Annotated in this window: 56 protein-coding genes and 2 pseudogenes (1 of these 58 cut by a window edge); 31 read left to right on the top strand and 27 right to left on the bottom strand. The window is 70.3% G+C overall.

From position 1 onward, the window contains the following. The 3 genes from H1A17_RS07490 to H1A17_RS07480 form a co-directional block, all read right to left on the bottom strand. Window positions 1-21, bottom strand: partial view of a hypothetical protein gene (locus tag H1A17_RS07490; protein WP_194821473.1) — the beginning only. The gene continues 462 nt to the left of window position 1, outside the view; only the first 21 of its 483 coding nucleotides appear in the window; its start codon is at window positions 19-21; its stop codon lies beyond the left edge, outside the window. Further along, entirely contained in the window at window positions 21-539 is a 519-nt protein-coding gene (locus tag H1A17_RS07485; RefSeq protein ID WP_145919141.1) for a SigE family RNA polymerase sigma factor, read from the bottom strand. Before H1A17_RS07485 ends, H1A17_RS07490 begins: the two co-directional genes overlap by 1 nt. Window positions 540-665: 126 nt before the next feature. Further along, entirely contained in the window at window positions 666-944 is a 279-nt protein-coding gene (locus H1A17_RS07480; protein ID WP_145919140.1) for a hypothetical protein, read from the bottom strand. A 651-nt stretch (window positions 945-1,595) separates the two neighbouring features. Between H1A17_RS07480 and H1A17_RS07475 the strand changes: the two genes are divergently transcribed. Continuing rightward, the gene (locus H1A17_RS07475) at window positions 1,596-2,069 is read left to right on the top strand and encodes a hypothetical protein (RefSeq protein WP_228543072.1); all 474 of its coding nucleotides are present in this window, start codon (window positions 1,596-1,598) and stop codon (window positions 2,067-2,069) included. A 214-nt stretch (window positions 2,070-2,283) separates the two neighbouring features. Here H1A17_RS07475 and H1A17_RS35525 read toward each other — a convergent pair. Together H1A17_RS35525 and H1A17_RS07460 are read right to left on the bottom strand one after the other, a co-directional pair. Beyond that, window positions 2,284-2,388: pseudogene (locus H1A17_RS35525) on the bottom strand (IS5/IS1182 family transposase); the annotation flags it as partial. A gap of 92 nt (window positions 2,389-2,480) precedes the next feature. Then, the gene (locus H1A17_RS07460; protein ID WP_309236722.1) at window positions 2,481-3,227 is read right to left on the bottom strand and encodes a siderophore-interacting protein; all 747 of its coding nucleotides are present in this window, start codon (window positions 3,225-3,227) and stop codon (window positions 2,481-2,483) included. 86 nt (window positions 3,228-3,313) lie between these two features. Between H1A17_RS07460 and H1A17_RS07455 the strand changes: the two genes are divergently transcribed. Beyond that, the gene (locus H1A17_RS07455) at window positions 3,314-3,895 is read left to right on the top strand and encodes a TetR/AcrR family transcriptional regulator (protein WP_145919138.1); all 582 of its coding nucleotides are present in this window, start codon (window positions 3,314-3,316) and stop codon (window positions 3,893-3,895) included. A gap of 818 nt (window positions 3,896-4,713) precedes the next feature. Here H1A17_RS07455 and H1A17_RS07450 read toward each other — a convergent pair. Next, window positions 4,714-4,935 carry a hypothetical protein gene (locus tag H1A17_RS07450; RefSeq protein ID WP_228543071.1) on the bottom strand — a complete coding sequence of 74 codons (222 nt, stop codon included), beginning with the start codon at window positions 4,933-4,935 and terminating at the stop codon, window positions 4,714-4,716. Between the two features lie 150 nt (window positions 4,936-5,085). Here H1A17_RS07450 and H1A17_RS07445 point away from each other — a divergent pair, with 150 nt between their 5' ends. The 3 genes from H1A17_RS07445 to H1A17_RS07435 all read left to right on the top strand — a co-directional run bounded on the left by H1A17_RS07445 (window position 5,086) and on the right by H1A17_RS07435 (window position 9,525). Beyond that, on the top strand, window positions 5,086-5,544 hold the full coding sequence (locus H1A17_RS07445) for a hypothetical protein (RefSeq protein WP_194821472.1): 459 nt from the start codon (window positions 5,086-5,088) through the stop codon (window positions 5,542-5,544). 91 nt (window positions 5,545-5,635) lie between these two features. Then, window positions 5,636-6,595 (top strand): class I SAM-dependent methyltransferase, encoded by a 960-nt coding sequence (locus H1A17_RS07440; RefSeq protein WP_309236721.1) that lies wholly within the window; start codon window positions 5,636-5,638, stop codon window positions 6,593-6,595. A gap of 38 nt (window positions 6,596-6,633) precedes the next feature. Beyond that, the gene (locus tag H1A17_RS07435) at window positions 6,634-9,525 is read left to right on the top strand and encodes a LuxR C-terminal-related transcriptional regulator (protein WP_309236724.1); all 2,892 of its coding nucleotides are present in this window, start codon (window positions 6,634-6,636) and stop codon (window positions 9,523-9,525) included. Window positions 9,526-9,572: 47 nt separating this feature from the next. Here H1A17_RS07435 and H1A17_RS07430 read toward each other — a convergent pair whose 3' ends face one another. The 4 genes from H1A17_RS07430 to H1A17_RS07415 all read right to left on the bottom strand — a co-directional run bounded on the left by H1A17_RS07430 (window position 9,573) and on the right by H1A17_RS07415 (window position 12,529). Beyond that, a complete protein-coding gene (locus tag H1A17_RS07430) occupies window positions 9,573-10,811 on the bottom strand; it encodes a glycosyltransferase (RefSeq protein WP_168222439.1) in 1,239 nt (412 codons plus the stop codon). Between the two features lie 23 nt (window positions 10,812-10,834). Continuing rightward, window positions 10,835-11,407, bottom strand: a complete 573-nt coding sequence (gene folE, locus H1A17_RS07425; RefSeq protein WP_145919135.1) for a GTP cyclohydrolase I — start codon at window positions 11,405-11,407, stop codon at window positions 10,835-10,837. Continuing rightward, on the bottom strand, window positions 11,404-12,012 hold the full coding sequence (locus H1A17_RS07420; protein WP_370517079.1) for a 7-carboxy-7-deazaguanine synthase QueE: 609 nt from the start codon (window positions 12,010-12,012) through the stop codon (window positions 11,404-11,406). Before H1A17_RS07420 ends, folE begins: the two co-directional genes overlap by 4 nt. A 154-nt stretch (window positions 12,013-12,166) precedes the next feature. After that, a complete protein-coding gene (locus H1A17_RS07415) occupies window positions 12,167-12,529 on the bottom strand; it encodes a 6-carboxytetrahydropterin synthase (RefSeq protein WP_145919134.1) in 363 nt (120 codons plus the stop codon). Between the two features lie 264 nt (window positions 12,530-12,793). Here H1A17_RS07415 and queC point away from each other — a divergent pair, with 264 nt between their 5' ends. Both queC and H1A17_RS07405 read left to right on the top strand, forming a co-directional pair. Continuing rightward, entirely contained in the window at window positions 12,794-13,516 is a 723-nt protein-coding gene (gene queC / locus H1A17_RS07410; RefSeq protein ID WP_145919133.1) for a 7-cyano-7-deazaguanine synthase QueC, read from the top strand. Window positions 13,517-13,597: 81 nt separating this feature from the next. Then, the gene (locus H1A17_RS07405; protein ID WP_194821470.1) at window positions 13,598-14,344 is read left to right on the top strand and encodes an FkbM family methyltransferase; all 747 of its coding nucleotides are present in this window, start codon (window positions 13,598-13,600) and stop codon (window positions 14,342-14,344) included. 268 nt (window positions 14,345-14,612) lie between these two features. Here the strand turns inward: H1A17_RS07405 and H1A17_RS07400 are convergent, their stop codons facing one another. Together H1A17_RS07400 and rfbB are read right to left on the bottom strand one after the other, a co-directional pair. Beyond that, window positions 14,613-15,467, bottom strand: coding sequence for a sugar nucleotide-binding protein (locus H1A17_RS07400; protein WP_194821469.1), 855 nt, complete (start codon window positions 15,465-15,467; stop codon window positions 14,613-14,615). Continuing rightward, entirely contained in the window at window positions 15,464-16,480 is a 1,017-nt protein-coding gene (rfbB, locus tag H1A17_RS07395; RefSeq protein WP_145919130.1) for a dTDP-glucose 4,6-dehydratase, read from the bottom strand. Before rfbB ends, H1A17_RS07400 begins: the two co-directional genes overlap by 4 nt. Window positions 16,481-16,786: 306 nt before the next feature. Here rfbB and H1A17_RS07390 point away from each other — a divergent pair, with 306 nt between their 5' ends. Further along, window positions 16,787-17,935, top strand: a complete 1,149-nt coding sequence (locus tag H1A17_RS07390; protein WP_228543070.1) for a glycosyltransferase family 4 protein — start codon at window positions 16,787-16,789, stop codon at window positions 17,933-17,935. 248 nt (window positions 17,936-18,183) lie between these two features. After that, on the top strand, window positions 18,184-18,711 hold the full coding sequence (locus tag H1A17_RS07385) for a DUF6244 family protein (RefSeq protein WP_145922707.1): 528 nt from the start codon (window positions 18,184-18,186) through the stop codon (window positions 18,709-18,711). A gap of 169 nt (window positions 18,712-18,880) precedes the next feature. Here H1A17_RS07385 and H1A17_RS34300 read toward each other — a convergent pair whose 3' ends face one another. The 3 genes from H1A17_RS34300 to H1A17_RS07370 form a co-directional block, all read right to left on the bottom strand. Beyond that, window positions 18,881-19,153, bottom strand: coding sequence for a hypothetical protein (locus H1A17_RS34300; protein ID WP_228543095.1), 273 nt, complete (start codon window positions 19,151-19,153; stop codon window positions 18,881-18,883). A 214-nt stretch (window positions 19,154-19,367) separates the two neighbouring features. After that, window positions 19,368-23,024, bottom strand: coding sequence for a WD40 repeat domain-containing protein (locus tag H1A17_RS35520; protein WP_194821467.1), 3,657 nt, complete (start codon window positions 23,022-23,024; stop codon window positions 19,368-19,370). 52 nt (window positions 23,025-23,076) lie between these two features. Then, entirely contained in the window at window positions 23,077-23,424 is a 348-nt protein-coding gene (locus tag H1A17_RS07370; protein ID WP_194821466.1) for a hypothetical protein, read from the bottom strand. 16 nt (window positions 23,425-23,440) lie between these two features. On the opposite strand from H1A17_RS07370, the gene H1A17_RS07365 reads away from it, so the two are divergent. Beyond that, on the top strand, window positions 23,441-24,862 hold the full coding sequence (locus H1A17_RS07365) for a DUF4153 domain-containing protein (protein ID WP_194821465.1): 1,422 nt from the start codon (window positions 23,441-23,443) through the stop codon (window positions 24,860-24,862). An 86-nt stretch (window positions 24,863-24,948) separates the two neighbouring features. Here H1A17_RS07365 and H1A17_RS07360 read toward each other — a convergent pair whose 3' ends face one another. Continuing rightward, window positions 24,949-25,578: a TetR/AcrR family transcriptional regulator gene (locus tag H1A17_RS07360; RefSeq protein WP_145919126.1), complete on the bottom strand. Its 630-nt coding sequence runs from the start codon at window positions 25,576-25,578 to the stop codon at window positions 24,949-24,951. 170 nt (window positions 25,579-25,748) lie between these two features. On the opposite strand from H1A17_RS07360, the gene H1A17_RS07355 reads away from it, so the two are divergent. Together H1A17_RS07355 and H1A17_RS07350 are read left to right on the top strand one after the other, a co-directional pair. After that, window positions 25,749-27,902, top strand: a complete 2,154-nt coding sequence (locus H1A17_RS07355; protein ID WP_309236720.1) for a 2Fe-2S iron-sulfur cluster-binding protein — start codon at window positions 25,749-25,751, stop codon at window positions 27,900-27,902. 295 nt (window positions 27,903-28,197) lie between these two features. Next, window positions 28,198-28,902, top strand: a complete 705-nt coding sequence (locus H1A17_RS07350; protein WP_194821464.1) for a hypothetical protein — start codon at window positions 28,198-28,200, stop codon at window positions 28,900-28,902. A 225-nt stretch (window positions 28,903-29,127) separates the two neighbouring features. Here the strand turns inward: H1A17_RS07350 and H1A17_RS07345 are convergent, their stop codons facing one another. The 3 genes from H1A17_RS07345 to H1A17_RS07335 form a co-directional block, all read right to left on the bottom strand. Continuing rightward, the gene (locus tag H1A17_RS07345) at window positions 29,128-29,790 is read right to left on the bottom strand and encodes a hypothetical protein (protein WP_194821463.1); all 663 of its coding nucleotides are present in this window, start codon (window positions 29,788-29,790) and stop codon (window positions 29,128-29,130) included. 108 nt (window positions 29,791-29,898) lie between these two features. After that, complete coding sequence (locus H1A17_RS07340) at window positions 29,899-30,180, bottom strand: helix-turn-helix domain-containing protein (RefSeq protein WP_145919123.1); 282 nt, start codon at window positions 30,178-30,180, stop codon at window positions 29,899-29,901. Continuing rightward, window positions 30,177-30,581, bottom strand: coding sequence for a VOC family protein (locus tag H1A17_RS07335; protein WP_194821462.1), 405 nt, complete (start codon window positions 30,579-30,581; stop codon window positions 30,177-30,179). The genes H1A17_RS07340 and H1A17_RS07335 overlap by 4 nt, the downstream gene beginning before the upstream one ends. 922 nt (window positions 30,582-31,503) lie before the next feature. Between H1A17_RS07335 and H1A17_RS07330 the strand changes: the two genes are divergently transcribed. From H1A17_RS07330 to H1A17_RS07320, 3 genes are all read left to right on the top strand, one after another. Continuing rightward, window positions 31,504-32,310, top strand: a complete 807-nt coding sequence (locus H1A17_RS07330; protein ID WP_194821461.1) for a hypothetical protein — start codon at window positions 31,504-31,506, stop codon at window positions 32,308-32,310. Window positions 32,311-32,752: 442 nt separating this feature from the next. After that, on the top strand, window positions 32,753-34,009 hold the full coding sequence (locus tag H1A17_RS07325; RefSeq protein WP_194821460.1) for a hypothetical protein: 1,257 nt from the start codon (window positions 32,753-32,755) through the stop codon (window positions 34,007-34,009). Window positions 34,010-34,098: 89 nt separating this feature from the next. Next, window positions 34,099-34,548: a hypothetical protein gene (locus H1A17_RS07320; RefSeq protein ID WP_194821459.1), complete on the top strand. Its 450-nt coding sequence runs from the start codon at window positions 34,099-34,101 to the stop codon at window positions 34,546-34,548. Here H1A17_RS07320 and H1A17_RS07315 read toward each other — a convergent pair. Further along, window positions 34,532-34,690: a hypothetical protein gene (locus tag H1A17_RS07315; RefSeq protein WP_194821458.1), complete on the bottom strand. Its 159-nt coding sequence runs from the start codon at window positions 34,688-34,690 to the stop codon at window positions 34,532-34,534. The two genes, H1A17_RS07320 and H1A17_RS07315, sit on opposite strands and share 17 nt — an antisense overlap. A gap of 185 nt (window positions 34,691-34,875) precedes the next feature. Here H1A17_RS07315 and H1A17_RS07310 point away from each other — a divergent pair, with 185 nt between their 5' ends. Both H1A17_RS07310 and H1A17_RS07305 read left to right on the top strand, forming a co-directional pair. Further along, a complete protein-coding gene (locus tag H1A17_RS07310) occupies window positions 34,876-35,427 on the top strand; it encodes a hypothetical protein (protein WP_194821457.1) in 552 nt (183 codons plus the stop codon). A gap of 55 nt (window positions 35,428-35,482) precedes the next feature. Continuing rightward, entirely contained in the window at window positions 35,483-35,995 is a 513-nt protein-coding gene (locus tag H1A17_RS07305; protein WP_194821456.1) for an O-acetyl-ADP-ribose deacetylase, read from the top strand. A 428-nt stretch (window positions 35,996-36,423) separates the two neighbouring features. Here H1A17_RS07305 and H1A17_RS07300 read toward each other — a convergent pair whose 3' ends face one another. The 3 genes from H1A17_RS07300 to H1A17_RS07290 form a co-directional block, all read right to left on the bottom strand. Beyond that, on the bottom strand, window positions 36,424-37,875 hold the full coding sequence (locus tag H1A17_RS07300; RefSeq protein ID WP_194821455.1) for an RCC1 domain-containing protein: 1,452 nt from the start codon (window positions 37,873-37,875) through the stop codon (window positions 36,424-36,426). A gap of 681 nt (window positions 37,876-38,556) precedes the next feature. Further along, window positions 38,557-39,144 carry an ATP-binding protein gene (locus tag H1A17_RS07295; protein ID WP_145922705.1) on the bottom strand — a complete coding sequence of 196 codons (588 nt, stop codon included), beginning with the start codon at window positions 39,142-39,144 and terminating at the stop codon, window positions 38,557-38,559. Between the two features lie 66 nt (window positions 39,145-39,210). Continuing rightward, complete coding sequence (locus tag H1A17_RS07290) at window positions 39,211-39,522, bottom strand: hypothetical protein (RefSeq protein ID WP_194821454.1); 312 nt, start codon at window positions 39,520-39,522, stop codon at window positions 39,211-39,213. Between the two features lie 79 nt (window positions 39,523-39,601). Between H1A17_RS07290 and H1A17_RS07285 the strand changes: the two genes are divergently transcribed. The 4 genes and pseudogenes from H1A17_RS07285 (at window position 39,602) to H1A17_RS35515 (ending at window position 43,328) form a co-directional block, all read left to right on the top strand. Next, window positions 39,602-39,904, top strand: coding sequence for a hypothetical protein (locus H1A17_RS07285; protein ID WP_228543069.1), 303 nt, complete (start codon window positions 39,602-39,604; stop codon window positions 39,902-39,904). A 72-nt stretch (window positions 39,905-39,976) separates the two neighbouring features. After that, window positions 39,977-40,755 (top strand): annotated as a pseudogene (locus tag H1A17_RS07280) (transposase family protein). Between the two features lie 95 nt (window positions 40,756-40,850). Then, window positions 40,851-41,743 (top strand): IS5 family transposase gene (locus tag H1A17_RS07275; protein ID WP_375372796.1). Its coding sequence is split into 2 segments (ribosomal slippage): window positions 40,851-41,195 and window positions 41,198-41,743, totalling 891 coding nucleotides; the frame shifts between segments, so codons are not numbered across the junction. 187 nt (window positions 41,744-41,930) lie between these two features. Beyond that, window positions 41,931-43,328 carry a transposase gene (locus H1A17_RS35515; protein ID WP_194821453.1) on the top strand — a complete coding sequence of 466 codons (1,398 nt, stop codon included), beginning with the start codon at window positions 41,931-41,933 and terminating at the stop codon, window positions 43,326-43,328. 114 nt (window positions 43,329-43,442) lie between these two features. Here H1A17_RS35515 and H1A17_RS07265 read toward each other — a convergent pair whose 3' ends face one another. Next, window positions 43,443-44,384 (bottom strand): AEC family transporter, encoded by a 942-nt coding sequence (locus H1A17_RS07265; RefSeq protein ID WP_194821452.1) that lies wholly within the window; start codon window positions 44,382-44,384, stop codon window positions 43,443-43,445. Between the two features lie 501 nt (window positions 44,385-44,885). Between H1A17_RS07265 and H1A17_RS07260 the strand changes: the two genes are divergently transcribed. Next, entirely contained in the window at window positions 44,886-45,395 is a 510-nt protein-coding gene (locus tag H1A17_RS07260; RefSeq protein WP_309236719.1) for an AAA family ATPase, read from the top strand. A 108-nt stretch (window positions 45,396-45,503) separates the two neighbouring features. After that, window positions 45,504-46,061 carry a dihydrofolate reductase family protein gene (locus tag H1A17_RS07255; RefSeq protein WP_194821451.1) on the top strand — a complete coding sequence of 186 codons (558 nt, stop codon included), beginning with the start codon at window positions 45,504-45,506 and terminating at the stop codon, window positions 46,059-46,061. A gap of 257 nt (window positions 46,062-46,318) precedes the next feature. Here the strand turns inward: H1A17_RS07255 and H1A17_RS07250 are convergent, their stop codons facing one another. From H1A17_RS07250 to H1A17_RS07240, 3 genes are read right to left on the bottom strand one after another with little or no spacing between them, the layout of a single operon-like run. Then, window positions 46,319-47,497: an MAB_1171c family putative transporter gene (locus H1A17_RS07250; protein ID WP_194821450.1), complete on the bottom strand. Its 1,179-nt coding sequence runs from the start codon at window positions 47,495-47,497 to the stop codon at window positions 46,319-46,321. A 15-nt stretch (window positions 47,498-47,512) separates the two neighbouring features. Beyond that, on the bottom strand, window positions 47,513-48,025 hold the full coding sequence (locus H1A17_RS07245) for a hypothetical protein (RefSeq protein WP_145919111.1): 513 nt from the start codon (window positions 48,023-48,025) through the stop codon (window positions 47,513-47,515). Beyond that, a complete protein-coding gene (locus H1A17_RS07240; protein WP_194821449.1) occupies window positions 48,015-48,491 on the bottom strand; it encodes a helix-turn-helix domain-containing protein in 477 nt (158 codons plus the stop codon). The genes H1A17_RS07245 and H1A17_RS07240 overlap by 11 nt, the downstream gene beginning before the upstream one ends. A gap of 159 nt (window positions 48,492-48,650) precedes the next feature. Here H1A17_RS07240 and H1A17_RS07235 point away from each other — a divergent pair, with 159 nt between their 5' ends. From H1A17_RS07235 to H1A17_RS07200, 8 genes are all read left to right on the top strand, one after another. Further along, window positions 48,651-48,875 carry a hypothetical protein gene (locus tag H1A17_RS07235; protein WP_145919109.1) on the top strand — a complete coding sequence of 75 codons (225 nt, stop codon included), beginning with the start codon at window positions 48,651-48,653 and terminating at the stop codon, window positions 48,873-48,875. A 38-nt stretch (window positions 48,876-48,913) separates the two neighbouring features. Further along, on the top strand, window positions 48,914-49,141 hold the full coding sequence (locus H1A17_RS07230; RefSeq protein WP_145919108.1) for a hypothetical protein: 228 nt from the start codon (window positions 48,914-48,916) through the stop codon (window positions 49,139-49,141). A gap of 105 nt (window positions 49,142-49,246) precedes the next feature. Then, entirely contained in the window at window positions 49,247-51,133 is a 1,887-nt protein-coding gene (locus H1A17_RS07225) for an alpha/beta fold hydrolase (protein ID WP_194821448.1), read from the top strand. After that, window positions 51,130-51,696, top strand: coding sequence for a hypothetical protein (locus H1A17_RS07220; RefSeq protein ID WP_145919106.1), 567 nt, complete (start codon window positions 51,130-51,132; stop codon window positions 51,694-51,696). The genes H1A17_RS07225 and H1A17_RS07220 overlap by 4 nt, the downstream gene beginning before the upstream one ends. Further along, window positions 51,693-52,463: a class I SAM-dependent methyltransferase gene (locus H1A17_RS07215; RefSeq protein WP_194821447.1), complete on the top strand. Its 771-nt coding sequence runs from the start codon at window positions 51,693-51,695 to the stop codon at window positions 52,461-52,463. Before H1A17_RS07220 ends, H1A17_RS07215 begins: the two co-directional genes overlap by 4 nt. After that, entirely contained in the window at window positions 52,460-54,289 is a 1,830-nt protein-coding gene (locus H1A17_RS07210) for an ABC transporter ATP-binding protein (RefSeq protein ID WP_309236718.1), read from the top strand. Before H1A17_RS07215 ends, H1A17_RS07210 begins: the two co-directional genes overlap by 4 nt. A 17-nt stretch (window positions 54,290-54,306) precedes the next feature. Next, on the top strand, window positions 54,307-55,788 hold the full coding sequence (locus H1A17_RS07205) for an NAD(P)/FAD-dependent oxidoreductase (RefSeq protein ID WP_194821446.1): 1,482 nt from the start codon (window positions 54,307-54,309) through the stop codon (window positions 55,786-55,788). 83 nt (window positions 55,789-55,871) lie between these two features. After that, entirely contained in the window at window positions 55,872-56,528 is a 657-nt protein-coding gene (locus H1A17_RS07200; RefSeq protein ID WP_228543068.1) for a GNAT family N-acetyltransferase, read from the top strand. The last annotated feature ends 122 nt before the right edge of the window (window positions 56,529-56,650 follow it).

Here is a 56,650-nt window from a genome sequence, read left to right as displayed (position 1 = left end):
CGGCCCGAGGTTGTCGGTCATCAGGCCTCCTCCATCACGGCCGAGAGCAGCTCGGGCGCGATCTCCCGCATCCGGGCCAGTGCCTTGCTGGTCTGACTCTTGATCGTGCCGACCGAGCACTGCAACAGCTGCGCGGCCTCGGCCTCGCTGCGGTCCTCGAAGAAGCGGATCACCAGCACCGCGCGCTGCCGCTGGGTGAGCTGGGCGAGCGCCTGGTGCAGGGCGAGCTTGAGGTCGGTACGGCCGGCGTGGTCACTGCCGGGCTGAGCCACGTCGGTCAGTTCCCCGGGCAGGGACTCGGCCACCCTGCGTCGCCGCCACCAGCTCACCTGTTGGTGGTACATCGCGGTGCGGGTGTACGCCTCGAAGTGCCCCGGATCGTGCAGCCGCCGCCGGCCCCGGTGGGTCCGGGCCAGTGCGTCCTGCACCAGGTCCTCGGCGAGGTGCCGGTCGCCGGTCAGCAGGAACGCCGTCCGGAGCAGGGCCGGCGAGCGGGTCCGGACGAACTCCCGGAACTGATCGTCGATCGAGTCCGCCATGCCCCGCTCGCATCCCCCGACGTACCGGCACAGGTTGTCAGGGCGCGACGGCGTCGGTGCGGCCGGCTGACTGTGGCGCACACCGTAGCCAGTGTGCGCCACAGCACGCAAACGCGGTCCCTGCGGTCAGCCGGAGATGCAGAACGGCGCCGGCTCGGTGAGGCCGAGGTCCTTGCAGTCGTATCCGCTGCCCTCGCCGTAGTACTTCCAGCCCGTACCGGCCGTGTAGTGGAACAGGTAGACGCCGTCACCGGTCTTCGGGCCCTGCGGGACGGCTCCCGCCCAGTCCTTCACGCACTCGACGCTGCCGAAGGTCATGCCCTTCGGCAGTTCGACCAGCTTCTGCAGATCCGTCCCCGAGGGGCAGTCGGCGCTCTTGACGCCCCCGGCCGCCTTGGCGGTCACGGTGGGCTTGACAGCGGGGGTGCCGTCCGCCGGGGCGGCCGTGGTCGGGGCAGATGCGGTCGAGCTGGCGCTGGCTGCCGCCGGGGCAGGAGCAGATGCGGTCGTGCCGGCCGTGGGCGCCTCCGTGGTGGAGCAGGCGGCGAGTACGAACAGGACGGTGACAGCGGGAAGCGGCAGAAGACGACGTGCAGACATTTCCGGACCCCTATGGATCGTGGTGATCGTTGCTGACATCCGGGTACATGCGATCCACCGCCCGTAGGTTGCCGTCACCCGGAACTTTTTCTCGGCAGGGTGTCGGTGACGACGGACCGACCGTTGATCTCCGTCCCGCTGTCGTAGCCGCGGGAGTCGCGGTGCACGGTGTCCGCAGCGCTGACGGACGGGGGGCGAGGATCCCGGCCGTGGCTCGGGCTGCCGGTCGTGGTCCCACCGCTTGCTTGACAGATCCGTCCCATCTGACGCTTGACGTTCGGTCTAGGTCTCTTGGTCAGTCCAGATGCTGCCCACGACCGAGCCCGTCCGCGAACACAGACGGCGGCCCCATCGAGACGGGGCGGTGCGATGGCGCTCGGGAACGGCCGCCATACAATCGCGGTAAGGCGGAGCGCCAGGCCGAGATTCCGGCACCGGTGTGAGGGAGGGGCCAGGATGTTCGGCAGGATGTTCGACGCGGTGGTCGGCAGGATCGTCGGTTCGACGAACAACCTCAGCGCTCAGATAGACCAGCTCAGGCCCGACCTGAGTCGGGAGTCGCTCGGCGTCGGGCCCGACTTCCCCGGGATCGCCCCGAACCCGCTGATGAGCAGTGATGCGCGGAAGCGCAATGCGGAGCTGCGTACGGGGGCGCTTGCGCTCGGTGTTCTCGTCGATTGGCGGGAGGTGAACAGCAACCCTCGCGTGGTCCTGATGTTCGACGTGGAGACCGCCGACGGCGTCTCGTTCCGCGGTATCGCCGACGAAGGTCTCACGATCACCGAGCTCACCCGACTCGCCCCGGGGCAGACGTTGCCCGTGCGCTACCGGCCGGCCGTCATGGACCACTACGTCGCCCTTGCCCGGGACGCGGACCCCGCTGATGTGCAGCAGCTCTCTGACGAGATCGCGCGCCGCAAGCGGACCTGATCCGAAGCCATTGAGCGTTCTTCAACCGGCTTTGTACTGGTGGGGATGGGTTCGGGTGCCCCGACAGCGGGTTGCGGTGAGGCTCCCGGTAGGACAGCGACCGACCAAGAAAGATGCCTCACCGGGAGCCTCGTCGCTGTCTCACCCCGCCTCGATTCCGTTGTCCAACCGATCGTTGAACCACCTCGCTGACCTGATCCGCGCCCATTGCCAGCAGCATGAGCGCGCCGTTGGTCTGCTCCACCACCCACCGCCGCTTCACCGGCACGAACCCGGCCGTGGTGTCGGTGCGCTTGACCTGCTCCACGTCGATCCCTCGTGATCTCGGCGGCGACCCTGGATCTGGGGCAGACCCCCCACCGGAAGCATCTAACGCCTAGAACTCACATGCGGGGTTCAAGGAACGATGGGTTAGTCCATCCCCTTGCGGCCGGGGGTCCAGAACGGCTTGGTGATCACGTTGCGGCGCGGCCAGTTCCGCTCCTTGACCAGGTGGCGGCGGATCAGCTGGATCGTCCGGGCTTCTCCGGCCAGGTAGGCGCGGCCGGGCTCGGCGGGTAGCTCCAGTCCGCGGACGGCCTCGACCAGTGTCTCGGAGGAAGCCGCGGACCGGCCCCGGCGGTAGCTCCACTCCAAGTCCCTGAGCGTCTTTGGGTCCAGGCGCTCGTTGTGGGAGTCGGTCAGGTTCAGGCGCTCGTCCGGGGAGTCGATCTCGAACCGGCCAAAGACCCGGGCGTCGGCCGGCAGTGCGCGCAGCATCGGACCGTAGGCGGCCTGTGCGGTTTCCTCCCCGGCGAAGAGGTGGTACGGGGCCGGGGCGGTGACGAAGGTGCCCTGCGGTTTCATCAGCATCAGCTCGTCGCCGGGCCGGGTGGTGCGTGCCCACTGCGCGCCGGGGCCGTCCCCGTGGTCGAAGACGACCAGTTCCATGGTCTGGTCCTGGTAGCTCCACACCGTGTAGGTGCGCAGCGTGCCGACCAGCCAGTCGACGGCGGCCGGCCCCGGGGCGAGCTGCAGGCGTACGTGCTGGCCGGGCAGCCAGTCGAGACCCGCGAGATCGGGCCCGGTCAGCGTCACCAGCCGTAGGCGGGGACCCAGCGGCTCGACCCCGTGAACCTGGGCGGCGACCAGCAGGCGGTCGAGCAGACGACTCTTCACAATCGGTCCTCACCATCGGAGTCCAGGCTGTTCCTTGCCGATCGACAAGGCAAGACTTGCCGATCGGCAAGTTATACCCTGTGGCGGTGACCTCCGCCAGCCCCACTGCCGAGCCGATGCGGGAGCGCATCGTGGACGTCGCCGTCGAGCTGTTCGCCCGCCAGGGCTATCAGGGCACGTCGCTGCGGCACATCGCGGAGCGGCTCGGCGTCAGCAAAGCGGCGGTGTACCACCACTTCCACGCCAAGGACGACATCGCCCGCACGGTCATCGGCCGGGCCCTCGACGTACTCACCGAGGCGTCCGACCGGCTGGTGGTGGCCGGCACCGACCCGGGCGCCTGGCAGCGGGCCCTGCCGCAGATAATCGACATCGCCCTGCGGCACCGGCAGATGCTCGTGGTCCTGGAACGCAACGAGGACGTCTTCCACGCGCTGTTCGCCAACGACCCCGAGGTCGGCGCCCGGTTGTCGGCGCAGAACACGAAGCTGTCGGCGCTCTTCGCCGACCCGGCGCTCGACCCGCAGGTCAGGGTCCGGCTCGGCAGCACCCTGGGCGCGATCTTCGGCCCCCTGGTGATGCTGTCGGACCACTATCAGGACATGCCGGCCGACCAGCTGCGCGAGCAGCTGATGGAGGTCATCAAGGTGCTGCTGGACGGCCTGTGACCTAGCGAGTCCTCGCGGAGGGCGAGTTCACCACCGGCGAAGAGGCTCAGTGCCGCGATCTCAACAAGGATGTGTGCCCGATAAGTGATGACACGGGTAACACACCCAAAGCGGCGAAGGGGTGACGGCAGCGCGGCCAAGCTCAATTCCGCTTGACCGCTCACCGCACCCTCGGCGGTGTCGTCCGCAGGCGGTAGGCCTCAATCGTAAACAGCACCGGGCAATGCCGAGGTCCCTTCAGGTCTCCATACGGCACTCCCGTGACCGTGCCCCGAAATTGCGAATGCCCCCGCGGCGCGGGGGCCGTGCGCGGCACCCGGAGTCAACCCGGCCGAACGGATCATTGCCAGCGACCTGCGCGACCGAGGCCCATCCCAGCCCTGTTCCGTTGGTACCAACTGCCAGCCCCCCGATGGTGCAGGCCAGGAGGCTGATGCAGCACACCCTCCAGAGCGTCCTAGGACATTGCTTTCACGATGCCGCTTCCGGTCTCGCCAGGTCGAGGTTTCGCCGCTTACAGGTCGGCTGCTTCAGGACGACACGCCAGCGGTGACCACCCGGCAATGATGGCAGGAGCGATGCACCAATCATGAGGATCACTCGCGTCGCCACAGTCGGTAAGTCGATCCGGTCGACTTACCGACGCAGGATCCTCCGGGCCCGGCCCCTGAGCCGCACGGCCACCTGGACCTGCTCCGAGAGCCGGGAGTCGCGCCAAACAGCTGCTGCGTCGCTGGATGGGCCGCGTGCCGCAGGAATGCTGCGATCCTTCCAGGGGTGATGAGCGACTGCTTGAACGAACAGTCCCGGGGATGCCGCTAGTGACCGTGCACGGTCATCTCGCGGATCGGTGAGTCGGCCGTGACCTTCTCGCAGATGCTCAGCAGATTGGGATGGTTGCGCAGCCGGGTACAGCCCTGAGGGGGATGGAACGAGCCGAGTCCGGCCTTGAGCTGATCCAGCGGCATCCCCGGGTACTGGACGACCCACTGGATGGGGATCGCGAACGCTTGTGGCAGGTCCTGCACGTACTCGAACACCGAAGCGCCGTTGCCCGTGCGGGGTCTGCTCGGCGATGTCGGCGATCCGCTGCGCCACCGGAAGCAGCCGGTGTCGACCGGCCGCTTCCGATAGAACGGCCCGCCCCGACAACTATGGGATCAGAGCGCACCCCCGCAGGGCATCAGTGAGTGGACCCGCGACTGGATCTGCGTCATCGGGCGTATCCCGAGGCTCCGGCGAAGTCGTTAGGTGATGCCGAGTGGTGCCAGTGGTCGGTTGCTGTCGCGGGCGTGATGTCGGTTGGCGGCGCCGATGTCGGTGACTCCGGTCAGGCGTGGGGCGCCGATGGCGGCGTCGCGGAGGGCGGCCATGACTTCGGGTCCGGTGCCGGTGCGGATCTGGGACCGGTCGTCGTCGTAGGTGACGTCGTGGATCCAGTGGACCTTGTTCCCGCTCGGCCGGTGGCTACGGATCCAGCCGGCCGGTCGCGCTGGTCTCGCCTGGTGGATGCGGAGGTCGGTGATGGCCTAGACGGTCTCGGTGGTGAAGCGTTTCGGCTGGTCGAGGCGGCGTCTGCGGCGGCGGGACTGGGTGGCCTGGGGGGCGTGTGGGAAGTCGATGCCGGTGGAGATCGTCAGGCGGCGTGAGGCCGCCGAGCCACCGGGAGAGTACGTCAATTGACAGATGTCTCTCGCCGGCTTGATCGAAAGACTCGACACCGCCATCTGAGGAGGCTGTGTGAAGGTACCGATCTCGGCGGTCAGTGGGTGCGCGGCCGAAGCCGGAGGTTCCGGATCGCGTGAGGAGAAGATCATGATTGTTCAGCAGGGGGCGCGTGCGGCAGCGGTCACCCTCAGCGCGGCCGAGGTTCGGACACACCCCTGGTGTGGCCCCCTGGACCGGGCACCGCAGCGCTATCGGGGACCGCATCGGTTGAGCGCCGGAGGCTGGCAGAACTTTGTCGATCGGCTGGAGCGCCGGGAGGAGATGGCCGTCGTCCGAGCGGCCCTGACGGGTAACCGTCAGGTCCTCGACGTGGGCGGTGGTACTGGGGAGATCACCCGTGCCGTTGCAGGCGACCTCGGTCGATGCGTCACCGTCGAGCCGCACGTCAACCGTGTCGAGCGGCTGCGACTGGGCGTGGGCGGCACCGACGTGGGTGAACTGGAGGTCCATCCCGGACGGGCGGAGGCGTTGCCGTTTACGGACGGCAGCTTCGACGCGGTGTTTTCCGCCTGGGTTCTGCCCTACGTCGACGATCCGGTCAAGGCTGTGCGGGAGATCGCCCGGGTGTGCGACCCCACGCATGGCGAGGCCAAGGTGGTGCTCATCGGCGGATCCCCGGACAACGAGCTGGTGGCCCTCCTCAACGAGGTCTGCGTGCCGATCGCCGGGGAATCCCACGATCACCAGGGCTATCTGCTGGCGACCGCGGCCCAGACGCTCTCCGAGCATGGTTTCGGCCGGTTCTCCCTGAGCCGCACCGAAGCCGCCCTGCACTTCACGGAACCGAGTCTGGCGGAGCGGATCCGCTCCGCCGCGGACCTGCTGGTGGATTTCTGGTACGACGGGCATCCGCGTGCCGCTGACATGCGGGAGGCTCTCGTGCCGGCCCTCGGCCGCCATTTCGCCCGACGACCCCATGCCATAGGGGATCAAGGGCTGGTCCTCGTCGCCCGGCCTGGGGAGTCCGCTTGACCGCCGATCCAGAAACTGGAGAAAGCGGCTTGTGGCCCGTGGACAATCCACCCCGGTTGGTGGGGCGACTGGCCCACTTGCGGGCGCTGAGGCAGGCAAGGGTGGTGAGTGCCGATGCGGGGCTCGTCCGCGTCGCGGTCACCGGCGAACCCGGAGTGGGCCGCAGCGCGTTGCTCGACGAGTTCGTGGGATCCTGCCGCCGGGAAGGCGGGTTCGCTGTCCGCGTCCGCTGCCGGCTGGCGGACCGTCAGGTGCCGACCGCGCTGGTCACTGACCTTCTCCGGGGCCTCGCCGAAGAGGTTTCACCGGTATCCGATGCGCGGCGGTCGACCTGCCGGACGCGGCCACCCCTGTTGGGATGGCAACCCACCGGAACAGACGACTGGGCAGACCGCGACCGGCAGGTGTCCGTGGCACGGGCGGCTGTCGCCGCGTTGGCTGGGCGGGGGCCGCTGGTCGTCGCGGTGGACGACATCACGTATGCCGGCCGTCCGGCGCTCCAGTGGCTGCGGCAGGTGTTGGAGGCGTGCGCGCGATTACCGATCCTTCTGCTGGTGTCGGTCCGTGCCGGCGAGCCGCCCACCGCGCCCGAGCAGTTGGCGGAGATGTTGACCGACGCGACCTGGTTGGAACTCGACGGGCTGACCGAGGCGGAGACCGGCGACCTGTTGTGCGCCCTGTTGCCGTCCCGGCCGCCCGGACGCTTCGTCGCCGAGGTCCACCGGTGGTGCGGCGGCAGTCCGTACATGATCGGGGAACTCGCCCAGGTCCTGCGCAGCCGCTCCGCCGGCTCCGGCTTGCCGCACAGGGTCGACGAGGTGGTACTGCACGACGCCCTGCGGCTGGTGCGCGGGCGGTTGAACCGGCTGGGGACCGCGCTGATGCGGATCGTGGAGATCATCGCGGTGGCCCAGGGCCACGGCGGTGTCGATGCGGCGCTGGTCGCCCACCTCACCGGCCTCGACGTCCATGAGGTGCTGACCGCTCTGGACCTGCTGATCCGCATGAGGTTGATCGGGGACGCCGAGAGTCTTCCGCTGCGGCACCCGGCCCTGGGTACCGCGATCGCGGCGTCGATGACGGCGATGGCCCGTAGTGCGACGCACCTCGGCATCGCCGAGTACCTGTTCGTCCTGAACGCTCCGGCGGATCGCATCGCGTCACACCTGACTGCCTCGACGGTTGCGCCGAGCGGGTCGTGGCCGGCTCAGGTCCTCCTGCAGGCCGCCGATCATGCCCGGGAGACCGGCGCGGACGGCGTCGAAGGACGCTGTCTGGAACTGGCGGCCCGCGTCGCCACCGGTACGCAGCACCGGGAGGCCATGCTCCGGCTCGCTCGTCTCGAGATCCGGCGGGATCCGGAGAGCGGGCTGCGCGCGGCTGCCGCGGTGCTGTCGGAGGACAACGACCGCGCCGTGGTGGCGGGGATGCTTGGGCAGATCGGCCGTGCCCTGTACGAGATGGAGTTGGGCGCACACCAGCACGACCTGCTCGACCGGATCGCTACGAGTGTCCGCGGGACGGTGTTCGAGGGCTGGGCCGAGGGGTACCGGAAGTTGCACCGGCCTTTCCTTGGCCGTCCGGTGCAGGTGCGCCGGCGGATTCAGGGGCTGCTGGGTCCACGGGATGCGATGGCGGTGCTTGAGGGCGACGACGCCGACCGGCGGCCCGTGCAGACCGCGTGGTCTGCTTTGGATGCTTTCCTGCGCTATCTCGTCGATTCGGACCCGCGGGCGGCGGTGCGGGAGGCCCGGCAGGCATTGGGGCAGGACGGGGCGGGGTTGGAACTTCACCCGCTGGCACGGACCGCGGCGTTGGCGGTGCTTGCGGACGCCGGCGATCATCACGAGGCGATCTCCTGGCTTGACCGGTTCGACCGGTCGGAGTCCGAGGGCCAGTCGTCACCGAAGGGGTGGTTGGCCTCGGTCCGGGGCCGGATCGCGCTGGCCGTCGGAGACTTGGACGAGGCCGGTAGTTGTCTCAACGACGCGCTGTGGGAGCAGGGAGAGGGGCCGGATGCGTCGCATGATCCGATCACCGTGATCCTGGTGGGTCTGCTCGCCGACGTACACGTCAGCCGCGGTGAGCTGGACGACGCGCGTGCTCTGCTGCGTCGCTACCGGCTGGTCGACGAGTTGCCGCCCGGTTGGCACTACTGTGAGTTGCTGCTGGCCCGGGCCCGGATGCGGGCCGGTGACGGTGACCTTACCGGAGCCCGCCGGGACCTCGCCGACCTGCGAGCCCGCGCGTACCAGGCGGGTATTCGGCTGCCGGGGAGTCTCATGTGGCGCCGGTACGGTGCCGACCTGCTGGTGGCGGTGGGGCGTCGACGGCAGGCCGTACGGGTAGCCTGTGCCCAGCTCAGGTTCGCCGACGCGGTCGGGTCGCCGCTGGAGCGCGGCCGGGCGTTGCGGGCCCAGGCGTGTGCCAGCGGGACGGCGGAGAAGCATCGTCTGCTGCGCGAGGCGGTGGCTCTGCTGAGTAAGGAGGAAAGCCTGGACGCGGCACATGCGCTCGCCGATCTGGGTTCGGCGCCGAGCGGATCGCTGCCCCGTCAGGAGGCGATCGCCGCTCTTACGCAGGCGGTGGATATCGCCGACCGGTGCGCCGCCGGCGCCTTGGCGTTGCGGTCGCGCCGACAGCTGCTCGTCGCGCATGAGCGGGCACCACGGCAGATGTCCCTGCGAGGTGTGCTCACTCTGACCCGTCGGGAGCGGCAGATTCTCATCGACGCGATCCGGGGTGCCACCAACAATGGGATCGCTCAGACGCGGCACATCACTCGGCGGACGGTCGAGCTGCATCTGTCGAGCGCATACCGCAAGCTCGGTATCACCGGGCGTATCGACCTACCGCAGTTGTTTCGGGACCCGGCGTTCTGGCCGCTGCTGGCCGATGGTCTGCCGGCGCGTGGTCGCCCGTCGAGCTGACGAGCTGGCCGCCGGGCCGTTGTGGCCCGGCGGCCCTCGCCGCAGCGTCATCCGGGCGTGTGGGTCCGGACCGTGTGGCCGATGCGGTGTGCTTCGGCGTGGATTTCGCGGTGCCAGCGTTCGCACGGACCACTCAACCGTGATGTGACGATCACCAGGTCCACGGCCTTGTCCGGCAGCAGTGTGTGGAGTCCGACGGCATGGCCGACGCGGCGACCCCGGCCGGCCAGGGCGTCGACCACCTGTGGGTCGAAGTCGAAGAGGGCGGCGTCGGCGAGCCGGTCCGGTATCTCCGGGCCGCAACCCAGTACCGCGACGCGTGTGGCGTCCCCCAGCATGGCGGCCTCGTGGTCGAGTTCATCGACGACCGATCGTCTCCGGGCTTCGACGGTCGCCGCGTTCAGGGCCCGGTACTCGTCCTCGACGTTCCATTGGTGGTTGATCTGGAAGCCGGGCTGTTCCCGGCTGAACCAGCTGAACAGGAGTTCAACCACTGGTTCAGGGTGACGCTGTAGGAACGTCATCAGGTTCGTCAGGTTGCTGGCCTGATCGAGGTCGGCGGATCTCGGGTGTGGCACGTCGACCGCCCACGCGTCCTGGTTGATCTGGAACCGTAGGCCGTGCCGGAAGAGCCGGAACCCCAGTTCCAGATCCTCGCCACCCCAGCTGCGGAAGCTCTCGTCGAATCCGCCGACGGCCCGGAACGCGTCTGCCGGCACCGAGCAGTTCAGCGACCAGAACCACTGCCAGGGCACGGTGGTGCGGTCCAGGTCGAACGCGAAGCGTTCGAACGCTCGATGCCGGATGTCGTGGAACGTCGCCGCGTCGCCGTAGCGTCGGACCACTTCCGCCACCGGTGTGGTCCGCAGGGCGGTGGCGAGGCCGGGCGTCGGGTCGCCCGGCCGGTAGCCGAAGGTGTATCCGATGACTGCGGTGGGCCCCGTGGCGTGGGCTTCAAGGTGGGAGGACAGGAAGTCCGGGCCGGGCAGGATGCCGCTGTCCGCGAAGACGAGCACCGGTGCCGACGCCAGCCGGGCACCTCGGTTGCGTGCCGCCGCGGCCCGGAATCCCCGGTCCGGCTGGAAGTGGTACCGCAGGTGAAGCCTGTGGGCGAAGGTGTGTACGACGTCGCGGGTGTCGTCGGAGGAACCGTCATCGGCGACGATGACCTCAACGGTGCCCGCCGGCATCCGTTGGGCGGTCAACGCTTCCAAAGTTCCCCGGAGCAGGTCCGCCCGGTTGTACGTCGGGATGACGACTGAGATCCATGGTCCGGCGATGTTCACCTGTGCTCCGTTCCGGGCGGGGTTCAGCGCCGCGGGAAGACGGAGGCCACCAGTTCCTGCCGGGCCGGGCCGTGTTCCTGGAAGATGCCTCGGAACACCGAGGATGTCATCTGGGCGGTGGTGCGCACCCCCCGCATGCTCATGCACAGGTGCTCGCCGTGACCGATCACGGCGATGTCGACGGAACCGGTGATCGCGGTGATTTCGGTGGCGATGTCCTGCACGAGGCGTTCCTGCACCTGTAGTCGGTGGGCGTGGCGGTGCGCGATGCGCGCGAACTTCGACAGGCCCAGCACGTCGCCGTCGGGCCGGTAGGCGATGGTCAGCGAGCACGAGAACGGCAGCAGGTGGTGTTCACACAGCGACCACACCTTGATGTCCGAGACCATGATGATTTGTCCGTCGGTCCGCAACGGGAAGCGGGTGTCCACGTCGCCGGCCTGGTAGCTGCTGAACTCCCGCCACCAGCGAGCGAAGCGCGCCGGTGTCTCCTTGAGGCCGTCGCGGTCCGGGTCCTCTCCGATCTCGATCAGCAACTGCCGGGCAATGTGCTCCAGCGGGTCCTGGGCGCCGGATTCCCTCTCCGTGGTTGTCATTTCCCTCTCCGTTCGCCCCATACGGCGATGTGCAGCCGAGTCGTCAGATTCCAGCCTCGGGCGACCACTTCGTCGCCGAGTTCTTGCAGCCCCCGCGCAACGTCGTCCGCCGTCCGTCCCTCCGGCATGATCCACACGGGTCGGGTTCCGTAGGCTGCCACCACGGTCGCCACCTCGTCGAGGTCACTGACCGAGCGGCAGACAAACTTGAAGGCGGTTCCGGGAACGGCGGCCAGCGCGGCCAGCGCCTCCGGCCGCAGCCGGCGCGATTCCCGGTCGCCTGCGTGGGCCAGTTTGGGGGAGACGTTGAACCGGACACCGAGGTCGACCAGCGCGGCGGCCGGGGTCACGGTGCCGTTCGTCTCGATCTCCAGGCGGTGGCCGTCCGCCGTCAACGCCGCGATCAACGGTCGCAGGCGGGCCTGTTGATTGAGCGGTTCGCCGCCTGAGATGACCACCAGCGGCACATCCATCGCCGCCAACCGGTCGTACACGGTGCGCCACGGCATCCGGTGCAGTTCGACCCGCGGATCGTAGGCCGTTCCCGTGTCGGCGGCACCGGTCCAGTCCCAGGTGTACGGCGTGTCGCACCAGTGACACGACAGGTTGCAGCCGCCCAGTCGGACGAAGGCGCACCGTCGGCCTGACGACGGGCCCTCGCCTTGAACGGCGCTCAGGTGGGGCCGAAAATCTCGTTCACGACGAGTATCGGCTCCACCACGGCATCACCTGCCTCCCGGTTCTCGTCCACACGGGCTTTCACGGGCGGTACTCCGCCCAGGTTTTGGGCGTCTCGGACACCCGAACCGAGGACAACTCCGGATAGCGCTCGTGCCACTTGTCGTAAATCCAGCGGGACAGATTCTCGGCCGACGGGTTCCGGTCCACCACGTCGTTCAGGTGACGGTGGTCGACCTCCTGATCCAGCCATCGGGAGAAGGGGGCCAGGTCGCCGTAGTCACGGACGAAGCCGACGTCGCTCAAGGCGTCCCGGTCAGCGGTCAGCTCCAATTCCACGATGTAATTGTGTCCGTGCATGCGACTGCACGGGTGCTCTGCCGCCAGGCCGGCGAGCGAGTGACTCGCCGAGAAGTGGAACTCTTTGCTGATGCGGAATGTCATGTCGAACCTCCTGCGCCAACAATGGCCGACCCCGGCGTCCCGTTGCATCACGGCGTTGACCGAGAGGTTCAGGTCGGCCGACCGTAGAACGCGACGGGGCGCTGGCGGCTCGGCCGCTTCGGTGGCTCGGCTCGGAAACTTCGGTCGTCCGCCGTGATGCGTGCCGACCCGGCCCGGACGACAGTGATGCAGCACAGCACCGTTCGGGCCCCGCACTTTCGGGCCGACTGCACCTGTTCGTGTCGACGCACCTGGAGGTATCCGATGACCCACGACGAGAATCGATCGGGCTCTTCCTCCGCCCTCATAGTCCTTTCCGGAGGAATGGACTCCACCACTCTCATGGCGTACTACTCAGCACTGCGATTCAGCCTGATCGCTGTCACCGTGGATTACGGTCAACGGCATCGCCGCGAGATCGACTCGGCTCGGGCGATCGCCGATCACTACGGTGCAGTGCACCAAGTGGTCGACCTCAGCGGTCTGGGCGGGCTGCTCCCTGGATCGGCGCTGACCGATGACACCGTGACCGTTCCGGACGGTCATTACGCGGAGGCGTCCATGCGCGCCACGGTCGTGCCGAACCGCAACGCGATCCTGGCCAACGTCGCGGTCGCCGTCGGCGTCGCCCACCGCGTCGGCGTGGTGGCGCTCGGCATGCACTCCGGCGACCACTTCGTGTACCCGGACTGCCGTCCCGCCTTCGTCACGGCCCTTCGCGAACTGGTGACCGTCGCCAACGAGGGATTCCCCACTCCGCGGGTAGAGGTGCCGTTCATGACCTGGACCAAGGCGGAGATCGCGGCACACGGCACCCGGCTGGGTGCCCCACTGTCGTTGAGCTGGTCCTGTTACAAGGGCGGCGACCAGCACTGCGGGACGTGCGGAACGTGCTACGAGCGCCGGGAAGCGTTCCGTGAGGCTGGCGTGCCGGATCCGACCCACTATCTCGACGATGTCACGCAGTTCGCCCACCCGGGACGGTGACCACACACGTCACGCCGGTGCTGCACCTGTTCATCGAGGCGTCCCCCTGTCGTCGGGCCGGACGCGTGACCTGGAGGTATGGTGACCGAGCTTCGCCCATTCACTCTCGATGACCGCCTGACCGTATGGGCGCCGTACGAAGCCGAAGCCCGCTGGCAGTACGACGAGATCTTCTCCCATCGATGCTACGACGGCGTCCAGATCGAGCCCGACGGGATCGTCATCGACGTCGGCGCCAACATCGGGCTTTTCACCCTCTTCCTGAAGCGCAAGTTCCCTGACGCGCGGGTACGCGCATTCGAGCCGATGCCGCAACTGGTGCAGGCGTTGCGCCGGAACATCGAGGAACAGCAGCTCGGGGCGGTGTCAGTGCACCAGAGGGCACTCGGCACCCAACAGGAACGAGCCGTGTTCGAGTACTACCCGTTGGCGCCGGGCAACTCCACCCGCTATCCGGCTGACAAGGAGCTGCAGATCGCAGTCCTCTCCCACGAAGCTCCCGAGGAGTTCATTCGGAGCCACTACCGCGCTGAGCCGGTGTCCGTGCAGGTCGACCGCCTATCCGACTACCTCTCCCCCGACGAACACGTCGGCCTGGTGAAGATCGATGTCGAAGGTGCCGAACTCGACGTCCTCCACGGGATCGATCGTCACCATTGGGCACTCATCGACCAGTTCCTCCTGGAGGTCCAGGACCTCGATGGTCGACTGGCCGCCGTCACCGCCCTGCTCGAGGCGCACGACTTCACCGTGGCCGTCGAGCCGTCACCCCTGATCCCACCCGAGATCCGCACATTCCTGGTCGCTGCGGTACGCCATGCTCCCTGAGCCGTCGCAACCGGCTTTCCGAGGTGAGTACGGGAACCGGTGCCGGTAGCGGCTCGGGCCGGCGTTGTCGCCGGCGCTGTTCGAGCTGCCGCGCGGCCCGGCGGTCACCACCGCGCAGCACGCCGAGCGCCGGCGGCCCTGCCGATGACCACGATCGACGGGACCACGATGACGGTCGCCGGCACACTGGCGGTCCGGCCCGGTACCGCGAACCTGGGTGCTGCGGGGAATACCGGCGACGCGAGCCCGGCCTGCGGCTTTCGCACGATCATGCACGGCGTGCCCGGGGTACAGCAGGCCGTGTGTCGAGGGGTTCGGCGAGGAACTCATGGGCGCCTCGCAGCCGGGTACCGAGGAGCGTCTGCGCCCGCTGGATGGTCAATCGGATCTCGGCCGGTCGCTGGGGATTAGCGCTGCGGATCGGCCTGATTGTCGCCGGGTCGAGGCCGTCGCGCGCCGCCACCAGCAGGCCGAGCTCATACCGGCTCACGGCATCTGCGCCCGCTACGTTCAAAATTCCGCGGTAGCTGCTGGCGGCCAGTTCGACCAGTGCTTCGGCCAGGTCGGTGACGTGCACCGCGTTGCGGACTTCGTCGGTGAACAGTCCGCCATGGATGCGACCAGCGGCCAGGTCGTGAGTCAACCGCTCATGGTCGCCACGTCCGTCGCCCAGAATGAGCGAGGTCCGGACGACGACGGCGTTGCGGTGCACCGCTCGGACAGCGGTCTCGGCGGCTGCTTTCGCAGCACCGTACGGGTATATCGGATCGGGTGTGGCGTCCTCGGCGTAGTGGGTCGCCCGCCCGGAGAATATCGAATCGCTGGACACGTGCACGAGTCGAACACCAGCGGTGGCGACGGCGACGTTGGCTGCTCCGTCGGCGGTGGCTACCCAGTCGTTTCGGTCGCGGGCAGCCGCGGCGTGGATGACCACGTCCGGCCGGATCCGGCGCAGAAGTTCTCGTATGGCTGCCGGATCGCAGATGTCCAGCTGCTGGTCGGCGGTCTCAGTCGGTGTCGCGACATAGGTGCCGACCACGTCCCAGCCCGCCGCGACGGCTCGGCGAAACAGGTGTCGGCCGAGCGTTCCGCTGCCGCCGGTGATCAGCAAACGGCCGTTCACGGGACCGGTGACACCACGTCGGGGGTGGTGTCCTGTGCCGCCTGGGCGGAGCCTGTCGGTGACGCCACCCAGCGGTCGGGGTGCCTGCGGTACCACTGCACGGTCTCGGCCAGGCCCTCGGTGAGCGACCGGATCGGCCGGTAGCCGAGGTCCCGGGCGGCCTTGGTCCAGTCCACCGAGTATCGGATGTCGTTGGATCTGCGGTCGGAAACGTAGTCGACCGAACTCCAGTCTGCGCCGCAGGCGCGCAGGACGGTCCGGGCCAACTCGTTGTTGGTGAGCCCCGTGCCGCCGCCGATGTTGTAGATCTCGCCCGGGATCCCCTTGTGGAGCACCAGTTCGATGCCACGGCAGTTGTCCTCGACGTGTAGCCAGTTCCGGATGTGCTCACCATGGCCGTGGATGCCGACGCGGCCCCCGGCGAGCAGGCTCGTCACGAAGGCAGGGACGATCTTTTCATGGTGCTGACCCGGGCCGTAGTTGTTCGTGGACCGGGTGATGCACACCGGTACGCCGTAGGTGTGGAAGTACGAGTTCGCGACCATGTCACTGGCCGCCTTGGTCGCGGCGTAGGGATTCGTCGGCCGGAGCGGATCGTTCTCGCAGGCGGTCCCGGTCGGCAAGGGTCCGTACACCTCGTCGGTCGACACGTGCACGAACTTCCGTACGCCCAGTTGCGCTGCGGCATCGAGCAGCATACGGGTTCCCTGCACATTGGTGGCGACGAACTTCTCCGTCGTTTCGAATGACCTGTCGACATGTGACTCGGCGGCGAGGTGGACGACAGCGTCGTGGGTTGCGACCAGGTCAGCGACCACAGTGCCGTCGAGGATGTCCCCCTCGACGAACGATAGCCGCGGATGATTCAGTACACCGTCCAGATTGTACAACGTGCCGGCGTAGGTAAGCGCATCCAACACGGTCACGCGGGAGATGTTCTCGTCGCGTAGTAGGCGCCGAACGAAATGCGAGCCGATGAACCCCGCGCCACCGGTGACCAGAACTCTGTCCACAGCCGCACACCATCCTCGAAACAGCGATTTTCCCCGTCCAGTCCCGACCATCATGGTCGCCGGCCGCGGCCACTCACATCTCGGCCGCCCCCGAAGTGTTGCCCCAACTCCGACCGAGACTCGGCCCGCCGGTACGGCGCGACTTCCGTGCCGCTGTCAGCGCCGTCCTATCGGAGGTGCGTCGCCGACCTCTCGGTCAGAGCCCGTGATGCGCCGCCCGGCGACCGGCGACGACGATGACGTCACAAGGCCGGCCCCTTAGTTCCTTCTACTTATGGAGAACCCGTGAATGTAGCCTTGGTCCTGTTGACGCACAATCCGGACGAGCCCGCCGGCGTGGAGCGCGGGATTGCGTCACTCGCCGACGGCCTGCGCGAACTCGGCCACCGCGCGATCATCATCGCCGCCGGTCCGCCGACCGCCGCGGACGGGCCGGACACAGTGCGCCTGAAGACGTTGACCCTGTCGCCCCCGGTCGTGTTCGACGACGTGAACGTCATGCCGGACGACCCGGATCCGCTCCGGCAGGAGGTCCTGAGCCTCATGGCCGAACACGACATCGATGTCGCCTGCTGGACCGATGCCGGCGTGGGCCTCGGATATCTCGGTGCGGCGCCGGCCGGAGTCCGTACGGCGCTGATGGTCTACTTCCTCCGCGTCGACGAACCGATGGCGAAGAGTCTGGCGCTCAAGCCCGACGCCGTGATCTCCATCAGCGATTTTCTGATCGACGAGGCCGCACGGGCCGGTCTCGACTCCGCCGGCTGGCACTCCCTGCCCAACGCGCTGTTGTGTCCGGGCAACCCTCCCGACCACGCCGTGCGTGAGCAGCTGCGGCAGACGGGGCCGGTTCGGATCCTCGCTCGAGCCGACCCGTCCAAGGGAGTGGCGGACCTGTTGCGGGCATATCCGGAGGGTTTCGGTCGGCAGGTGGAGATCGTGCTCGGCGAGGCGGCTTTCGAGTTGTGGCCCGGCATGCAGCGCGACATGATCGCGGAGTGCCGGCAACTGGCCGCGACACTGCCGGGTGTCGAGATCCTGCCTGCCATTTCCTGGACCGACGCGCAGCCGTTTCTCGGGGGCGCATCGGTGGTGCTCGTGCCGTCCACCAGTCCCGAGACGTTCTGCAACGTCGCGGCCGAGGCGCTGTCGATGGGTACGCCGGTCGTCGGTTACGGCTTCGGTCATCTTCCCGTGCTGGTCGGCGAGGCCGGACGGATCGTGAGTGTGAATGTGGTCGGCGGCTTCGGACATCTTCCCGCGCTGACCGGCGCGGCTCTTGAGATGATCGACTTGGACAGCGGGCCCGCCCGGCTCTGGCGTGCGACGGCGGATCTGCTGGCGGACCGGGATACCTACCATCGGGCGTCGCGGCAGGCACCCCGGCAGGTGGCTACCCAGACGCCGACGGCCGTCGCAGAGGAGTTCCTGCGCATCACCATGGGCACTGCGTGAGCTGACCGCTCGTCGGGCGAGCCCGTCGCCTCGATGGGTTCAACGAGGCATGCGGGGCACCCAGCCATGACGCCCGAGGAAGAGGCGGACTCGGCCGAAGCGAGGAGGCAGCCGATCTGCGCAGGCAGCTCGACGAGGCGACCGACAGCTGACCGTGTACGGGTCTGCTGCTGTCTCTGGTGAGCCCGCAGTGCTTTCGGTAGCGTCAGGTGCACCGTTGGCCGTCATCGATTGGGGACGTCACCCACGTGTCACACATTGAGAAGATCACCGGTGAGCTCAAGGCCCTCATGGCGGGCGTCGAGCGGGCGCAGGGGTTGACGGCCGCTGCCGACCGGCAGGCGCAGGAGGTGGCGTTGCGGGCCGCGAGCGCCGGCTTCCTCGCGGTCGCGGCGGGCGTGGCCCGGGTGCGTAGTGCTCTCTCGGATGTACAGGGCGGTCTGGGGAGGCTCGGGGGGTCGATCGGTGAGGCGACGAAGGCCGTCGCCGCCGTACCCCAGCAGGCCACCCCGCAGGAGACGATCGCCGCACTGACGCCCGTGCAGAGCGCCGTCGGCGGCGCCCGCGACGCGGCCGGCGGTGCCATCACCCGGATCGGTGAGACGCAACAGCTCGTCACCACGATCCTCCAGGGCGGCCAACCCGGACCCCTGCTACAGGCCCTGGACGGCATCAAGCAGGTCCTGATGCAGGTCGTCGCCCGCACCAGCGGCGCACGACAGGCCATCGAGGCGGCGATCGCCGAAGCACAGAGGGTGGGATCAGCGGGAAACTGACCGGGGCTGGAGGTCAGCCGACGACCAGCCCTACCTGTCTCCGTGACCCGCCGTCCACACCTCGTGCCGTCGGCGACATCACGTCGGGTGGCCGCAGCAGCGGTGATCCCTGGTCCCGCCCGTACACGGAGGCTCTCCCACCGGCCCGAGGACCAGGACTCCTGCTCGGTCAGACGACATGGGGCGGCGTCCGTTGGAGCTTGGGAACGAATGCGCCGATCTGGTCGCCGGAGAGAGCTACCGGGTCCACCGGAACACCACGCCACAGGAGATCGCCGGCGCACGACGACACACAGGCGATACGGGCGATCCGAACAAGGAGGTCGGTCACGCGGACGTCCGCGTGCAGGGCGAGCAGGTCGCGGATCTGGGCGACGCGTTGCTTGCCGTGCCGGTCGATGGTGTCGGGCAGTTCCTGCGACAGCGGTGCCTCCTCGATCATGGTGAGACTCCCGAATGGCAGGGTGAGCGCGGATCGCGTCCTCGACCGGTGCTGGGACGACCTGCTCCCCGGACGCCGTCATGATGAGTTCCTTTTCCGGCCGGTGATGTACACGTGGTCGGGCCACCGCCCCGGGCAGGCGATGGCCCGGTACCCCGACGCCGTCATGGCACCGCACCAGCGCCGCTCGCCAACAGCGCAGACGCCGAGTCAGTCAGCCACCGGCGGAAGGCCAGAGGCCGGGGTAGGTCGATGCGGGCGCGGTGGGGTCGGCTCCCTGGCCGGAGGGTAGCTCGGGGCAGAGACGCCGGTAGGGCTCCGACCCGACGTGGTAGGCCCATTCGCCGTCGGTCAGGTTCCGTCCCGCTCGGCGGCAGAGCTCGGCGGGCCAGGTGTCCGGGGTGGGGGTGAGGCGGGCGGTGTGGTCCCAGGAGGCGGTGGCCAGCGTCCTGCCGTCCGGGCTGAAGGCCACCGCCGTGACCCAGCCGACGTGACCGGCGAGACCGACGATCGTCCGGCCTCGGTCGCGGTCCCACAGGCGGGTGGTGCCGTCCCGGCTGCTGGTGGCGATGGTCTGTCCGTCCGGGCTGAACGCGACCGCGTTCACCTCTGCGGTGTGTCCGGTCAGGACGGACGCCACGCGACGGGCGGCAATGTCCCACAGCAGGGCGGTGCCGTCGGCGGGGGCGATGGCGAGGGTCCGGCCGTCCGGGCTGAACGCCACCGCGTTCAGGTGGCCGGCCCCGGGCGCCAGGGTGACGATGGTGCTGCCGGCGTCAGAGTCCCAGAGCCGGACCGTGCCGTCGGTCGAGGCGGTCGAGGCGGTGCTGCCGTCGGGGCTGAAGTCCACGGCGTCCACCCAGCCGGTGTGGCCGGTCAGCACGGCTGACGCACGTCGGGTGGTCAGGTCCCACAACCGGGCCGTTCCGTCGGTGGACGCGCTGGCCAGGAGCTGGCCGTCGGGGCTGAACGCGACGGAGGCGACGCCGTCGGTGTGCCCGGTGAGGGTGGCCTTCTGGTGGCGGGTGCTGGTGTCCCAGAGTCGGATCCGGCCATCCTTGTGCCCGGTGGCAAGGGTCGTACCGTCCGGGCTGAACGCCACGGTGAAGACGAAGCCGGCCCGGGCGTCGAGGACGGCGAGCTGACCGTGCCGGGCGGTGTCCCACAGGCGGACGGTGCCGTCCCTGCTTCCCGTGGCGACGGTCCGGCCGTCCGGGCTGAACGCCACCGCGTCGACGTAGCCGGTGTGGCCCCCGAGCGTGGCGACGGACCGGCTCGTCCTCGTGTCCCACGTGCGGGCGGTGCCGTCCCGGCTGCCGGTCACGACGGTCGTACCGTCGGGACTCGTCCCCACGGCGAGCACCTCGTCGGTGTGGCCGGTGAGGGTGGCCAGGGGCTGGTGCGTGGTGGTGTCCCAGATCCGCGCGGTGCCGTCCCAGCTTCCGGTCACCACGGTGCGGCCGTCGGCTCCGAACGCCACGGCCCGCACGACGCGGGTGTGCCCGACGAGACTGGCCCGGGACTCGTGGGTCGTGGCGTCCCAGATCCGCGCGGTGCCGTCTGCGGAACCCGTGACGAGGGTCGTGCCGTCCGGGCTCAGTGCGACCGCGAAGACCTCGCCCGTGTGGCCGGAGAGGATCGTCGTCTGACGGGTCGCCGTGTTCCACAGCCGGGCGGTGTTGTCGTCCCCGCCGGTGGCCAGGATCAGCCCGGTGCGGTCGAAGGTCACCGCGTTCACCGGGCCGTCGTGGCCGACCGGCACGGGCCGGGAAAGGCCGGTGCGGGTGTCCCAGAGCCGGACGGCACCGTCGGCGTGCCCGGTCGCGACGGTCGTACCGTCCGGATGGAAGGCCACCGCGTTGACTGCGGCGCGACCCGTCAACGTGCCGAGGGGTCGGTGGGTGGTCGCATCCCACAGTCGCACGGTGCCGTCGACTCCCCCGGTCGCCAGCAGGCGTCCGTCCCGGGTGAAGGCGATCGCCGTCACGGCACTGCCCTGGGTGAGCACGGCGGTCGGGCCGGCGGTCCACAGCCGTACGGTGCCGTCGTCGCCGCCGGTGGCGACGGTGCCGCCGTCGGGGCTGTACCCGACGGCGGTCACCGCGCCGGAGTGCCCGATCAGTGGCCGCGCGACGTGCATCGGGGCCGAGAGTGCCGCCTGCGCGCTGGCCACGGTCTGCGCCGTCACGGAGTGGCCGAGCCCGGCCAGCGCCAACAGGTTCGCCAGGTCAGGCCGGGTCGCCAGCACCGCGCGCGACTGGGCGGCCAGACTGTCGGCGACGGCGAGGTCACGTTGGGCATTCGCCGTGACGGTCTGCACCACGGCGAGGACGGCCAGCAGGCTGACCGTGACCAGGCCCGCGACCAGGCTGCCGATGGTGACCCGCAGCCGCCGCCGGCGGCGGGTGTGCTCGCGGGTCTGCCGGGCCAGGCTGGCGGCGAGGAAATCGCGTTCGGTCCCGTTGAGGGCTTCGGTGTCCCGGTCGGCCCAGCCCGCGAGCAGACTGCCCCGGTACAGGAACGCGTCGTCCTCGCCGTGCGTCGCCCAGTCGGTGGCGGCACCGGTGAGGCGGCGGTGGGCGCGTAGCGACTCGCGGTCGGCGGCGAGCCAGTCCCGAAGCGTCGGCCAGCCCCGGATGAGCGCCTCATGGGCGATCTCCACGGTGTCCTCGCCGATCGTCACCAGCCGGGCCGCCGCGAGTCGTTCCAGGACGTGCGCGGTGACGGCGTCGTCGCCGAGTTCCGCGCGGGCGACCCGCCGGCGGGTGTCTTCGGTGCCGTCGCCCAGCGCGGTCAGCCGCAGCAGGATCCGTCGGACCGCCCGGCGGTGCTCCTCGTCCAGCTCCCCGAACACCCGGTCGGCCGACTGCGCGAGCGCGCCGTCCAGGCCGCCGGCCGCCTCGTAGCTGGCCAGGAACAGTCCGGCGCCGCGCCGCCGCCGCCAGGTCTCCCACAGGGCGTGGGAGACGAACGGCAACACCGCCGGCCGGGACGCCGCCTCGGCGATGATCGTGGCGACGAGGGTCTTCTCCACCATCAGCCCGGTCCGGGCCGCCGGTTCGGTGACGGCGACCGACAGCTCCTCGGGCGTCATCGGGCCGACCAGCAGCTGCGCGTCCTGCAGCGCCGCCACCAGCTCGGGCACGCGGGCGCAGTGCGCGTAGAAATCGGCCCGCAACCCGATTACCACCCGGGTGCGGCCGCCCACCTCGCCCGCCACCGCGAGCAACGCGCGGATGAAGGTCTCCCGCTCGGACTCGTCCGCACAGAGGGAGAACACCTCCTCGAACTGGTCGACGATCAGCAGAACGTCGACGCCCGCCACCGGGTTATCCGCCAGCTCCCGCACCGGGTGGGCACCGGGGGTGATCACCACGGTCCGCACCTCCTCGTTCGCGCACCAGGCCGGCAGCAGACCGGCCCGCAGCAGGGACGACTTACCCGAGCCCGACGGCCCGACCACCGCGACGAACCGGTGCCGGGCCAGCCGGTCCGTGAGGTCGGCGACGAGGCGGTCCCGACCGCAGAACAGGTCCGCGTCGTCGGGTCCGTAGGCGGCCAGGCCCAGGTACGGCGGCCGGTCCCCGGCCTGATCGGAGGCACCGGTCGCCGGTGGCGCCGCAGCGTCCAGTTCCGCGACCGCGCTCCGCCAGCGGGCCGTCCACTCTTCGGGGTCGCCATCGCAGGCGCGGGCGTACGCCACCGCCACCGCCAGGGTCGGCAGCCGGTCACCCGCAGCGGCCTGCGCCAGCGCGGTTGCCGAGTAGTGCGCCCGCTTGGCCAACACGCGGTACGTCGGATTGCCCGCTGACTGCCGCAGCTCCCGTAAGGCGACGGCGAACCGCTGCGCCGGCCCCTCGCCCGGATCCACCGGACGCTCCGGACGCGGCATTTCCCACCCCCAACGACAGATGCGAATGCTATCAGCGGCCGTCGTCGAATCGCCTGGTCGGCGGTTGTTTAGTTCCCGCATCCGGAAACCGGACAACCTCGATACACAGAAGCGGCCGAATCGGTTGTCCACTGTTGTTTGTCCATACCGCACTCCCGAAGCCGGACAACCCGCCGCCCACTAGACACAGATCCGCAAGCCGCGTCACCGCGTCCGAAGGGAATCTGATGTCGTTGCCCGTCACGAGCGCCACGCCACCACCGGGCGAGCCACCCGAGCCGTCGTCCTCAGCGTCGTCCTCGACCGAGCCTTCGTCGCCCGAGTCCGGGCCGCCCGGAGCCACGCCCGCGCCACGGCCCCGAGCGGCGATCACCGCCACCGCGGGCGCCGCGATCGTGGCGGCCGTCGCGCTGTCGTGGGACCGGCCGGGCATCGGGTGGCTGTTGACCGCTCTCGCCGTCGCCACCGCGATAGTGGTCTCGGTCGGCCGAGGTTTTGTGTGGTCCGGTCGTACTGCGGTCCGGGCCGGCGAGGCCGTGGCCGTGGTGGCGCTGATCGCCGTGGGCGCGGTGCGCGCGGCGGAGTGGCTGTTCGTCCTGTGCATGCTTGCCGCTGGGGTGGTCGGCTGCGTGGCCCTGGCCGATCGCTGGTCGGCCGGCAGCCTGGTGGCCGCCCCGCTGCGGGTGGTCGGTTCGGTGCCGGCCGCGCTGCGATGGCTGCTCAGGGACGCGATCAGGATCCAGGTTCAGGATCGGGGCGCGGCCCGACGGACCATCATCGCCGGGCTGGTAGCGGTGGCGTTGCTGGCCGTGTTCGGGTTCCTGCTGGCCGAGGCGGACGCGGCGTTCGCCGAGGTGTTGTCCGTGCTGATCCCGTCGGTCGACGGAAGCAGCTTGGTGCGGTGGCTGGGGTCGGCGGTGGCCGCCGTCGTGGTGACGGCGGTCGCGGCTTACGGCCTGCTGACCGGCACGACCGTGCCCGAACCGGGGTCGCGGCTGGGGCTGGTCCGGCGGGTCGAGTGGGCCCTTCCGGTCGGCGGGCTGGTCGCGCTGTTCGCGGGCTTCGTCGCGGTCCAGGCGACGGTCCTGTTCGGCGGCGGTGAACACGTGGCGAAGACCGCCGGGCTGACGTACGCCGAGTACGCCCGAGCCGGCTTCTGGCAGCTACTGGTGGTCACCGGGCTCACCGTGATCGTGGTGGGCGTGGCGGCCCAGATCGCGCCCCGGGCCACGGCGTCCGACCGGGTGCTGCTGCGCACGCTGCTGGGGCTGCTGTCGGCCCTGACCCTGGTCATCGTCGCCTCGGCCCTCTCCCGGATGGCGGCCTACGAGCAGGCGTACGGGTTCACCCGGCAACGGTTGCTGGTGACCGTCGGCGAACTGTGGCTGGGAGTGCTCTTCCTGCTCATCCTGGTGGCCGGGATCAAGCTGCGGGGACGATGGGTGCCCCGGGCCGCCCTCGCCGCGGCCGTCGGCGCGCTGATCGGCCTGGCCGTGCTCAATCCCGACGCGTTCATCGCCCAACAGAACGTGAACCGGTTCGCGAAGCACGGGATCGATGTGCACTACCTCAGCACCCTGTCCGCCGACGCCGTTCCGGCGCTGCGGAAGCTGCCGGAGCCGTACCGCTCCTGCGCGCTGGCCGCGATCACCAACGAACTGACCGGCGGCTCGGCGCCCTCGTCGGGGTCCGACCGGCGCGACGCGTGGCAGGAGTGGAACCTGGGCCGCGCCACCGCCCGGGCCCACCTCGGCGATGAGGCCCTGGGTCCGTGTTCGGCGGCGTACGGGCGGTACGACCTGCCTGACGCTGACTGAGCTCCCGGCCTGACGACGCTCTGCGTGTGTGTCCGTCCAGATGGCGAGCTGGACCGGGGCCGGCCCCGGTTGCACGCCGGTGGCAGTCATTCCGCATGTCGATCGCCGCGTAGGTACCGGGTGACCATGTTCGCCAGCTCGCGCTCGAATCGTTCGACCGGGATCGGTCGGGGGTCGGCCATCAGCTTGTGCGTGTTGATCTCCACCGTGAACACGATGAGTTCGGCTGCCGTGTCGAGGTCGGTCACGCGGACGTCCGGGTGCAGGGCGAGCAGGTCGCGGATCTGGGTGACGCGTTGCTTGCCGTGCCGGTCGATGGTGTCGAGCAGCTCCTGTGACAGCGGTGCTTCCTCGATCATGATGCGCAGTAGCTGTGGGTCCTCGCTGTGGTTGTCGATCGCGTCGCGGACCAGGGCCCGGACCGTCGCTGCCAGGGTGCCCGGGGACAGGTCGAGTTCGTCGGCCCGGGTCCAGGTGCCGCGGTCGATGTGCCGTACCAGCAGCGCGGCGAGGATCGCGTCCTTGTTCGGGAAGTACTGGTACAGCGATCCGATGGAGATCCGGGCCCGTTCGGCGATGCGGTTCGTGGTGCCGGCGGCGTAGCCGTACTCGCTGAAAATGTGAGCAGCGGCGGCCAGGATGCGTTCCCGGGTGAGCTCGGCCCGCACCTGGCGGGGCTCGCGACGAGGCTGGAGACGACGGTCGGCTGACGGCATCCGATGGTCCTTCCGGGGCGCGGAAAGCGAGTAGGCAAAGAACTGAGCTATTGCTCATAATAGTGCCCTGAGCTGCTGAAACAAGGTGTCGTCGATTCGGTGCACCGACAGCCGACGGCACCTTGCGCCGGCTACGTGGTTCACCCCGCGCCCGGCTGAGAGGAACCGTAGTGCTGCATCGACTCACGACCGTGGACGAGGTCGAGGCGCTCGTCGGCCGCCCGCCCTCCGCGGTCATGCTCAAGCAGGTCGGCGCCCTCGACGCGGGCTGCCGCACCGTCCTGGCCCACAGCCCGATCGCGGCGTTCGGCTACCGCGACACCGGCGGCACGAGCCGGACGACGTTCGTCGGCGGTGTCGCCGGGTTCGCCCACGTCCACTCCCCCACGCGGATCTCGTTCGCCCTCCCCGGGGCCGACGCCGCCCCCGGGCCGGCGTCGATGTTCTTCCTGATGCCCGGCGTCGGCGAGGTCCTGCGCGTCAACGGCACGGTCACCTCCCAGCAGGGAGCACGGACCACGGTGGCGATCAGGCAGGCGTACGTGCACTGCGCGCAGGCTGTCCTCCGTTCCGGCCTGTGGCAGCCACCCACCGCGACCGCGCCGGCCCCGCAGATCGCCGCCGACGAGCCGCTGGGGGCACCCGGTGTGGCCGAGTTCCTGGCCGCAGCGCCGTTCCTCGCCCTGTCGAGCTGGGATACCGAGGGCGGCAGCGACACCAGTCCCCGAGGCGACCAGGGGACGGTGGTCCGGGTCCTCGACGGTCGGACGCTCGTGCTCCCGGACCGCAGGGGTAACAAGCGCGCCGACACGCTGCACAACCTGTTGCAGGACGAGCGGCTCGCCTTCGCCGCGCTCGTGCCCGGCCGAAGCGGGGTGCTGCACGTACGCGGGAGCGGCGGGATAACCGACGACCCGGCCCTGCTGCGGACCCTCGCGCTGCGCGGGCTGGCACCGCACGCGGCGCTCGTCATCGACGTCGAGCACGCCGAGGTGGCCGGCAGCGACGCGGTGGCCCGGGCCCGGCTGTGGCATCCCGGCGCACACCTCGACCGCAGGACCGCGCCGGATCTCACCATGATCGCGTTGGAGCATCTCGCCGCGGGCTCGGCGACCGCGCCGGGCGGGCCGCCTGCGGTGCTGGTCAGGGTCATCGGCGCGATCCCGGGGCTGTCGCGGTTGCTGCGGGTGGTGATGCGCCGCGCCTACCGCTCCGGGCTGCGTAAGGAGGGCTACGCCGACATCGCGGACGGGCGGCGACCCGACGGCGACCGGGCCGGGAGTCCGTTACGGGAGGTGCGCGTCGTGGAGATACGGCGGGAGACGCCGACCACCGTCACGCTCGTCCTTGAAGACGCCGCCGGGCGGCCAGGCGGTTTCGCGTTCCGGCCCGGCCAGTACTTCACGCTCGTCGTCGAGGTCGACGGCCGCCCGGTCCGGCGCGCCTATTCGGCCTCGTCCGCGCCGGGGGCGACGCGGCTGGAGGTCACCGTCAAGCACGTCGAGGGAGGTCGGCTGTCCAGCCACGTGCACCGGGTGCTGCGCGTCGGGGACCGCCTGGCCCTGCGTGGCCCGTCCGGGACGTTCCACACCGAGGCCGAGCCGCCGGCCGAGATGCTGCTCGTCGCCGCCGGCAGCGGCGTGACGCCGATGATGAGCATGATCCGTACGCGGCTCGCCGACCGGGCCGGCCGTGACCGGATCGCGCTGCTCTACAGCAGCCGGGACGCCGGCGAGGTCATCTTCTCCGCCGACCTCGACCGGCTGGCCGCGGAGCACCCCGACCGGCTGTCCGTCACCCACGTCCTGACCGGCCGGGACGGCCGACTCGACGCGGGTCGCCTGGTGGACTGGTTCACCGGCCGCACGCCGGCCGCCGACGCCCACTACTACGTCTGCGGTCCCGAGGCGCTCATGGGCACCGTGCGGAATGTGCTGGCGGGCCTCGGCGTGCCGGACGCGCGGGTGCACCACGAGACGTTCACCTCGGGTGCCGGCACCACGATCGCGACGACCACGCCGCAGCCGATGACCGTGGAAGCGGCCGGGCAGACCGTCGGTACGGGGACGGTCGAGCCCGGCCAGAGTCTGCTCGACGCGGGTCTCGCCGCCGGGATCGACCTGCCGTTCTCCTGCACAGTCGGCAGCTGCGGCGAGTGCGTCGTGCGGCTTCGCCACGGCGAGGTCGTGTTGAGCGAGCCGAACTGTCTCACCCCGCAGCAGCGGGCGGCCGGCTACACCCTGACGTGTGTCGGCCAGCCCCTGTCCGCGGTGACCGTCGACGTCGCCGACCAGGGGCGTTCCACGACGAGTGGCCGAGGCTGATCTGGACACCGGTGGCAGATCGTCGGGGTTGCAGGTCGACGGCGTGGTGGTCACGCCCGGGCTGGGGACTCGACGGGCGCTTCGTGGTCGCCGGCGGAGTCGCACTGACCATGATCGGCGTCCTGCCCTTCGTCTTCGCCGACCTCCACGGAGGAGAGCTGCTGCCGGCCGGCCATCTCCCGCAGCACAACCGCGCTCGACGCGAACCAGCTCGGCCCCGCCGCCGAATGACAACCCCGCTCACCAGGGCCCGTCCCACCGCGAATGCCCTGAGCCCTCGTAAGGAGAAACGCTCATGCCTAAAGCACCGGCCCTCGTCGGCAAACTCGCCGAGACCTTTATGGGGCGTCGAGCGCGCGTGCTGCGTGCTGCGCAGATCGCGCCTCACTTCCTGAAAGTCGAGTTTCACGCCGAGCCGCCGGCGGGCGGGTGGCAGCCCGGCCACGAGGTGCAGGTTCGCGCCACTCCGACAGAGGGACGCCGCTACAACGTCCGCACTGTCGAAGCAGCCGACCGCATCACCATTCTCGCCGTCCTGCACGGCGACGGACCGGGTGCGCGCTGGCTGCAGAACCTGCGCCCGGGGACGGAAACCACGCTGTTGGCCGGTCGCTACGTCCCGTTGAGGGTGACCGGCACTCGGCGGCTGCTCATCGGCGACGGCTCCGCGCTCGGAACCCTCGATGCCGTCGCCAGCGCCGCCCCTCACGCGCCGACCGTTCTGGTCGAGGCTCCGTCCGACGCGGTCGACCAGCTCCGTGAGCGATGGCCGCGTTACCGATTCCTCGCCGCGCTCGCAGACAATCCTGGGGCCACGATCCGCTCGTGGCTCGACGAGTCGATTCGCCGCGAGGAGCTCACTGGTATCGACGGCGCGCTCCTGCTCGGGCATGCCCAGTCCATCCAATGCCAACGAGAAGCACTCGTCGGCGCAGGCCTCCTCGACCGACGCGCGATCACCACGCGGCCCTACTGGGCAACGGGAAAGGTCGGACTGTAGCCGGAAACGAGCAAGCGCGAGCTGGATCGCTGGCCGGCCACTCGGTTGATGCCGAGCCGGTCCCGCAGCACCCGCAAGCCGCCCTGGTAGCCGCAGGCGGGGATCTCGGCGTGCGGGTCAGCGGCCTGGTGGACGCCGTCGGTAAGACGTTGCCGCAGGCAGGAGCGGAACGGGCGAGGCCGCCCGGCAGTTCAACGGAGGGGGCTCCAGCAGCACGGGCCTGGCCTACTCGCCTACCGACAGGCCCTGATCACAGCGGACGACGGCGGGTTCGACGTCTGGATGCTGCTGGAGTGCACCCGAGGACCGGCGGCCTGCCGTGAGAGCCGCGTGAGTCCGCACAGGCCGCCTCGTCCTGGCCGCCCTCGCCGTCCTGACGATCTGCGCCGCCGACGCCACCGACGACGACCCGGCCGACACCAGACTGATCACACTCACGGTCAATGGGGTCCGCCGCCAGTGGTACTCGTCCTTTCCGTCGCGTCGCCGGAATTCTCGGCGCCGATGACGGAGGCGAGAAAGACGCCCCACCGCGAGCAGTACGACGACGAGCGCGACGAGGGCGACCGTGAGAGCGGTCCCTCCCACGTCGATCCGCGCCGACGGGCCGGCCCGGCCCGCGCTGAAGAGACCGCGCGCACCGGCTCCCCAGCAGATGACCGCGAAGAACAGCAGTTCGTTGCTCCACAACAGTAACGAGTGGCCGTGTTCGACCCACGCCGACATCGCGACGGCCTCGGCAGGCGGGTCAGGAAGAAGCGACAACAGCAGGAGGGCTACGGCGGTGAGGAGTGCCCCCACGATCATCAGCCAGTGGTGCACCCGTAAGTCGACCGCTTGGCGCGGCGTCATGTCTCGTACCAGCGGACCGCCTGCGGTAGCAGTCATCTCTCTACCGTGCTCTGCATACTCCGCCTCCCGTGAACGATCGGGTTGAGCAGTGCCGACGTCGCGCGTCCTGGAACTCTGGCGATGATCCGAGCGGCGGCCGCCCTACTAGGTGTCGCACTTGCCCCAGTTGCCGAGTGCGACGATCGCCTCGCGCAGGGCGAAGCCGCGATCGGTCAGCGCGTAGGCCCGGGTGTTGTGACGAAGGGGCAGGCGGATCAGCACGCCAGCCGCTTCGAGCTCGCGCAGACGTGTCGCGAGCATGTTTGTCGGCACGCCGAGGTCGCGTTGCAGATCGCCGTAGCGTTGTGGCCCGTCGAGCAGCCGTTCCACAATGAGCAGGGCCCATCGTGCTCCGACGATGTCGAGGGCCGCGGCGAGGTCGCTCACGCGGTCGGATCGGCGTCCGCCTTCATCCAGAACGGTGAGTAGTGGTAGCCGTCGGGGTCGTCGAACTGGCGCTGGTACATGAAGGGGTAGTCGTCGGTGTCACCGATCCGCCCGCCAGCAGCGCCGGCGCGTTCGACGAGCTCGTCGACCGCCTCCCGGCTGCCCAGGTCGAACGAGACCGTGACCTTCGAGGGCGTCTGAGGTCCGCCGATCAGCTCTTCGACTCCGCCGACGCTCGCGTACATCTCGCGGCTGCCGAGCATGACGTACTGCTCCGGGGCGATCGCGAAGCACGACACGTTGTGGTCGGACATCTCGGCGTTGAGGGTCCAGCCGAGGGCGGTGTAGAAGGCGGTTGCGCGCTCGACGCTCTCGACCGGGCAGGTGATGAAGAGGCTCATGCGGGCCATACTTGCAAAATGCAAGTGAACCGTCAAGCGGTGTTCGCCCCGCACTAGGGTCGGCGACTGCCTGCGTCGACATGTCGTCGGCCACCGCGTGCGGCGTCAGCGGCGGCCTGCACCACGGCTACAAGGTTCTGTCAGGTGCTTCCCGGGTCGCCTCGCTCCTCGTGGTTCCTCCTGGCTCCTCTGTCACCCGATATCCGGGGGACGTGGGGGGGCGTCGAGGTGCAGGCGGTACCGGACGGTGTGGGTGCCGTCGCGCCGTAGGGACGCCTTCCGGTCGGTGCTGGGGACCGGTGGCCCGTTCGACGGCCTTGATGTCGGCCCGGGTGAGGGGTCCGGTCCGGCCCCGGCGGAGGGCGGACGCGGCGAGGGCGTGGTGGCCCCGCCCGAACCAGGGGCGGGCGTCGTCGTCTCTCGACACGGCGGCCATGTAGGCGAGTAGCTGCATCGAGGTGGCAGGCACCTTGCCGGCGTACAGGGCGTACGCGGAGAGGACGTTGCTGGCACCCACAGGAGCGGCTGCTGATCTGTCGTGCGGACAAGGTGGTGCCGAGCCGGACGGCGGAAAGGCGCTGCCCGGTTCGGTGGTCGGGGGCGATGCGTCGTTGCGGGCCGCGCAGTCCGTACGACGGACGGTGTTCCGTTCGTCCTGCACGTCGGATGGCTCGCTGGTGGTGCGCGGACCTCACGCAGCGGTGACCGCGCAGATTCCCGGCCCGCCTGCGGTGCGGTGGTGCCGCTGGCGTGTGCGGCTGCGCTGACCGGGCGACGAACGGATCACGGGGCGCGAACGGCAGGGGCGGAACTGTCTGGCGTACCTGCGTTGTGCAGCCGCGGATGCGGGGCTGGCATCATCTCCTGTCAGCGGTCCCCGGTCGCCGGTCGCGCTGGGCAACAGCTACCCGAAGGAGACGGTGTGTCCCATTGGGACGACCTGCTTGGTCACGCGTTCGGCCTGCTACTCGGCCGGCCGCTGGCGGAGTTCGACACGGCGGGCACGTACGCGGTCTTCCACTACGACGACGAGACCGCCGGCGAGGCGATCGAGGACCTCGATCCCGGAGAACTCGTGGCCGACGTCAACGGGAGGTCAGGCGACCTCGGCGGTGACGGGCTCTATCCGGACCGCTGGGTGCCCGACCTGCCCAGGTCGGCATTCATCGCCACGGACGTGCGGCCGGCCGCGCTCCAGCCGCTGATCACCACCACGACCGACAACGGCCGGGCCGTGGTGTGGGGCAGGGACATCGGCCGGGCGCTCCAGGCCGGCTCGCTGAGTCTCGACGAGCTCAGCCCCGACGGCTACCGGCGGTACCCCCATCTGCTCCTGCGGCCACGGACGGACGGCTCGCTGCTGGACGCGATGCGCGCGGCGACGTGGACGATGAGCGCTCCGGACGGCCTGTGCGACATCGGCGACAGCCTCGTGCGGCACGGGTACGTCGAGCCCGAGGTGAGTGTGGTCGACCCCCGCTGGGAATCGACCCTGGACCAGATCGGCGACGACGCGCTCCGGCGGCACCTGCGCGGGCTGTGCCTCGACGCCCACTGGGCACGGATAACCGGCGCGTACTACCTCGGCCCCGGTGAATGCTCAGGCGACGTGCAGCCGATCGCCGACCTGCCGGGCAGCAGGGTGATCGCCGGCTGGGAGTTCGGTGAGGGCCAGGGTGCCATGGCCGTCGTGCTCCTGAGCGAGCCTTCCGCCGGGTCGCCCGGATGATGCCGGTCGGTCGGGTCGACCCGGTGACGGAGGACATCGCCGGGTAGAGGTGCCCCGCACGGCGTGGGCCGGGCGCGACGTGGCGGTGGGCCGCCCGGGTACGGCCCGGTGGGTGGTCGTGGAGCCGGACAGGCCGGTCGCCGGGCCGGGCCGGGCCGGAAAACACCCTCTGATCCGACCGCACCGGCTTATTCTCGACCCGTAGGCACCGGGTCCGGAGGATCCGGCCTGCGGGCCCGTCACACCTGACGGCACGTCCTCCCGACAGCCGGAGGGCCTGCCGGTGGTGCGCGGACGACGCGACGGGCCGCGTCGGTGGCGGTGGATGACCCCTGCGGGAGCGGTCGCGGGAACTCACGACGACGGGAGCACGATGATCAGTTGCCCCATCGGATCACGCGGACGGCGTGGTCATGTCCGGCGCGGACTTCCGGTCGTCGTGGTGCTGGTGGGGTTGCTGCTCCCCGTCACCCCGGCGTGGGGTGCCGATGGTGGTCCGACCGGCACCGTCGAGATGGCCGCGGACGGGGACGTGGTCGGCGCCCCCACGCCGCTGCGTAACGTGCCGTCGGTGATCGCCGACGTGGCCGACGGTCAACTCGTCGTCTACCGCATGCCCGGTATCCGGGGCGGCCAGATCAACGCCACCGCCATGCTGTTCCTGCCCGCGCAGGCACCTCCGGCCGGCGGGTGGCCGCTCGTGGTGTGGGGGCACGGCACCGTCGGGTGGGCCCCGGAGTGCGCGCCGAGCGTGCAACTCCAGGAGCACGGCCGGTGGGCCGACGGGCCGAACGCTTCCCTGCTGGCGTCCATCCTGAAGATGAACATCGCCGTGATCGCTCCGGACTACGAGGGACTCGGCCCGGTGGCCGACGGTGTCCCGCAGGGGCACGGCTACTACGAGCTGTCCAGCGAGGGAAACTCGATGGTCTTCGCCGCGGTGGCCGCGCAGCGGCTTCTCGGTGACCAACTGTCGGGTCAGTGGGTGCCGGCCGGCTGGTCGGAAGGTGGCTTCGCCGCTCTGGCCGCCGCGTACTACTCCGACCGGGCCACCATGGCCGACCCCGACCTGGAGTACCGCGGCACGATCACCCTCGCTCCGGTGCCGGACGTGCCTGCCATGAACCGGGTCCTGTGGAACGACATCGCGGCGGCCTCGCGGTCCGGGCTCCCGCCGACGGAACACCAGATCGAACAACTCGTCTTCGCCAACGCGGAGACCATCTACTTCACCAGGACCGCACGCTACGCGGGCTACGACATCGACCCCGCCACGATCTACGGCCCCAACATGCTGAGGTTCTACCGCGACAACTGGCGTACCTGCCTGGACGATCTCAACGCCCTGGTCAAACGGGACATCCAGAACTACCTGAACGCATCCCCGGCGCACCGGTTGACCACCTACCCCGGCATCCGCGGCGACACGCCGAACTCGCTGCCGGAGAACAAGCGGTTCTACGCGGAGAACCAGGGCAGGCTGGAGAATTCGACGCTGCCGGGCTCGATTCTCTGGCTGTACGGCACCGACGACATCACCAGCCCGGCCACGGTCACCTACGACACCGTCAACAAGATGCTGATCAACGACAACGACATCAACCTCGCCGTCCTCGAAGGAGCCGGCCACTACGACGTGTCCACCGCCGGCCGACCCCTGATCGAGGCCCGGCTGAAGCAGCTGTTCGACATCACGTAGCGCCGTTGAGGCGTACGTCGTCGGGCTGAGGTGAGCCACTCGGTCGCGCAGGCCGCGGCCGGCGGGTGGGTCAGCCCACGGTGCAGCGGGTGGCTACGATCGCCGAACGCTGCACCGAACCGGCTGCACAGCGGATGCGGGAGATCATCGAGACGGTCCTGGCCGCGTTCCAGGACCAGGTCCTGCAACTGATGTTCCGGCCCGGTTCCGGCCCGCCGTTCGCCGACCTGCCGAAGGGGCCGGACAGCCCGTTCCACGCGATAGTCGTCGAGGTCGAAAACGTCGTACGCGACGGCATCGAACGCGGCGAGTTCCGCGACGTCGGCGACGTGCACCCCGTGGTGGAACTGCTCAGCGGGCCATGCGCGCCGGCGCGGAACGTATCGGCCGGGACCCGGGCAGCTACTCCCCCACGGTCCACGCCACCCGGGAACTCATCCTCGCCTCGCTCGGACAGACGGCACCACCGTCATCCGCAGGACGACGCCGCCAATGCGTCGATCACCCCGCTGAACTGCCGAACTAGTGTCCGAGGTTGACCTGTGTCCGGTGGTGGTCGCCCTTCTCGATGAGGTCGACGAAGCCGAGGGCGTAGTCCGCAGCGGAGATTCTGCCGCCGTCCTCGGGCTGCACCACGACCTCGTCGCCGAGCCGATAACGACCGAGTCGTTCGGCGGGCATCTGTGCGCCGAACCTGAGCGCTGGGCTCACGTAGACCCAGTCGAGGGTCGTGGGTGTGGCGGGAAGGTCCTCGATGATGAACGCATCCTCGAACGGTTGCGCATCGACCGCCAGCTTGAGGAAGCCATCACCGAGTCCCGGCCCACCGCGTCAGCCGGATCACCACCGACGGCGAGACCACCCGGTTGCCCGTACCCAGCCGCGACGGCGGGCCGTACGGCATCGCGTCCGGGCCCGACGGCGCGCTGTGGTTCACGATGAACCAGGCGAACGCGATCGGCCGGATCGACACCGACGGCACCGTCACCATGCACCCGCTACCCACGCAAGCCGCCGCCCCGTGGGGATCACCGCCGGCCCCGACCAGCCGTCTGGTCGTCGGGATCGCCGCCGGCCAGATCGGGCGGATCACCCCCGACGGCACGATCGACGAGTTTGCGCTACCCGACCGCGCAGGTCGCCCCCACGCCATCACCACCAGCGGCAGCGGCGACCTGTGGTTCACCGAGTGGGCAGGTAGCCGGGTCGGCTCCGTCACCACCGACGGGACGATCGAAGTCCATGACCTGCCCACCCCGCGCTCCGAGCCGCACGGCATCACCCTCGGACCCGACGGCGCCCCGTGGGCGGCCCTGGAGAACGGCATCCTGGCCCGGATCAACACCGCCGGCCGGCGGCGGGGGTGGGGTCGCGCTGGTCGGCCGACGGAGCGGCCGCGTGCCGTGACCGGTGGTTGACACAGCTGGCGCGGTCGTGACGACGTGGTCGTCCGATGTGTGCCAGGATTCTGCTGTGGCGACGATCGAGGTGGTGCTGGGCGACATCACGCGGGAGGACGTGGACGTCATCGTCACGGCCGCGAACGAGTCGCTGCTGGGTGGCGGTGGTGTCGACGGGGCGGTCCACCGCGCCGCCGGTCCCCGGTTGGCCCGGGCGGGAGGCGCGATCGGCCCCTGCCCGCCCGGTGAGGCGATGCCGACGTCGGCGTTCGACCTCGACCCGCCGGTGCGGCACGTCATCCACACGGTCGGGCCGGTCTGGGAGGGCGGCGGCCACGGCGAGGACGAGGTGCTGGCCTCCTGCTACCGCAGGAGTCTGCAGGTCGCCGACGAGTTGGGCGCCCGGACCGTGGCTTTCCCCGCGATCGCCACCGGTGTGTACGGCTTCCCTGCCGAGCGGGCGGCGCGGATCGCCGTGGCGACGCTCAGGTCCACGCCGACGAACGTGCACCGGGTACGACTCGTCGCCTTCGACGACGACACCCGGGAGCACCTGCACGCCGCGCTGACCGCCACAGCCGACTGACCGGCCGGGACGAGGCGTTTTTCGCCATCCGGTGAGCGCGCCCGCACCTGGCGTTCAGTCCGTTTACGCAGCCTCCGGGTACCGAGTTCAGCCGCGGCGGCGAAGTCCGAGATGGTCAGGACCCGGTCGGGGTCGCCGATCAGGTCGATCAAGGCCGGCAGCGCACTACCGGACGGTCTGGCCTCGCCGGGGCGGTCGGCCCGGCCAGCGATCGGGGTGGCGTCCAGAGCCCGGTCGATGCGGCCAGCGGCCAGGGTGGTGAGCCGCTCGCTCACGCCTTCGCCGTAGCCGGCCGGTCACGGTGGCGCCGGCCTGCCGTAGGGACCTCAGCCACTTTTGACCGCGTGCCGCGAGCCAACCGACATCACGCCCGAGACAGCACCCGCCCGCTGGCACCACTGGCATCACCTGGCGACTTTGTCGGGACTCTAGGATGCCAGGACCTGCACCGGAACGGGACGGTCACTAGTAGTGCCGTCGCCAAGCTGACCGTAGTTGTTCAACCCCCAGGCGACGACGGTGTAGTTCGGCTGTAGCGCCAGATTGTGGGCGATGCCGGCGGCGATCGCCCGTATTCCGATCAGAAATCGACCGCAGGGCGCGACTTCCCCCACCGCACACACCCGCACCGGCGTCAGACGATTCACCCGGGTACCGTCGCCGAGTTCTCCACGGCCGTTGTAGCCCCATGTCAGAACGCCTCCGCTACTCAGCTGCGCCATACTGTGAAAGCCGTTCGCGGCGATGTGCCGCACCCCGTACAGAAACCGATCACAGGGTGCGACCTCCCCCATCGCACAAACCCGCACCGGAACGAGCCGGTGGTTCTCGCGTGTGCCGTCACCGACCTGGCCCTCGACGTTGTAGCCCCAGGAAACGACACTGCCGCTGCCCAGCAACGCCATGCTGTGGAAAGTGCCGGCCGCTACGGCGCTCACCCCGGACAAAAACCGGTCGCAGGGGGCGGTCTCCCCCACCGCACACACCCGCACCGGAATAGGACGGAACTCGTCGTTGGTGCCATCGCCGACCTCACCGGCGCCGTTGAAACCCCAGCCGACGGCGTGGCCGGTCCCCACCACGGCCAGACTGTGATCTTCCCCTACCGCGATGGACCTGGCCCCCGTCAGGAACCGGTCGCAGGGGGCGGTCTCACCCACCGCACACACCCGTACCGGAACCGAACGATTCGTGAAGGTGCCATCACCGAGCTGACTCAAGGTGTTGGAACCCCAGGCGACGACAGCACCATTACCCAGCAGAGCGAGGTTGTGGCCGCCGCCGCCGCTGGCGACGACCCTGACCCCGCTGAGAAACTGGCCACACGGCGCGGCCTCCCCCACCCCGCACACCCGCACCGGAACCGAACGATTCGTGAAGGTGCCGTCGCCAAGCTGGCCTGTCACGTTCTGGCCCCAGGCGACGGCCGTGCGGTCCCGGAGCAGGGCCACGCTGTGCACGAACCCGGCAGCGATGGCGATCACTCCGGTGAGGAACCGGGTGCAGGGGGCGACCTGACCGACGGCGCACACCCGCACCGGAGTGACACTCGGATCGAGGGTGCCGTCACCCAACTGACCTTCACTGTTCTCGCCCCAGGCGAGGACGGTGCCGTCCGAGCGCAGGGCAAGGCTGTGTCCGTAGCCGGCGGCGATGGCGGTCACTGCGCCGAGTTCGGCCGGAGCCTGCTGGGCCACTGGTCGCTGGGCCACCACAGGCGCAGCGGCTCGACTGGCCGGCGCTCCCCTCGCCCCACCGACCGAGGCGTCACCGACTACCACGACCAGAGCCAGCACCACCAGCACGCCAGTGACGGCAGCGCGTCGGGCAGTGCCGATCATCACGGCCGACATGTCTTCGGGAAAACAGAATCCACCCATCTCCCTCTCCTGACCGAGGCAAATTCAATTCCTGGCCACCTGACTGCCCGGACCTTGACGGCGGATCAGGCGCGCAGCTGCACAGACCCCGGATCCGGCACGCCGCACAGGCAAGACCAGAACGGGGACAGGGGTGAGGGGCGGGAGGGATGCCACGAGAATTGGAGTAGATCTCACCTCCCTGGCAAGCAGCTCAAGCAACAGGGATTCGTGACCCAGAATATAGACCCATGCAACGCGGAGATAAATAGCGGAGTCGAATAAGTTAGATACTCGCGAACGGTCGCGTGTTCTTCTCGCGTCGAACCATCGCGCACCCGCCTCGATCGCGTGATCAGGCAGGTCAGACTGCACGTGGACAGCGGAATGCTCGCAGGAACAGCCATGATGCCCCCGCGCCTGGCAGCGCGTCTTGGCCAACCGCTGCCCCACCCGGAGGGCTCCGTCCTGCCTGAAGCAACGACACGCCGCTGAGCACCTACTCAGGAGCCCTTGAGCTCGATGACAATCGCTCACGATTCCGAACTGGCCAGCCAGATCGCGGCGATCCGTCGCGTCGTGCCGCGGTGACCGTCAAGCCTCGGTAGCACTCCGACCGGGCTCCAGATCCCCGACAACGTCCGGATCCACCACATGGGGTGCGCGATCAGGTGGTGCGTCGTACGGGGCAGGGGCGCATCGTCACCCTGGCCAGGGCCTTCCTGCACCGCCTTCGGTCGTCCCCGGACCCGCCGCTGGTGGTTCGAGGACGTCAAGGATCGCCTTCAGCCGGTTGTCGAGCGGTCCACTCAACTCCAGGACAGGAGTGTCGTTCCAGGCATCGAGGGGGTCGTCGTAGACGAGTTCCCGAAGCGCGTCGTTCATTCGCGAGCGGAGGCCGGGCAGCTCCGGGGCGGGCAGAACCCGCTCGCTCTCCGGCGTGATCACCGCGATGATCAGTAGATCGAGCGTCGCGAACGCGGAACGTAACGCGGAGGCGTCAGCCTCCTCCACCGGGTCCGCTCCGCTCGCGGCCAGGTAGGCGAGATAGTCGAGCGGTGTGCGGTCGAACACGACCTTGGAGGGTGACGGCGACCGCATGCTCCGCACCGAGCAGGCCAGCATCGCCCGGTAGTCCTCCCGCGACGGCGGGAAATCGAACTCGTACCCCTGTTCCTCCAGGAGGTAGTACGGCTCGTCGAGCATGGCATGTCCCGGCAGACGCGCACACAACGCTTCGACAAGGGTGGTCTTTCCGATTCCGTGCGTCCCGGAGATCGCGACCCTCATTGCCCCACCCTTCACGATCTCGCTGATCATAGGCTCACGCCGGCACGGCCGAGCCGTCGTACCGGCTCACTCGTCTTCCATGTATCCGGTGCCGGGATCGACGGTGTTCAGGAAGTCACGGATGTTCTTGGTGTGCTCGTCAAGCGACAGGTTCGTCGTCGGGCTGACGCCAAAACCGTAGCCGGGGTTCGGCCCGCTGACCCAGGCGTAGTCGGTGCCGCCCAGCCCGTTCGAGCGGAGCACAAACGTCTCCCCATCGACCTCAAGCGTGCGGGACGCGGCGTCGGCCGAAGCTTCGGGCGCGGGGCGCAGACCGGGCACGGCCCCGGGATCCGCCTTTCGGTCGCCACCGCCGTCGTCAGGGTAGATCGCCTTCACGCCACCATCATCGCGTGACGACAGACCTCAACACCATTCTGACCGCACTGTACATGCGAGGACCGGGCAGCCACCGACGTTGTCCGACGCGGAGTTGCTGACCCTGACGGTCGCGCAGGTGCTGCTCGGGGTGCGTTCCGAGGTCCGTTGGCTGCGGTTCGTCCCCGGGCATCTGCCCGGGGCGTTTCCGTACCTGCTCGAGTCCGGCTACAACAAACGCCTCCGGGCGGCGGTACCACTGCTCAAACGCGCCATCCGGGCGGTCGCTGCGGACACTGACCTGTGGGTCGCGCAACGAATCCTCGCGATGACCACCGCGATCCGGCACAACCGGGCCACCGGCCAGCCCGTGACCAGGTCCCTGATCGCCTACGACCACTGACCCGATTTCGGACTTACTCGTCTAAAGGACGTCTCGTAACTCGGTGTCCGGTCCATGGTGGATTATGTCGGGGTGCAGGTGATCTCAGCGGCTCGCCCGGAGTGGATCTTCCCGTTCACCGGGCTGCAGCCCGCCCAGTTCCGCAGACTGGTCAGGTTGGTCGCCGAGCGTGGTGGTGACGCGATCGCTGACGGTCGGCCGGGCCGGCAGTGGTCGCTCGACCTCGCCGACCGGGTGTTGCTGGTGGCCGCGTACTGGCGCACGAACCTGACCATGCGGCAGATCGGCCCCCTGTTCGGGGTGTCGCACTCCGCCGCGCACCGGGTCATCGACACCCTCGGCCCCCTGCTCGCCCTCACCCCGGGACGCCGGCGCAGGGTCGAGCAGATCACCATCGTCGACGGCACCCTCATCCCCACCCGGGACCACCGCCTGGCCGCCCCGAGCAAGAACTACCGCTACAGCACGAATCTGCAGGTCGCCATCGACGCCCACACCCGCCTCGTCGTGGCCCTCGGCGATCCGCAACCCGGCAACGCAACGACACCATCGTCTACCGCACCTCCGGCATCAACCAGAAACTCACCGGAAGACCGGTCATGGCCGACGGCGCCTACCGCGGCAACCCCGACGTGATCATCCCGTACCGCAAACCCGCCGACCGCAGCGAACTACCCCAGTGGAAAGCGGACCTGAACAAGCAGCACCGCACCGTCCGCGCCCAGGTCGAACACACCCTGGCTCGGATGAAGACCTTCAAGATCCTGCGGGACTACCGCCGAGCCGCCCGTACATTGACCGACACCGCTTCCGGCATCGCCCACCTCCACAACATCATCCTCGCCGGGTGACACCAACACCGGTGCCGGGCAACGCCTTCACCGAGTTACGAGACGTCCTTTAGGTTCTGTCTTGCGGATCATGAGTCTCGCTCGTTAAGGCTGGTATGGCGCGAGGTGATCTCACGAACCACGAGTGGGCTGTGCTAGCCCCGTTGTTGCCGGCGCAGCCGCTGCGGGGTGGGCGGTGGCGGGATCATCGGCAGGTCATCAACGGGATCTGCTGGGTGAAACGGACCGGGTCGCCGTGGCGGGACTTGCCCGAACGGTATGGGTCCTGGAAGACCGCTCACGGACGGTTCTGCCGGTGGGCGGCCGACGGGACGTGGGCCCGGTTGAAGGCCCACGTCATCGCCCTGGCCGAACTCGACGACGGTATCGACTGGAACGCCCAGGTCGACGCCACCATCGTGCGTGCCCACCAGCACGCCGCCGGTGCCCGTAAAGGGGGCTGAGCCGGGAGGAGTCGCGGGCAGCGCAGGCCATCGGCCGGTCGCGGGGCGGTCTCACCACGAAGATCCACACTCTGGCTGACGGGCGGGGTCGTTCCCTGGCCACCCGGATCACCCCTGGTCAGGCAGCCGACACCCGCCAACTGATCCCGCTGCTGGAGCAGGTCCGGGTGCCCCGTCCCGGCGGTGTGGGCCGGCCACGTACGAGGCCTGACTCGTTGACCGGTGACAAGGCGTACTCCTCTCGCGCGAACCGGACCGCCTTGCGGGGCAAGGGGATCACCACGGTCATCCCCGAGCCCAACGACCAGATCGCCAACCGGAAGCGGCGGGGACGACGCGGCGGCCGACCACCAGCATTCGACCCGGTCGCCTACCAGTGCCGCAACCAGGTCGAACGTGGTTTCAACCGGCGTAAACACTGGCGAGGACTCGCCACCCGCTACGACAAGTTGGCCGCCAACTTCCAGGCCACCCTCGACCTGGTCGAAACCCTCGACTGGCTACGCGCCGTCCCCGACAACCAAGATCCGCGAGACAGAACCTAGACGGATCTGTTCAACTGGCCTTCGGCGGTGGGCACCGCGTCTCGACGTCGCCGCGCCCGCACTGGCCGGCGCCGCGCTGCCCGTAGGGGCAACCCGGACTGCCCGCAGGACCGGCCGGCGACCGGGGAACGGGCCGGCAGATCCGGCGCACGCTGGTGCGGACCCGCCCACCGACCGGGAGACAGGCGTGCATCCCCATCAGAACGTCCAGCCGGCGCCATGGCAACACACGTTCGCTACGACCTTCGCCTGGATCGCCGAGCACGAGCCGGCGTACTTCCAGCGCCTCACCTGGGCCGAGACCCAGCAGAACGGCACCTGCCTGGCGATGTTCCATGCCTGGGCCGACGAGCAGGCCGCCCACACCGGCGTCGACCAGCTGCGCCGTAGCCTGGCCACGATCACGCTGCTCCAGCAGCACGCCAGTGGGCAGCTGGACCGGGACCACCTCGTCGTCGCGCTGGTGGACACCGTCCGGCCGCCGTGGGTCGACCACCCCCTGGCGGTGGCGTTCAGGGAAGTCGATCCGACGCTCGTCGCGGAGTTCGCACAGATCGACGACATGTACGCGCTGGTCGCCCGGTTGGCGCAGGTGTTCGAGGTGGACACCGGGTTCACGTTCGCCCTCTGGTCGGTCGCCGCCGAGGCCCTCGCCGGCGAGGTCGCCGGGGCGTACCTGCCGTACTTCGCCGCAGCCTGTGACGAGCACCTGCGGCAGTGGTATCTGACCGCCACCGTCGCGCAACCGGACCTGCCCGGTCAGCCCGGGGACCCGGCACCCGACGGCGGCGACCAGCCGGTGCCCCGGTGGCTGGACTACCTGGACCCCGCCCAGTTCCCGCAGGCGCTGGCGGACTGCCCGGACCTCGCCGCCGACATGGCCGACTACAACACGCAGGCGTACGCGTTCAACCTGGCCGGGCCGTACCAGGAGGAGTACCGGTCGTCGGTGCACGATGCCATCGCCCGCGTCCTGGCCTGGTACGCCCACCGTCAACCGGTGATCCTGGGTCGCCTCCAGGCGTTCGGCGGGCCGCAGGGGCAGCCCGACGATCCGGAGACCGCCCACCTGCTGGCCCTCGCCCCGGAGTGGGAGCAGCTCCGCCAGGCCTGCGGGCTCCTCACCGCCGCCCTCGAACCCGGCTTCACCGGATATCCGCCGGCCCAGCCGTTGCCGGTTCGGGAACAGATCGCGGCGGCGGTGCGGGCCCGGCTGCTGTCCAGGGAGAGCCGGCAGGGCGGTGCGGAACCGCCGGAACCGGTCAAGGCACCGAGAGCCGTCGAGGTGCCGCGACCACCATCCCGCCGGCCCGAGCGGGTCGAGCAGCGCGGACAGTCGACTCTGGGCGGCATCACCGACGAGCAGTGGCGGCAGGTCGAGGCGATCCTGCCGGGCGGCGACTCGCACCGGAGCCGGCTGCACGACCGCCGGCTGATCGTGGAAGCGATCTACCACCGCAGACGCACCGGCTGCACCTGGGCGAACATGCCGGCGCACTATCCACCCGGCCCGACCGTCGCCAACTACCAGTCGACCTGGGAGCGTGACGGCACCATGCGCCTGATCGAGGCGATCCTGGGCTAGGCCCCCCGGCCAGATACTCCGGATCAGCTCGCCGGGCGATGATCGGAAGGTCCGGCCGCCAGCGCCACGGTCGGTGTCGCTCAGCATGGTTACCGGACGTCTCCGTCGACGGACCTACCTGAGCAGGGCCGCTGCCGCGGCCAGGGTGGCCAGCGACAGTGTCGTGGTCAGCAGCACCGCGCGGCTGGTCACCGCCTCGCCGACGCCGTACTCCTGGCCGAAGATGAACGTGTTCTGCGCTGTCGGCAGGCCCGCGCACACCACCACTGCGAGCAGCTGCGGCGCGGGCAGGTGCAGGGCCAGCCCTGCCGCGTACGCGACGGCCGGCTGCGCGACGAGCTTCAGCGCGGTGATCACGGCCAGCTCGGCCGGCGCGGCCCGGCCAGCCGGCGCGGCCCGATCGTCGCGCGACGGCGTCGTGTGGTGCAGCGACGCGCCGAGCGCGACCAGGGCGGCCGGAGCTGCGGCGCCCGACAGCAGAGTCAGTGTCGCGTCGGCCGCCGACGGCAGCCGCAGGCCGGCAGCCGAACAGGCGACACCGAGCAGCGACGCCAGGATCACCGGGTTGCGTACCGGCAGGGAGGCGATCCGGCGGACCCGTATCCGCCCGGCGGGGTCGCGGTGCCGGTCCAGTGCGACCAGGATCACGGGTGCCACCACCAGCACCTGTAGCAGCACCACCTGCGCCAGGAACGCCACGTCGCCGAGTACCTGGGTGGCGATGGGGATGCCGAGGTTCGCCGAGTTGACGTACCCGGCGGCCATGCCCCAGATAGGTCGTTCGCCAGGCTCGCGGCCGAACAGCCGGCTCGCACCGAACCACCCGAACCCGACCACCGCGGCGGTGCTCGCCGCGAAGGCGAGCAGCGGGGGGCCGGCGAACCCGGACAGCGGCATCCGGGACAGTGCCAGGAACAGTGCGGCCGGCATCGCCAGCTGGAACACGAAGCGGCCGAGCACCGCCGCCCCCGCCTCGCCCAGCAGTCCCCATCGACAGGCCGCATAGCCGATCACGGTGAGAATCCAGATCGGCACGAACGCCGACACCAGGCTCATCCGGGTGTCACCAGCCGCCGGCCCAGGCAACGGCGGGCGTCCAGCTGTCTGGGTGCGACCCACGGCAGCCTTCCCGCCGGGAAGACGAGGGATCGCCGCGTTCGATGGTCGGCGTCCCCGTGTGCCCCGCCATCAGCATCGCCTCGATCCGCGTTACCCACGGCACGATCGCCACCGGAGCCTGCCACTGGCTGGCTCGTGTCTGGTCGCTCGCCACCCTAGGGCCTGTCGAACGAACGGTGTAACTCGGATCCTCTTGGTGGTGTGGGTTCGTTGGTGTCAGCCACACCGTTCCGGCCGGGCGTCCGTCATGGGCCACTGCGTCCAGGGGTCAATCCGGACGCAGATCCCGGCGAGCCTTTGTTGGCTCGGTCAGCAACGGGCTCACCACCGCAACCGTCTGGGTGGTAGGGCGTGGTCTCGTGTCATGCGATCCGCGTACCGCACGGTGGATCGCGAGGAGTTCCTGTCGTCGGTCGCGCTGCCCGCTACCGTACGGACGTGGCACGGGTACTGGTGACCGGCATGTCGGGCGCGGGCAAGACCACGGTCCTCGACGAGCTTCGCCTGCGGGGTTTCCGCACTGTCGATACGGACTACGGCGGCTGGGAACTGCCCGACGGGACCTGGGACGAGCCGCGAATGAGCCGGTTGCTTGACCGGTACCGCGATCTGATCGTGTCCGGGACGGTGGAGAACCAGGTCCGCTTCTACCACCGCTTTCACCACATCGTCTTGCTCAGCGCGCCGTTGGAGGTTCTTCTCCAACGGGTCACCTGCCGAACGAACCCCTATGGAAGAACGCCCGAACAGCAGGCGGAGATCGCGCATTACGTCCAGACCGTCGAGCCACTGCTCAGACGGGGAGCCACCATCGAACTCGACGGACGTCGGAGAGTCTCCGACCTGGCCGACACCATCGAAGGCATGGTCAGGGAAGGGCACCAATCTGCCGGGAACGGGACGCTGCCCACCTCGTACCCGCCGGAGCCGGATCGGTCACCACAGTGAGGTAACAGCACCTCGTCGGTAGACGACTCTTGTCATTACCTCCGGCGTTGTTCTCGAATTGCCTGTCGCGCCCGGACCGTGGCGTCACCGGCGTTAGACTCGCCGGTCATGGGACTGCTTACCTTCAGTCTGAACATCACCCTGGACGGTTGCGCCGACCACCAGGAGGGGATCGCCGACGACGAGACGCACGCCTTCTTCACCCGGCTCATGGACGAGGCCGGGGCGATGCTGTGGGGTCGGGTCACCTACGAGATGATGGAGAGCGCCTGGCCGGCCGTCGCCCGCGGTGACCAGGAGGCACCGCCGGCGATGCAGGAGTGGGCGGCCAAGCTGGAGGCCAAACCCAAGTACGTGGTGTCGTCGACGCGCACGGACTTCCCGTGGACCAACAGCCACCACATCGCCGGCGACCTGCGCGAGGGCGTGCAGAAGCTCAAGGACGCAACCCCGGACGGGGTCCTCCTCGGCAGCGGCAACCTCGCGACCGAGTTGGACCGGCTGGACCTGATCGACGAGTACAGGATGCTCGTTCAGCCTCGGATCGCCGGTCACGGCCCGACCCTGTACCAGGGCGGGCTGCCCAGCACCCGCCGGCTCGAACTGCTCTCGGCCAAGCCGATGCGCAATGGGGTAGTGGCCGTGCATTACCGCCGCGCAGACTGATCACCGGAGTCCCGGGATCGTCCACAGCCGGCAGGATGCCAAGTCAGGAGGAGGTCCGGTCTCAGGGGGTCACTTCACGGTGCTGGGTCAGTGCGGGCAGTCGCCGGTGGCGATGCGTCTTGGGATCAGGCAGCCACACTGGCATTCCGGCAAACCGGGCCGTCGGTTCTGGCCGGTGCCTGGGGGCCGCCGACGGTTGACGCGGGCGAAGGGACCGCGCAGCCTCACGGGCCGGCCGAAACCCCACGGCAAGGGGCCTACGCCTGGTCGGCGTTCCGGGGCCTGGTGGCTTCGGCGGCGGCGAGTTGGCGGACCCGGGCCACCTCCGTCGAGGTGGCGAACTGCCGGGCCACCCGGGCCAGCCAGGCGCTCTCCGAGGCCAGTGAGGCGTCCACGTCCTGGAACGGGTGCTCGGCGCGGTAGTCCCGGCGGTGCGCGTGTCCGACGAGGGCGGCGGCGATCACCGCCGCTTCCACGGTGGCCGGGTCCGCTGCCGGGTCGATCCAGCGGGGCACGTCGGGATGGGCGTAGGGGCGCAGCGTCAACTGCGCGTCGCGGATTTCGATCACCCGGCGGTAGAGCGCGAACTCCGCGCCGGGCAGCGGCCAGCCGCCGCTGGTGTTGAGGGCGATCTGCGGCAGCGCGGTCCGTAGCGCCCGCCAGAGCGGGTCGATCCGGCGCAGCCGGTGTAGCGCGCGCAGCCAGCGCAGTGGCGCGGTGATCCGGTCGCCCCAGGCGGTCAGGGTCGCCCCGATCAGCCAGAGCAGCATGCAGACCGAGCCCAGGGTGGCGCCGATCGGCAGCGTGGTGGCCAGGGACCGGCCGGTGAGGAGGGTGATCACCGGCCGGACTCCGGACCAGGCCGCCCAGACGATGCCCAGGGCGGTGCCGGTGACCACGAAGCTGAGCCCGGTCCGTAGGACGCCGGCCGGCACGTGCCGTAGGTAGCCGCCCACGCTGGTGATGAAGGTGGTCAGGCAGACCGCGATGTAGCTGAAGAAGACCACGAGGTAGCCGACGACGACCGGATCCCGTGAGTACGCGTTGACGAAGTTCAGGGTGAAGGTGGTGTCGGCGTAAGCCAGCAGCACCGCCATCGCCAGGACCGCGCCGACCAGCAGGGCACCGTGCCGGCGCAGCCAGCGGCGGGTGCCGGCGGGGCGGGCGATGCTCTGGCCGAGCGCGCCGAGGAAGTACGCGGCGAGCATCTCCAGGCCGTTGCCGAGCAGTCGGCTGAGGTTCGGCACGGGCTCGACGTGGCTGATCGCGATCAGGACCGGGTGGGCCATCACCGCCAGGCCGAGGCCGATGCACAGGAAGAAGGCGGAGAGGTAGCGGGTGCCGGCGGCACGCCGACGGCCGGGTACCGGGACGAGTTTGTAGGCGGCGACCACGACGGCGAGCGCCAGGGCGGTGAAGTTGAGCCAGGTCAGCATGGTGCCCGGCCCTGGTCAGCCGGTGTCGAAGATCGAGCCGAGTCGGGCCAGCCCGTCGGCGACCTCGGGGGTGACCGGGCCGGTGCCGCCGGTCGGGCCCCGGCGGGCGCGGTGGGCGATCATCGAGGCGACCAGTTCGGCCTCCTGCTCCTGGTCGGCCGAGTAGTCGGATCGGCCGAGTACCCGGCGGACCAGGTCGGTGGAGAGGTTCGGCAGCAGCAGGGCTGGCAGGGTGGCCAGCGAGCGGTCGTCGACGTGGCCGCAGAGCAGGTGCCCGACCTCGTGCAACAGGATGTGCTCCTGGTGCAGCCGGGTGGTGCTGGTGGCGTAGAAGAGGTAGTCGGCCTGGTCGGTGGCGACCAGTGCGCCGCACTGGCTGGCCCCACCGGGCATCGGCACCAGCTCGACCGGTCGGCCCCGCTGGTGGGCCAGCGCGTCGACGAACCGGGTCGGCTCGAACGGCGTCGGGATCGACAGCGCGTCGACGATCCGCTGACACCGGCGCCACATGCCCCGATCAACCGCCATCGCGCTCCACCGGCCCGCCCGTACCGGGCCCGGGAAGCTGCACGCCGGCCGGCCCGGCGCGGCGTGCCTCCCGCCGCCCGATGGCTTCGATCATGTCACTGATGGTGTCCAGCCCCTCCGGGGAGAGGGTGACCGCACGCAGCGCGATCTGCCGGACGGCGCTGTCGCGCAGCGCGCCGAGCAGCTCCAACTCCTCGACGATCCGCGCGCTCTGCTCGTCGTCGAAGAAGTACGCCGCCGGCACCTGGAAGAACTGGGCGAGGGCCTCCAGGTGCCGCTTGGTGGGGTTGGTCCGCCGGCCGTTGCGCAACTGCCAGAGGTACGTGGTGGAGAAGCTCTCCCCGGTGGCCGCGCGGCAGGCGGTGGCCACCTCCTCGTTGCGGTACTGCTCCCGGTCGGGGCGGCGGACCACCTCGAAGAGTCTGTTGATCTTTTCGGCGAGGGTGCCCGTGCTCGGGTGGTCCATGTGGTGCCCTCCCCTCGTCGGATCGGGTGGACCCCGTTTCCCGTGGTTGACGGCGGCGACCCCCTCGGACATCCTAGCGATTCATGATTTTTAGCTGAGATGAACGGCGTGCGCGCCGCCTTTCACACTGGCTGAGAGCTTCCGGAGGAGGTGAACCAGATGACCGCACTCGTCGACCACACCAACGACATCTCCCTGGAGATGTTCGGTGAGCTCACCGAGGCCGACCGGACCGCCCACGGGCTGGCCGGACTCACCCCGGTGCTCGCCACCCCGACGGCGGTGGCGCTCGGCGTCGCCGTCGGCGCCGTGGCGTTCCACGCCGGCTACATGGTGGGCATCGCCCGCAACATGGCCGAGGGCACCAGGCCACAGCCGAAGTAGCCGCCCGACAACCCGTACCCCCGTTCAGGAGGTGATCCATGTCCGTTCTCGCCAACAGGGTGAACGCGGACCCCGCCCTCGCCACCATCCCGATCCACAGCGACGAGGCACGCAACCACGTCGGCGGGATGCCGGTGCTGGCCACTCCGGCGACCATCGTCAGCGTGGCGGCCGGCGTCGGCCTGGTCGGTTCGGTGGCGGCGCTCTTCGGCGCCGGCTACGTCGCCGGGCGCAACCTCGGCGGGACCCGGCCGGTCCCGAAGTGATGACGCGATCGCGGTAGCAGCACCCGGGCCGGTGGACCGCCGCGGCGGTCCACCGGCCCACCCGTCCCGCCCGGTCCTCCCCGCACCATCAGGAAGCGCTGACCCATGAAGAGAGCACCCTGGCACCGCCGGCTCCGGCCGCCCGCCACGTTCGACCGCTCCGCCGTGCTGAGCTGGACCGAGCGGATCAGCTCGGTGACCCACCTCTTCGCCAGCCTGGAATACCTCACCCGCCGCCGGGACCGGCAGCGGGGCGGGGCGAACAACTGGGCGGTGAACCGGCGTACCTTCCACGAGCACGCCCCCCGCCTGACCCGGGCCCTGGACCTGGCCGCCAACGACCGGGTGGCCACCGCGCTGCACGTCAGCCGGGCCGTCGCGGCGGCCGCGCTCTGGCTGCCGCTGGGCCGCCGGCAGCGGGTCGCCGCGAACGCGGTGCTCACCGGCAGCCAGGCCGCGCTGCACGCCCAGCACCTCTACGGCAGCGACGGCGCCGACCAGGTCTCCTTCCTGGTCCAGGCGCTCACCACCGCCGCCCGCGCCGGCCAGCGCCGGCCCGCCGTGGTCGACGCCTGCCTCTGGTTCGTCGCCCTGCAGTCGGTGCTGTCGTACACGGTCTCCGGCTGGGCGAAGCTGCCCAGCGATACCTGGCGCAGCGGACGTGCCCTGCCCGGCATCACCCGGACCCTCACCTACGGCGACCCGCAGGTCTGGCAGCTGATGCGCCGCTACCCCCGGTTGACGAAACTCGCCGCCCACGGGGTGCTGGCGATGGAGTGCGCGTTCCCGCTGGCCTACGCCGCGAAGGGTCGTCCCGCGCCGTACCTGCTCGCCACCGCCGGGGCGTTTCACCTGGTCAACGCGCGGGTGATGGGGCTCGGCCGGTTCTTCTGGGCGTTCACCTCCACCTATCCGGCGGTCGCGTACACCACCCGGCCCCGGGAACGCACCGGCGACGCGGCCGGCGTGCGGCGCGACGACACCCTGCCCGCCGTGGCGGCGACCGCCGGTCTGGTGCTCTTCACCGCCGGCCAGGTCGCCCGGATCCGGCGGCGTCGGCTGATCGAGCGGGGGCGCGGCGACGAGCGCACCGTCACCACCGCCGCCGGAAACGTCCTGTCCTACCGGTACGCCGGCAACCCGCTGTCCGGCGGGGCTGAGGCGCGGTCCGGCGGGTCCGGCGGTGACGGGCCGGTGGTGGTGCTGGAGAGCGGGATGGCCGCCACCGCCGAGCACTGGGAGCGGATCGCCGGTCCGCTCGGTGACCGGTTCACCACGGTCACCTACCAGCGGGCCGGCTACGGTGCCAGCCGCTACCGGGGCACCGGGGAGTACCGGTTCGAGACGATGGTCGACGACCTGGTCGAGCTGACCCGGCACGTGGCCGGCGACCGCCCGGTGGTCCTGGTCGGCCACTCACTCGGCGGCTACCTGGCCCTGCTCGCCGCCGAACAACTCGGCGGACAGGTACGCGGGGTGGCCCTGGTCGACTCCAGCCACCCCGCCGAACTACGCCGTTCCCTGCGGCAGGCCGAGGGCGGCCGGGCGCTGACCAGCACCCTGGCCATCATGCCCGGTTCGTTGCGGGCCGGGTTCGGTTCGCTGCTGCCCCGGGCCCCCTGGATCGACCGGCTGCCCGAGTCCGTCCGCCCGCTGGCCCTGGCCCAGTACCGCGACCCGGAACTGTGGGCCGCCGCCCGGCGGGAGTGGCGGGTGGTGCAGGAACGCTTCGAGGATGAGAGCACCGGGCTGCCCCGGATCGACGTACCGCTGGTGGTGGTGACGGCCGGGCGGACCGCGCGGGCCGACGCCGTCCAGGCCGACCTGCACGACGAGTTCGCCGCCGCGGCACCCCGGGCGCAGCGGCACCTGATCGCCGACGCCGACCACGACGAGATCCTCACCGACGCCGACCGGTCCGCGGAGGTCGTCACGATCCTCACCGCGTTCGTCGACGACGTCACCGCGCCGGGGTCGGAGGTCCGGCGATGAGCCGCCGGGTCGGCTCCGACCTGCGGCCACTGACCACGGCGATCACCGCCGGCCTGGTCGGCTGGTTCGGGGTGACCGTGCTCAGCCAGCACCCGCAACAGGTCTTCGACCGGTTCCGCCGCTACGACGTACCCGGGTTGCTCATCGGCAACTGGCGCTTCTTCGCCCCCGAACCGGCGCAGCACGACTTCCACGTCCTGCACCGGGTGCTCACCGCCGACGGCGCGCAGACCCGCTGGGTGGAGACCACCCACATCCCGCGCCGGCACTGGCGGCAGGTGGTCTGGTTCCCGGAACGCCGGCAGGACAAGGCGATCTTCGACATCTGTGCCGACCTGATCGTGCACCTGGGCACCCCCGGCGTCGAGATCACCGCCACCGCGCCGTACGAGGTGCTGCGGGACTTCGTCGCGCACGCCGTACGCCGGCAGTACGCCGGCGCGGACGTACCCCGGGGATTCCAGTTCGTGATCGCCCGCAGCGCCGGCTACGACGAATCCCACCAGCCGGACTACCTGCTGGTCTCCCCGTTCGAACCGTTGCCGGAGGGCACCCCGAGATGACTGAGATCGCCGACAGCGGCTACGGACGCCAGTTCGTCGACTTCTACGACCAACTCTTCCCCGGCGGGGCGGCGGCGGAGCCGGCCGTCGCGTACCTCGCCGGCCTGCACCCGGGCGGCGGAGCACCCACCCTGGAGCTCGGCGTCGGCACCGGCCGGATCGCCCTGCCGCTGGCCGACCGGGTCGGCGAGATCGTCGGGGTGGACTCGTCGCCGGAGATGCTCGACGCGCTGCGGGCCGCCCTGGCCGAGCGGCCCCGCCCGGTCACGCCGGTGCACGGCGACATCCGCGACTGGTCCGACGACCGCCGGTACGGGCTGGTCTACTGCGTCTGCGGCACCCTGTCGATGCTGCTGGACCCGCAGGAGCAGCAACGGGTCGTGCAGGCCGCCGCCGCCCGGCTGGCCCCCGGCGGGACCCTCGTGGTGGAGACCCACAACCCGGAGTTCGCGCTGGCCGTGCTCAACCAGGGCCGGGCCCGGGACTCCTTCTTCGTGCCCTACCCGGGCCGGGACACCGGGCTGCTGTCGTACTCCACCATCGACGTGGCGAACGGGATCTGGCACCTGGCGCACATCTGGATCTCCGAGGGCCGGTCCCGGATCGCCTCGGAGCTGAGCCGGCTCACCACCCCCGACGAGGTCGACGGGTACGCCGAGCAGGCCGGACTGGTCCGGCTGGCCCGGCACAGCGACTGGGCCGGCACCGAGTTCACCGGCGTGGAACCGATGTACGTCACCGTCTACCGCGCCCCGGGTGACCGGTGAGCACCCCGGCCGCCGGTGAGCGGCACTGGCTGCGCATGATCGCCGGGTACGTCCGGCCGCACCGGGGTCCGTTCGTGGCCGCCGCCGTGCTGCTGCTCGCCTCCAGCCTGCTCGGGCTGGCCCAGCCGCTGGCCGCCAAGGCGCTGATCGACAGTCTCACCGCCGGTCAGGGGGTGGGTCGGGCGCTGGTCGTGCTGACCGGGCTGGTGATCATCGCCGCCGTGCTGCTCGGGGTCGGCAACTACCTGATCCTGCGGACCGCCGAGGCGGTCGCCCTGGACGGGCGGCGCGGCCTGGTCCGGCACCTGCTGCGGCTGACCGTGCCGGCGTTGCAGCGGCAGGCCCCCGGTGACCTGCTGGCCCGGGTCGCCGGGGACACCATGCTGCTGCGGCAGATCGCCAGCCAGTCCCTGATCGACCTGTTCACCGGCGGCGTCATGCTGCTCGGCGCGGTAGCACTGATGGCGGTGGTCGACCTGACCCTGCTCGGGGTGACCGCCGTGGTGGTGGTGCTCCTGGTGATCATCATGGGGTCGTTGATGCCCCGCATCCGCGCCGCCGCGCTGCGCTCCCAGGAGTCGGTGGGCGACATGGGCGCCGCCCTGGAACGGGCGCTGGGCGCGTTCACCACCATGAAGGCCTCCGGCACCGAGGCCACCGAGGCGGCCCGGATCGACGCGGCGGCGCTGACCGCGTACCGCCAGGGGGTGAGCCTGGCCCGCTGGGGCTCGGTCGCCGGCACCAGCGCCGGCCTGGCCATCCAGGTCGCGTTCCTGGTCGTGCTCGGGGTCGGCGGCGCACGGGTGGCCAGCGGCGCGATGCCGGTCTCGGCGCTGGTGGCCTTCCTGCTCTACGTGGCCTACCTGAGCCACCCGGTGATGCAGCTCGTCGGCGCCGGCACCTACCTGCAGATCGGGCGGGCGGCGCTGACCCGGATCGCCGAGATCGACGCACTGCCCACCGAACCGATCGACCTGCCCCCCGCGCCACCGGTCAGGGCCGGCGTCCCGGCGACGGCCGGAGCCGGGGTGCCGACGGGGCCGACGGGAACCGGCGGGCCGACCACCACGACCGGGGCGCGGTCGGCTCCCGAACCGGCGGAGGTGGTGTTCGAACAGGTCAGCTTCCGGTACCCCGACCGGGACGAACCGGCCCTGCGCGACCTCACCCTGACCGTGCCGGCGGGCGGGCTGACCGCCCTGGTCGGGCCCTCCGGCTCCGGCAAGACCACGGTGCTCGCCCTGATCGAACGCTTCACCGAGCCGCAACAGGGCCGGATCCTCGTCGACGGCCGGCCGCTGGCCGACTGGCCGCTGGCCGAACTGCGCGCCACCATCGGGTACGTCGAGCAGGACGTCGCGGTGCTCGCCGGGACGCTGCGGGAGAACGTCGCGTACGCCACCCCCGGCGCCACCGACGAGGAGATCCGGGCGGTGCTGCGGACCACCCGGCTCAGCACCCTGCTGGACCGGCTCGGCGGTGACCTGGACGCCCCGATCCGGCACCGGGGGCTCTCCCTGTCCGGCGGCGAGCGGCAACGGATCGCGGTGGCCCGCGCCCTGCTGCGCCGTCCCCGGCTGCTGCTGCTCGACGAGGTGACCTCGCAACTGGACGCCGCCAACGAGGCCGCCCTGCGCGAGGTGATCCAGGAGATCTCCCGCCGGACCACCGTGGTCGTGGTCGCGCACCGGCTCTCCACGGTCCTCGCCGCCGACAAGATCGTCGTGCTGGAGAATGGCACGGCCCGTTCCGTGGGTTCGCATCCGGAACTGGTCCGCACCGATGCGCTCTACGCCAGCCTGGCTGCGGAACAGGCGTTGGTCTGAGGGCGGGAGGGCACACCATGGGAGCACAGACGGCAGCCGGCGGGCTCGACGCGGTGGTGGTCGGCTCCGGCCCGAACGGGCTGGCCGCCGCACTGGTGCTCGCCTCGGCAGGGCTGAGCGTCCAGGTTCACGAGGCCGCCGGGACCACCGGCGGTGGCACCCGGACCGAGGAGCTGACCCTGCCCGGGTTCCACCACGACGTCTGCTCCGCGGTGCACCCGATGGCCCTCGCCTCGCCCTTCTTCCGCGCCTTCGACCTGACCGCGCACGGCGTACGGCTGTTGCAGCCGGAGATCCCGTACGCCCATCCGCTGGACGGGGGACGGGCGGCGCTGGCCTGGCGGGACCTGGACCGTACCGCCGAGGGGCTGGGTCCCGACGGGGCGGCCTGGCGGTCCCTGCTCGGGCCGCTGGTCCGACGCTGGTCGGGAGTGGTCGACACGGCCATGTCCGACCTGCGCGGGGTACCCCGCGACCCGCTCGCCGCCCTGCTGCTCGGGCTCCGCACCCTGGAACAGGGCACCCCGGCCGCGGCGGCCCGGTTCCGCACCGGGGAGGCCGCCGCGCTGCTGGCCGGGGTGGCGGCGCACGCGATCGCCCCACCGCGCCGGCTCGCCCCGGCCGGGGCCGGCCTGCTGCTGGCCACCCTCGGACACGCGGTCGGCTGGCCGGTCCCCGCAGGTGGCAGCCGGGCGATCACCGACGCGATGGTGAACCGGCTACGGCAACTCGGCGGCCGGGTGGTCACCGGCGACCGGATCGACGACCTGGCCCAACTGCCGCCGGCCCGCACGGTCCTGCTCGACGTCTCCCCCGCCGGCCTGCTGCGCATCGCCGGCGACCGGCTACCCGCCGGCTACGCGCGCAGTCTGCGTTCCTTCCGGTACGGCGGGGCCGCGTGCAAGGTCGACTTCGCGCTCTCCGGGCCGGTGCCGTGGGCGGAGCCGGAGTGCGCCCGCGCCGGCACCCTGCACCTGGTCGGCTCGGCCGCCGAGGCCCGGATCGCCGAAACCGCGGTGGTACGCGGCCGGCACCCGGAACGCCCCTACGTGCTCGCGGTGCAGCCCGGCGTGGTCGATCCGACCCGCGCACCCGCCGGCAAGCAGGTGCTCTGGACGTACGCGCACGTGCCGAACGGCTCCCCACGCGACGTCAGCGACCAGATCATCGCCCAGGTGGAACGCTTCGCGCCCAGCTTCCGCGACCTGATCCTGGCCACCCACGTGGTGCCGGCGGCGCAGGCCGGCGCACACAACCCGAACTACGTCGGCGGGGACATCTCCGGCGGGGCGGTCACCGGGTGGCAGCTGGTGATGCGGCCGGCGGCCCGCTGGGACCCGTACCGGACCCCGCTGCCCGGCGTGTACCTCTGCTCGGCCTCCACCCCACCCGGCCCGGCCGTGCACGGCATGTCCGGGCTGCACGCCGCCGGCCGCGCCCTGCGGCAGCAGTTCGGCATCCGCACCGCCCCCCTCGACCTGATCCGCGGCGGACGCTGACCGGTCCGGGCGGCGTCGACCGAGGCGGGCGGGCGTCGGTCGGCACCGCGACGACCCGGAGTTCGGGTACCGGTTCCTGGTCGATGAGGCCCGCACCGCCGGACAGGCGATGGCTGAGCGCACCCGCCCACGGCCCGAACCGGTTGCGGCTGGCCGACATCACCGAACACCCCAAGAGCGTCGGTTGTTGCGATGATGCCGGCATGGATGTGCGCTGCGGTGAGGTATCGATTCGCCCCGCAGACGAACACGACGTGTCTGCGGTTGTCGGCTTGATGGACGGCGCAGTCGCATGGCTGGTCGCCGCAGGCCGCACCGGGCAGTGGGGAGTCGAACCCTACTCCGCCAACCCACGGTCCACGGCTGCCATTTCGGGCATGGCCGCCGGTAGGGAGTTGTACGTGGCGGTCAGCACGGACATCGTGGTCGGCGCAGTGGCCGTCGGCTCAGCGCCGGACTACGTGCCACCCGCGACGGAACCTGAACTCTACGTTCGGCTACTGGTGACCGATCGGGCCTGTGCCGGGCGCGGGATCGGCCGCCAGCTGCTCGAACACGCTCGTACGGTCGCTGGGGCCGCCGGCGTGGACCTCTTACGAGTCGACTGCTACGCAGGCCCGGACCGGGCGCTGGTCCGCTACTACGAAAAGGAGGGTTTCACTGCGACCGAGGCATTCGACGTTGCCAGGCCATCCGGATCATGGCCAGGCCAGGTCCTGCAACAACGCCTGAGCCAGTGAGCGTTTCGCATGTCTGTCAGTCGGGTGTGTTGAGAGTGCGGCGTTGTTGGCGGGTGGCGGGTCCGCCTCGGGTGAGGCGGGCGAGCATGCCAGCGATCGCGGCCCAGCGGATGATGGCTTCC

It is taken from the genome of Micromonospora sp. S-DT3-3-22 (genome assembly GCF_015354745.1).
Taxonomy (GTDB): Bacteria; Actinomycetota; Actinomycetes; order Mycobacteriales; family Micromonosporaceae; genus Micromonospora; species Micromonospora wenchangensis.
This window is presented reverse-complemented; position numbering and strand designations above follow the sequence as displayed.

Coding starts and splice junctions, on each gene's coding strand:
- H1A17_RS07485 (WP_145919141.1), bottom strand. CDS start 539: ATGGCGGACTCGATCGACGATCAGTTCCGGGAGTTCGTCCGGACCCGC.
- H1A17_RS07475 (WP_228543072.1), top strand. CDS start 1,596: ATGTTCGGCAGGATGTTCGACGCGGTGGTCGGCAGGATCGTCGGTTCG.
- folE (WP_145919135.1), bottom strand. CDS start 11,407: ATGACAACCACGGAGAGGGAATCCGGCGCCCAGGACCCGCTGGAGCAC.
- H1A17_RS07415 (WP_145919134.1), bottom strand. CDS start 12,529: ATGACATTCCGCATCAGCAAAGAGTTCCACTTCTCGGCGAGTCACTCG.
- queC (WP_145919133.1), top strand. CDS start 12,794: ATGACCCACGACGAGAATCGATCGGGCTCTTCCTCCGCCCTCATAGTC.
- H1A17_RS34300 (WP_228543095.1), bottom strand. CDS start 19,153: ATGATCGAGGAGGCACCGCTGTCGCAGGAACTGCCCGACACCATCGAC.
- H1A17_RS07360 (WP_145919126.1), bottom strand. CDS start 25,578: ATGCCGTCAGCCGACCGTCGTCTCCAGCCTCGTCGCGAGCCCCGCCAG.
- H1A17_RS07350 (WP_194821464.1), top strand. CDS start 28,198: ATGCCTAAAGCACCGGCCCTCGTCGGCAAACTCGCCGAGACCTTTATG.
- H1A17_RS07345 (WP_194821463.1), bottom strand. CDS start 29,790: ATGACTGCTACCGCAGGCGGTCCGCTGGTACGAGACATGACGCCGCGC.
- H1A17_RS07335 (WP_194821462.1), bottom strand. CDS start 30,581: ATGAGCCTCTTCATCACCTGCCCGGTCGAGAGCGTCGAGCGCGCAACC.
- H1A17_RS07315 (WP_194821458.1), bottom strand. CDS start 34,690: ATGCCCGCCGAACGACTCGGTCGTTATCGGCTCGGCGACGAGGTCGTG.
- H1A17_RS07300 (WP_194821455.1), bottom strand. CDS start 37,875: ATGGGTGGATTCTGTTTTCCCGAAGACATGTCGGCCGTGATGATCGGC.
- H1A17_RS07295 (WP_145922705.1), bottom strand. CDS start 39,144: ATGAGGGTCGCGATCTCCGGGACGCACGGAATCGGAAAGACCACCCTT.
- H1A17_RS07265 (WP_194821452.1), bottom strand. CDS start 44,384: ATGAGCCTGGTGTCGGCGTTCGTGCCGATCTGGATTCTCACCGTGATC.
- H1A17_RS07255 (WP_194821451.1), top strand. CDS start 45,504: ATGGGACTGCTTACCTTCAGTCTGAACATCACCCTGGACGGTTGCGCC.
- H1A17_RS07250 (WP_194821450.1), bottom strand. CDS start 47,497: ATGCTGACCTGGCTCAACTTCACCGCCCTGGCGCTCGCCGTCGTGGTC.
- H1A17_RS07245 (WP_145919111.1), bottom strand. CDS start 48,025: ATGGCGGTTGATCGGGGCATGTGGCGCCGGTGTCAGCGGATCGTCGAC.
- H1A17_RS07240 (WP_194821449.1), bottom strand. CDS start 48,491: ATGGACCACCCGAGCACGGGCACCCTCGCCGAAAAGATCAACAGACTC.
- H1A17_RS07235 (WP_145919109.1), top strand. CDS start 48,651: ATGACCGCACTCGTCGACCACACCAACGACATCTCCCTGGAGATGTTC.
- H1A17_RS07230 (WP_145919108.1), top strand. CDS start 48,914: ATGTCCGTTCTCGCCAACAGGGTGAACGCGGACCCCGCCCTCGCCACC.
- H1A17_RS07225 (WP_194821448.1), top strand. CDS start 49,247: ATGAAGAGAGCACCCTGGCACCGCCGGCTCCGGCCGCCCGCCACGTTC.
- H1A17_RS07220 (WP_145919106.1), top strand. CDS start 51,130: ATGAGCCGCCGGGTCGGCTCCGACCTGCGGCCACTGACCACGGCGATC.
- H1A17_RS07215 (WP_194821447.1), top strand. CDS start 51,693: ATGACTGAGATCGCCGACAGCGGCTACGGACGCCAGTTCGTCGACTTC.
- H1A17_RS07205 (WP_194821446.1), top strand. CDS start 54,307: ATGGGAGCACAGACGGCAGCCGGCGGGCTCGACGCGGTGGTGGTCGGC.
- H1A17_RS07200 (WP_228543068.1), top strand. CDS start 55,872: ATGAGGCCCGCACCGCCGGACAGGCGATGGCTGAGCGCACCCGCCCAC.